The sequence below is a fragment of the Streptomyces sp. NPDC002386 genome, assembly GCF_053593175.1.
In genome coordinates this window covers 56,551-112,033 of record NZ_JBSFBX010000020.1, presented here as the reverse complement: position 1 = coordinate 112,033, position 55,483 = coordinate 56,551, and the positions used below count along the sequence as shown (strand labels likewise).

At 69.6% G+C, this 55,483-nt stretch carries 55 protein-coding genes and 3 pseudogenes (2 of these 58 running past the window's edge); 30 read left to right on the top strand and 28 right to left on the bottom strand.

Translation table 11 applies throughout. From position 1 onward, the window contains the following. Positions 1–632, bottom strand: the 5' portion of a protein-coding gene (locus ACWCPN_RS31745; RefSeq protein WP_451213235.1) for a MurR/RpiR family transcriptional regulator. It extends 232 nt beyond the left edge of the window; 632 of the gene's 864 nt are visible here — the first part of the coding sequence; it begins with the start codon at positions 630–632; the stop codon falls past the left edge of the window. Positions 633–1,033: 401 nt separating this feature from the next. Between ACWCPN_RS31745 and ACWCPN_RS31740 the strand changes: the two genes are divergently transcribed. Both ACWCPN_RS31740 and ACWCPN_RS31735 read left to right on the top strand, forming a co-directional pair. After that, the gene (locus tag ACWCPN_RS31740) at positions 1,034–1,357 is read left to right on the top strand and encodes a hypothetical protein (protein ID WP_451213232.1); all 324 of its coding nucleotides are present in this window, start codon (positions 1,034–1,036) and stop codon (positions 1,355–1,357) included. A gap of 851 nt (positions 1,358–2,208) precedes the next feature. Continuing rightward, on the top strand, positions 2,209–3,330 hold the full coding sequence (locus ACWCPN_RS31735) for a peptidoglycan-binding domain-containing protein (RefSeq protein WP_365128105.1): 1,122 nt from the start codon (positions 2,209–2,211) through the stop codon (positions 3,328–3,330). A gap of 178 nt (positions 3,331–3,508) precedes the next feature. On the opposite strand, the gene ACWCPN_RS31730 is transcribed toward ACWCPN_RS31735, so the two are convergent. From ACWCPN_RS31730 to ACWCPN_RS31715, 4 genes are all read right to left on the bottom strand, one after another. Next, entirely contained in the window at positions 3,509–4,354 is an 846-nt protein-coding gene (locus tag ACWCPN_RS31730; RefSeq protein WP_451213228.1) for a DUF3626 domain-containing protein, read from the bottom strand. Then, a complete protein-coding gene (locus tag ACWCPN_RS31725) occupies positions 4,344–4,514 on the bottom strand; it encodes a Type 1 glutamine amidotransferase-like domain-containing protein (protein WP_451213225.1) in 171 nt (56 codons plus the stop codon). The genes ACWCPN_RS31730 and ACWCPN_RS31725 overlap by 11 nt, the downstream gene beginning before the upstream one ends. A 74-nt stretch (positions 4,515–4,588) precedes the next feature. Further along, positions 4,589–5,800 carry an MFS transporter gene (locus ACWCPN_RS31720; RefSeq protein ID WP_451213223.1) on the bottom strand — a complete coding sequence of 404 codons (1,212 nt, stop codon included), beginning with the start codon at positions 5,798–5,800 and terminating at the stop codon, positions 4,589–4,591. A 630-nt stretch (positions 5,801–6,430) separates the two neighbouring features. Next, on the bottom strand, positions 6,431–6,904 hold the full coding sequence (locus ACWCPN_RS31715; protein ID WP_451213220.1) for a VOC family protein: 474 nt from the start codon (positions 6,902–6,904) through the stop codon (positions 6,431–6,433). Positions 6,905–7,324: 420 nt separating this feature from the next. Here ACWCPN_RS31715 and ACWCPN_RS31710 point away from each other — a divergent pair, with 420 nt between their 5' ends. From ACWCPN_RS31710 to ACWCPN_RS31700, 3 genes are all read left to right on the top strand, one after another. Then, positions 7,325–7,504, top strand: coding sequence for a hypothetical protein (locus ACWCPN_RS31710; protein ID WP_451213217.1), 180 nt, complete (start codon positions 7,325–7,327; stop codon positions 7,502–7,504). Between the two features lie 250 nt (positions 7,505–7,754). Next, positions 7,755–8,312 carry a thioredoxin family protein gene (locus ACWCPN_RS31705; RefSeq protein WP_451213215.1) on the top strand — a complete coding sequence of 186 codons (558 nt, stop codon included), beginning with the start codon at positions 7,755–7,757 and terminating at the stop codon, positions 8,310–8,312. 110 nt (positions 8,313–8,422) lie between these two features. Next, positions 8,423–8,857 (top strand): hypothetical protein, encoded by a 435-nt coding sequence (locus ACWCPN_RS31700; RefSeq protein WP_451213212.1) that lies wholly within the window; start codon positions 8,423–8,425, stop codon positions 8,855–8,857. Positions 8,858–8,991: 134 nt separating this feature from the next. Here ACWCPN_RS31700 and ACWCPN_RS31695 read toward each other — a convergent pair. The 3 genes and pseudogenes from ACWCPN_RS31695 to ACWCPN_RS31685 all read right to left on the bottom strand — a co-directional run bounded on the left by ACWCPN_RS31695 (position 8,992) and on the right by ACWCPN_RS31685 (position 10,765). After that, a pseudogene (locus ACWCPN_RS31695) lies at positions 8,992–9,086 on the bottom strand. 198 nt (positions 9,087–9,284) lie between these two features. Further along, entirely contained in the window at positions 9,285–10,484 is a 1,200-nt protein-coding gene (locus ACWCPN_RS31690; protein WP_451213209.1) for a cysteine desulfurase-like protein, read from the bottom strand. Continuing rightward, positions 10,469–10,765, bottom strand: a complete 297-nt coding sequence (locus ACWCPN_RS31685) for a sigma factor (RefSeq protein ID WP_451213294.1) — start codon at positions 10,763–10,765, stop codon at positions 10,469–10,471. Before ACWCPN_RS31685 ends, ACWCPN_RS31690 begins: the two co-directional genes overlap by 16 nt. Positions 10,766–10,908: 143 nt before the next feature. Between ACWCPN_RS31685 and ACWCPN_RS31680 the strand changes: the two genes are divergently transcribed. Together ACWCPN_RS31680 and ACWCPN_RS31675 are read left to right on the top strand one after the other, a co-directional pair. Next, positions 10,909–11,595: a hypothetical protein gene (locus ACWCPN_RS31680; protein WP_451213291.1), complete on the top strand. Its 687-nt coding sequence runs from the start codon at positions 10,909–10,911 to the stop codon at positions 11,593–11,595. Between the two features lie 154 nt (positions 11,596–11,749). Continuing rightward, positions 11,750–11,975, top strand: a pseudogene (locus tag ACWCPN_RS31675) (IS5/IS1182 family transposase); the annotation flags it as partial. A gap of 91 nt (positions 11,976–12,066) precedes the next feature. On the opposite strand, the gene ACWCPN_RS31670 reads toward ACWCPN_RS31675, so the two are convergent. Together ACWCPN_RS31670 and ACWCPN_RS31665 are read right to left on the bottom strand one after the other, a co-directional pair. Continuing rightward, positions 12,067–12,516 carry a hypothetical protein gene (locus ACWCPN_RS31670; RefSeq protein ID WP_451213206.1) on the bottom strand — a complete coding sequence of 150 codons (450 nt, stop codon included), beginning with the start codon at positions 12,514–12,516 and terminating at the stop codon, positions 12,067–12,069. A 393-nt stretch (positions 12,517–12,909) separates the two neighbouring features. Continuing rightward, entirely contained in the window at positions 12,910–13,476 is a 567-nt protein-coding gene (locus ACWCPN_RS31665; protein ID WP_451213203.1) for a PadR family transcriptional regulator, read from the bottom strand. A 113-nt stretch (positions 13,477–13,589) separates the two neighbouring features. Between ACWCPN_RS31665 and ACWCPN_RS31660 the strand changes: the two genes are divergently transcribed. Together ACWCPN_RS31660 and ACWCPN_RS31655 are read left to right on the top strand one after the other, a co-directional pair. Then, positions 13,590–14,510, top strand: coding sequence for an alpha/beta hydrolase (locus tag ACWCPN_RS31660; protein WP_451213199.1), 921 nt, complete (start codon positions 13,590–13,592; stop codon positions 14,508–14,510). Between the two features lie 180 nt (positions 14,511–14,690). Continuing rightward, on the top strand, positions 14,691–15,152 hold the full coding sequence (locus ACWCPN_RS31655; protein WP_451213196.1) for a hypothetical protein: 462 nt from the start codon (positions 14,691–14,693) through the stop codon (positions 15,150–15,152). 257 nt (positions 15,153–15,409) lie between these two features. On the opposite strand, the gene ACWCPN_RS31650 is transcribed toward ACWCPN_RS31655, so the two are convergent. From ACWCPN_RS31650 to ACWCPN_RS31640, 3 genes are all read right to left on the bottom strand, one after another. Next, positions 15,410–18,208 (bottom strand): Pls/PosA family non-ribosomal peptide synthetase, encoded by a 2,799-nt coding sequence (locus tag ACWCPN_RS31650; protein WP_451213193.1) that lies wholly within the window; start codon positions 18,206–18,208, stop codon positions 15,410–15,412. A gap of 350 nt (positions 18,209–18,558) precedes the next feature. Beyond that, positions 18,559–19,125 carry a histidine phosphatase family protein gene (locus ACWCPN_RS31645; protein ID WP_451213190.1) on the bottom strand — a complete coding sequence of 189 codons (567 nt, stop codon included), beginning with the start codon at positions 19,123–19,125 and terminating at the stop codon, positions 18,559–18,561. Between the two features lie 383 nt (positions 19,126–19,508). Next, positions 19,509–19,700: a hypothetical protein gene (locus ACWCPN_RS31640; protein ID WP_451213187.1), complete on the bottom strand. Its 192-nt coding sequence runs from the start codon at positions 19,698–19,700 to the stop codon at positions 19,509–19,511. Between the two features lie 201 nt (positions 19,701–19,901). On the opposite strand from ACWCPN_RS31640, the gene ACWCPN_RS31635 reads away from it, so the two are divergent. Next, a complete protein-coding gene (locus ACWCPN_RS31635; RefSeq protein ID WP_451213184.1) occupies positions 19,902–20,507 on the top strand; it encodes a TetR/AcrR family transcriptional regulator in 606 nt (201 codons plus the stop codon). Positions 20,508–20,510: 3 nt separating this feature from the next. Here the strand turns inward: ACWCPN_RS31635 and ACWCPN_RS31630 are convergent, their stop codons facing one another. Next, on the bottom strand, positions 20,511–21,833 hold the full coding sequence (locus tag ACWCPN_RS31630) for an MFS transporter (RefSeq protein WP_451213181.1): 1,323 nt from the start codon (positions 21,831–21,833) through the stop codon (positions 20,511–20,513). Between the two features lie 430 nt (positions 21,834–22,263). Here ACWCPN_RS31630 and ACWCPN_RS31625 point away from each other — a divergent pair, with 430 nt between their 5' ends. Together ACWCPN_RS31625 and ACWCPN_RS31620 are read left to right on the top strand one after the other, a co-directional pair. Next, complete coding sequence (locus ACWCPN_RS31625) at positions 22,264–23,187, top strand: TauD/TfdA dioxygenase family protein (protein ID WP_451213178.1); 924 nt, start codon at positions 22,264–22,266, stop codon at positions 23,185–23,187. A 443-nt stretch (positions 23,188–23,630) separates the two neighbouring features. Continuing rightward, the gene (locus ACWCPN_RS31620) at positions 23,631–24,269 is read left to right on the top strand and encodes a BlaI/MecI/CopY family transcriptional regulator (RefSeq protein WP_451213175.1); all 639 of its coding nucleotides are present in this window, start codon (positions 23,631–23,633) and stop codon (positions 24,267–24,269) included. A gap of 290 nt (positions 24,270–24,559) precedes the next feature. Here ACWCPN_RS31620 and ACWCPN_RS31615 read toward each other — a convergent pair whose 3' ends face one another. Together ACWCPN_RS31615 and ACWCPN_RS31610 are read right to left on the bottom strand one after the other, a co-directional pair. After that, complete coding sequence (locus tag ACWCPN_RS31615) at positions 24,560–24,763, bottom strand: cold-shock protein (protein WP_014677112.1); 204 nt, start codon at positions 24,761–24,763, stop codon at positions 24,560–24,562. Between the two features lie 241 nt (positions 24,764–25,004). Further along, on the bottom strand, positions 25,005–25,763 hold the full coding sequence (locus tag ACWCPN_RS31610; RefSeq protein WP_451213173.1) for an alpha/beta hydrolase: 759 nt from the start codon (positions 25,761–25,763) through the stop codon (positions 25,005–25,007). Between the two features lie 290 nt (positions 25,764–26,053). On the opposite strand from ACWCPN_RS31610, the gene pnuC reads away from it, so the two are divergent. Continuing rightward, the gene (gene pnuC, locus ACWCPN_RS31605) at positions 26,054–26,719 is read left to right on the top strand and encodes a nicotinamide riboside transporter PnuC (RefSeq protein WP_451213170.1); all 666 of its coding nucleotides are present in this window, start codon (positions 26,054–26,056) and stop codon (positions 26,717–26,719) included. Then, positions 26,716–27,834 (top strand): AAA family ATPase, encoded by a 1,119-nt coding sequence (locus ACWCPN_RS31600; RefSeq protein ID WP_451213167.1) that lies wholly within the window; start codon positions 26,716–26,718, stop codon positions 27,832–27,834. Before pnuC ends, ACWCPN_RS31600 begins: the two co-directional genes overlap by 4 nt. 83 nt (positions 27,835–27,917) lie before the next feature. On the opposite strand, the gene ACWCPN_RS31595 is transcribed toward ACWCPN_RS31600, so the two are convergent. The 3 genes from ACWCPN_RS31595 to ACWCPN_RS31585 form a co-directional block, all read right to left on the bottom strand. Beyond that, positions 27,918–29,354 carry a hypothetical protein gene (locus tag ACWCPN_RS31595; protein ID WP_451213164.1) on the bottom strand — a complete coding sequence of 479 codons (1,437 nt, stop codon included), beginning with the start codon at positions 29,352–29,354 and terminating at the stop codon, positions 27,918–27,920. A 137-nt stretch (positions 29,355–29,491) separates the two neighbouring features. Next, on the bottom strand, positions 29,492–30,232 hold the full coding sequence (locus ACWCPN_RS31590; protein ID WP_451213288.1) for an AfsR/SARP family transcriptional regulator: 741 nt from the start codon (positions 30,230–30,232) through the stop codon (positions 29,492–29,494). 188 nt (positions 30,233–30,420) lie between these two features. Continuing rightward, the gene (locus ACWCPN_RS31585; protein WP_451213285.1) at positions 30,421–30,846 is read right to left on the bottom strand and encodes a VOC family protein; all 426 of its coding nucleotides are present in this window, start codon (positions 30,844–30,846) and stop codon (positions 30,421–30,423) included. Positions 30,847–31,487: 641 nt separating this feature from the next. On the opposite strand from ACWCPN_RS31585, the gene ACWCPN_RS31580 reads away from it, so the two are divergent. Then, a complete protein-coding gene (locus tag ACWCPN_RS31580; protein WP_451213162.1) occupies positions 31,488–31,775 on the top strand; it encodes a hypothetical protein in 288 nt (95 codons plus the stop codon). 186 nt (positions 31,776–31,961) lie between these two features. Here ACWCPN_RS31580 and ACWCPN_RS31575 read toward each other — a convergent pair whose 3' ends face one another. Continuing rightward, on the bottom strand, positions 31,962–32,708 hold the full coding sequence (locus ACWCPN_RS31575) for a phosphotransferase family protein (protein WP_451213159.1): 747 nt from the start codon (positions 32,706–32,708) through the stop codon (positions 31,962–31,964). Between the two features lie 262 nt (positions 32,709–32,970). Next, positions 32,971–33,783: a helix-turn-helix transcriptional regulator gene (locus ACWCPN_RS31570; RefSeq protein WP_451213156.1), complete on the bottom strand. Its 813-nt coding sequence runs from the start codon at positions 33,781–33,783 to the stop codon at positions 32,971–32,973. A 225-nt stretch (positions 33,784–34,008) separates the two neighbouring features. Here ACWCPN_RS31570 and ACWCPN_RS31565 point away from each other — a divergent pair, with 225 nt between their 5' ends. Then, on the top strand, positions 34,009–34,746 hold the full coding sequence (locus ACWCPN_RS31565) for an SDR family oxidoreductase (protein WP_451213153.1): 738 nt from the start codon (positions 34,009–34,011) through the stop codon (positions 34,744–34,746). 293 nt (positions 34,747–35,039) lie between these two features. Here ACWCPN_RS31565 and ACWCPN_RS31560 read toward each other — a convergent pair whose 3' ends face one another. The 4 genes and pseudogenes from ACWCPN_RS31560 to ACWCPN_RS31545 all read right to left on the bottom strand — a co-directional run bounded on the left by ACWCPN_RS31560 (position 35,040) and on the right by ACWCPN_RS31545 (position 37,447). Next, positions 35,040–35,441, bottom strand: a complete 402-nt coding sequence (locus ACWCPN_RS31560) for a TraR/DksA family transcriptional regulator (protein ID WP_451213150.1) — start codon at positions 35,439–35,441, stop codon at positions 35,040–35,042. Between the two features lie 238 nt (positions 35,442–35,679). Then, positions 35,680–36,396: a DUF4232 domain-containing protein gene (locus ACWCPN_RS31555; protein ID WP_451213147.1), complete on the bottom strand. Its 717-nt coding sequence runs from the start codon at positions 36,394–36,396 to the stop codon at positions 35,680–35,682. Between the two features lie 321 nt (positions 36,397–36,717). Next, a pseudogene (locus ACWCPN_RS31550) lies at positions 36,718–36,812 on the bottom strand. Positions 36,813–36,946: 134 nt separating this feature from the next. Further along, positions 36,947–37,447, bottom strand: a complete 501-nt coding sequence (locus ACWCPN_RS31545; protein WP_451213144.1) for a GNAT family N-acetyltransferase — start codon at positions 37,445–37,447, stop codon at positions 36,947–36,949. Positions 37,448–37,712: 265 nt separating this feature from the next. On the opposite strand from ACWCPN_RS31545, the gene ACWCPN_RS31540 reads away from it, so the two are divergent. Both ACWCPN_RS31540 and asnB read left to right on the top strand, forming a co-directional pair. Then, positions 37,713–38,246: a GNAT family N-acetyltransferase gene (locus ACWCPN_RS31540; RefSeq protein ID WP_451213141.1), complete on the top strand. Its 534-nt coding sequence runs from the start codon at positions 37,713–37,715 to the stop codon at positions 38,244–38,246. Positions 38,247–38,777: 531 nt separating this feature from the next. Further along, entirely contained in the window at positions 38,778–40,619 is a 1,842-nt protein-coding gene (gene asnB / locus ACWCPN_RS31535) for an asparagine synthase (glutamine-hydrolyzing) (RefSeq protein WP_451213138.1), read from the top strand. Between the two features lie 239 nt (positions 40,620–40,858). Here the strand turns inward: asnB and ACWCPN_RS31530 are convergent, their stop codons facing one another. Together ACWCPN_RS31530 and ACWCPN_RS31525 are read right to left on the bottom strand one after the other, a co-directional pair. Then, positions 40,859–41,278, bottom strand: a complete 420-nt coding sequence (locus tag ACWCPN_RS31530) for an SRPBCC family protein (RefSeq protein ID WP_451213135.1) — start codon at positions 41,276–41,278, stop codon at positions 40,859–40,861. Between the two features lie 40 nt (positions 41,279–41,318). Beyond that, a complete protein-coding gene (locus tag ACWCPN_RS31525; protein WP_451213132.1) occupies positions 41,319–42,329 on the bottom strand; it encodes an aldo/keto reductase in 1,011 nt (336 codons plus the stop codon). A gap of 284 nt (positions 42,330–42,613) precedes the next feature. Here ACWCPN_RS31525 and ACWCPN_RS31520 point away from each other — a divergent pair, with 284 nt between their 5' ends. The 4 genes from ACWCPN_RS31520 to ACWCPN_RS31505 are packed head-to-tail and all read left to right on the top strand — an operon-like array spanning position 42,614 to position 45,852. After that, positions 42,614–43,681 (top strand): amidohydrolase family protein, encoded by a 1,068-nt coding sequence (locus ACWCPN_RS31520; protein ID WP_451213129.1) that lies wholly within the window; start codon positions 42,614–42,616, stop codon positions 43,679–43,681. A gap of 1 nt (position 43,682) precedes the next feature. Beyond that, complete coding sequence (locus ACWCPN_RS31515) at positions 43,683–44,438, top strand: iron-sulfur cluster assembly protein (protein ID WP_451213126.1); 756 nt, start codon at positions 43,683–43,685, stop codon at positions 44,436–44,438. Beyond that, positions 44,435–45,460 carry an NAD(P)-dependent alcohol dehydrogenase gene (locus ACWCPN_RS31510; protein ID WP_392294774.1) on the top strand — a complete coding sequence of 342 codons (1,026 nt, stop codon included), beginning with the start codon at positions 44,435–44,437 and terminating at the stop codon, positions 45,458–45,460. Before ACWCPN_RS31515 ends, ACWCPN_RS31510 begins: the two co-directional genes overlap by 4 nt. 59 nt (positions 45,461–45,519) lie before the next feature. Next, positions 45,520–45,852, top strand: a complete 333-nt coding sequence (locus ACWCPN_RS31505; RefSeq protein ID WP_392294773.1) for a putative quinol monooxygenase — start codon at positions 45,520–45,522, stop codon at positions 45,850–45,852. Between the two features lie 215 nt (positions 45,853–46,067). Here ACWCPN_RS31505 and ACWCPN_RS31500 read toward each other — a convergent pair whose 3' ends face one another. Next, positions 46,068–46,529, bottom strand: coding sequence for a MarR family winged helix-turn-helix transcriptional regulator (locus tag ACWCPN_RS31500; RefSeq protein WP_365128204.1), 462 nt, complete (start codon positions 46,527–46,529; stop codon positions 46,068–46,070). 137 nt (positions 46,530–46,666) lie between these two features. Between ACWCPN_RS31500 and gap the strand changes: the two genes are divergently transcribed. The 8 genes from gap to ACWCPN_RS31460 all read left to right on the top strand — a co-directional run. Beyond that, positions 46,667–47,671, top strand: coding sequence for a type I glyceraldehyde-3-phosphate dehydrogenase (gene gap / locus ACWCPN_RS31495; protein ID WP_451213121.1), 1,005 nt, complete (start codon positions 46,667–46,669; stop codon positions 47,669–47,671). A gap of 178 nt (positions 47,672–47,849) precedes the next feature. Further along, a complete protein-coding gene (gene penM / locus ACWCPN_RS31490; protein ID WP_451213118.1) occupies positions 47,850–49,046 on the top strand; it encodes a pentalenolactone synthase in 1,197 nt (398 codons plus the stop codon). 139 nt (positions 49,047–49,185) lie between these two features. Next, positions 49,186–50,037: a 1-deoxypentalenic acid 11-beta-hydroxylase gene (ptlH, locus tag ACWCPN_RS31485; RefSeq protein WP_451213115.1), complete on the top strand. Its 852-nt coding sequence runs from the start codon at positions 49,186–49,188 to the stop codon at positions 50,035–50,037. 58 nt (positions 50,038–50,095) lie between these two features. After that, positions 50,096–51,550 (top strand): MFS transporter, encoded by a 1,455-nt coding sequence (locus ACWCPN_RS31480; RefSeq protein WP_451213112.1) that lies wholly within the window; start codon positions 50,096–50,098, stop codon positions 51,548–51,550. A 127-nt stretch (positions 51,551–51,677) separates the two neighbouring features. After that, on the top strand, positions 51,678–52,478 hold the full coding sequence (ptlF, locus tag ACWCPN_RS31475; RefSeq protein WP_451213109.1) for a 1-deoxy-11-beta-hydroxypentalenate dehydrogenase: 801 nt from the start codon (positions 51,678–51,680) through the stop codon (positions 52,476–52,478). Between the two features lie 17 nt (positions 52,479–52,495). After that, positions 52,496–54,250 carry a neopentalenolactone/pentalenolactone D synthase gene (ptlE, locus tag ACWCPN_RS31470; RefSeq protein ID WP_451213282.1) on the top strand — a complete coding sequence of 585 codons (1,755 nt, stop codon included), beginning with the start codon at positions 52,496–52,498 and terminating at the stop codon, positions 54,248–54,250. Between the two features lie 35 nt (positions 54,251–54,285). Beyond that, positions 54,286–55,185, top strand: coding sequence for a neopentalenolactone/pentalenolactone F synthase (gene ptlD / locus ACWCPN_RS31465; RefSeq protein ID WP_451213106.1), 900 nt, complete (start codon positions 54,286–54,288; stop codon positions 55,183–55,185). After that, a protein-coding gene (locus ACWCPN_RS31460) for a polyprenyl synthetase family protein (RefSeq protein ID WP_451213103.1) crosses the window boundary here: on the top strand, positions 55,182–55,483 show its 5' end (the start). It continues 712 nt past the right edge of the window; 302 of the gene's 1,014 nt are visible here — the first part of the coding sequence; its start codon is at positions 55,182–55,184; its stop codon lies beyond the right edge, outside the window. The genes ptlD and ACWCPN_RS31460 overlap by 4 nt, the downstream gene beginning before the upstream one ends.

Below are 55,483 nucleotides of genomic sequence, written 5' to 3'. Positions count from 1 at the left end.
TCCTGGGTGAGCTGGGCGATGGAGAGCTTGTCGTCCTCGTAACGGCGGTAGTCGAAGATGATGACTACGTCCTTGCGGCTGAGCTGGGCGAGGGCGGCGGTGCGCTCGACGTCGCCTCTGGGCAAGAAGTGCACGTCGCCGCGTAGTTGCATGAGATGCAGGCCGAGATACTGGGCCAGGAGATGGGTGAAGCGCCCTCCGACGAGCGTGATGCGTCGTTTGCTGTCGGTTATCAGCGCGATGGCGCTTTCGAGGTCGGCCGCCGGGGTCTCGGCCAGGGTCTGGGTGACCGCGTGGCTGAACACCTTGCCGCTGCGTGCCAGAAGGCCGGAGGGGGTGTCGTCGCTCGGGTTGTCCTCGATGGCCTCGTAGAGGGCCAGCGGAGAGGCGCTGCGTTCATCGAGTTCGGCGCGCAGCGCGGCCTGGAACTCGGGAAAGCCGTGATAGCCGAGCCGGGCCACGAATCTGAGGACGGTGGGTGCGCTGACCGCAGCGCGCTCGGCGATGATGGCGATGGTCTCGAACCCGCTGGAGGGGTAGGCGGACAGCAGCACACGAGCGACCTTGCGTTCGGCGGGGCTCAGTTCGCCCAGCCTCTGCCGGATGTCGTCGGCGAGGGTGCCGTGGGCCATGGCGTGTCCTTTCGGAGCAAAGCGCGAAACGCGATCAAAGCCTAATGGCTGGTACAGACGTGAGGCCGCGCGGCCTGACTGGGGCGGCCTCACCATCACCCCTCTTGGCCCGGGGTGGACCTGGACGGGTTCACTGGATGCGATGGTGATGCGCATGCCAATGAGCGTGTGCCTACCCGAAGCGGCGGACGTCGACGACTGGTACCAGCGAGCTCACACCGCGGGCGCACACAAGGTTTCCGTCGGGTCGGTGATCGCTTTCTGGCAGGCGCCGCACGCGCGGCGAGTGCTCCCTCGTGCGGCCCGCTCCTGAATCCCCGAATCTCACGGATCGAGCACCTGCGTGCGCGCTTTCCGGCCAGTACTCACAGGTAGCGGTACGGGGGGCCGACTCGCGGGGGATGATCGCGATTGTGTTCGGCGAAGAAGTGACCAGCTGCGTGCGGTGGGAAATCCTGATGCACGAACGGTTCAGCGGCGTGTGGATCTGCAAAGACTTCGGTCGTGCGACCAGCAACGTCGATCCCACCGAGTTGGGCCGGGCCGTCCTCGCCGCGTACCTCGCCGGCCGGGACAGCCGGGGTGAAACGTTCCGCGTCGTCGTCCGCCCGGACAACGGCGGTCAGTGCGTCATCACCCCAGGTCAACTCACCGACCCTGGCTGGAAAGCGGACCCGGCCATCTGTCAGGCTCTGCCCGCCTACCTGCGCAAGGCCCTCACCTGACCCCTCATACCGTGGGGAGGGCAACGACCACGCGGTCCCGCGCACTGGAGGTGCGGACGCCGGTCAGGGGTGCAGCAGCGACTCGCCCGCGTGCCACGGCGAGAGCGCCGTTCGTGCGGCGCCAGATCAGTGATCCGGACGGCGACCGATGAGTCCTGGCCGTCACCACAGGCTCCGGCAACCCCGGTCCGACCGGCTGCGTCCATGACCACGAGACGAGGGAGAACCGTGTCGGAGTGCTCAGCGGCGGAGGACAAGCCCGAAGTGGTGCCGTTCATGGCGTACTTGTGGGCAACGGTGATGACAGGCGGGGGCGCGTTCGGCCTGGCCCAGGACAGCACGGGCTGGCATCGCTGGGCCCACGTGCTCTGCCTCCTCGGCGGTCTGACCGGGGTGGTCGAGTGCGCGAGGAGGGCACGCCACGCCCGCGCAGCGGGCCTACCCCAGCCATGGGTGCCGCCAGCCCTTCTGGTGTCGTACGCGGGGGCGGTGATGCTGACCTTGGTCGTGCCGGCGGTGCGGTGATCGTCCGCAGCCATGTGAACAGTCCGGACCCAGCCGGGCTCCGGCGCCCTGTTCCCGGAGCGGCGAGACTCACCTGGACATCAGCGGTGGACACGGCACCCCAAGAGGCACAAGCTGGACGTACAGCATGTCTTGCTGGAGAGGCGTCGTCAGATCGCGCCCGTGTGGTCGCGCGTAGCCGCCGATGCGCGGAACGCCTCCAGAACACCTTGAATTGTTCCTTGGCTCATACCACCCTGCGCCGCTCCCGGACGTCACCGGATGCCGACGTTCTTCTGCGGAACCCAGACCGCGTGCGCGGACCTGTGAAGCAAGGAGGTCGCGTGATGAGTATCGCCGTCGCACCGCGATTCGCGGACATCAGCCAGTTCGAGCAGTGTGTGAACGGTGCCCGCATGACGCCTGACGGTTTTGACGCCAACGGGGACCTCGTCGTCGACGAGTCGAACGACCCGATGGCCGTCGGAGCCATTCAGGGCGCGCTGCGAGATCTTGGTTACCCGTTGCTCACCACCTTCACTTACGACGACGCCACCACCGACACCGTGCGGCGGTTCAAAGTCGACCAGCAGCTTCCCGTCCCCCCGGGACTGCCGGCACACGACGGTGTTGTCGGTCCCGGAACCAGTGGCCGTCTCAACGCGCTGTTCACGCCCCAACCCGCCCCAGCCCCGCCGCCTCAGCCGGTGCCGGCGCCACCGGCGTTGCAAGCCTGGGAGCGTCTGATCAGCTTCCGCCCGTCGGGGCCCCTGCAGGCAGGCCTGAATGCGCGCTTCTCGCTGTTCGGCCCGTCTCGGGTGGTCCACGCCATCGAGGACGCGAAAGGCCCGGTCAGTCTCGACTACTACCCTGTACGGGTCGAAGCGTTGCCGACGGACGGCAGCAGCACCATGACGGCTGAGCAGTTGCTGGAGTTCGTGCGCCGTAACCTCAACGATTTCGTCGACGGCTCGCCGGACGGCTGCAACTTCCAGCCCTACGATCCCAACATCGACACCGCGGCCTGGCTGCCGCCGTTTCTGCCGACGGCGTTCACCGGCGCGGTCGTCTCCATCGACATGTTCTCCTCGGGCGTCAACGTCGATGACGGTTCGGTCGTCCTGTCGGACAACGGGCCCGACCACTGGGTGTTCTCCACCTTGTGGACGCCCGACGACGGCGGCCATCCCGTCAGCGGCAATCGAGAGTTCGGCTTCACACCAGGCTTGGCGGGTGAGTTCGTCTTCTACACCCGCGGCGCGGACCGTACGACGTCGTTCATCGACAGCGCCGCGGCGGCCACCGTCTTCGGCGCCGCGCATCAACTCTGGCTTTCCTTCCAACGCAGACTCGCCGGCTTCGTCAACGGCAACGGCGGTCGGGCCATCGTCGAGAGCCCCGACGTCAACCGCTACGACTGGCCAACGGTCCAGTCCACCTACCACCATCCGTCGACGCCGTGGCTCTAGTGGCAACACGTGGTGGCCGCGACAGGGGGCCGTCACGGGCGCGAAGGCGGGCGCGTCGCCGCCTGCCCGGCGGTGAGTTGGACGGTTCCGGAGGGCCGCAGTCGCGAGCCCCGGGCACATCAGCTCGGTCGGCTCCGGGTGGACCGGCGTACTTGCGGGCTGTTGACGGGCGCGGCTTTCAAGAGCCGCTGAGCTTCCCGAACCGGGCCAGGCAGTGCCAGACCTTCTTGAGGTCCTGGAGAGCGTAGCGGCCTGTTCGGGCAGCGTCCCCGATGATCCGGGGAGTGAGCCGGCCGCCGTCGGCGATCTCCGCTCCCAGGTCGACGTACTCCTGGCCCCGGTAACGCGGGTGGTGGCGCAGTTCGGCCACGCTGAGCCGGAAACCGGGATGCCATGCGACCGGGCAGGGCAGGCGTTGTGCCGCGTGTTCGACCGCTGTGCCGCGATAGCTGGGATCGAGCACCAGTGCCTCTACATCAACGTCGAACCGTACAGGGCCATGGATCTGTGCCTCGATGTGCCCGTCCAGAGGGTCCGTGTCCGCCGCCTCGGCAAGCTCGACGAGCGAGCATCGGTGGGCAACGCCGAAGGAAGACGGCTCGGCGGAGCTGTCCGGGTAGCAGAACGTAGCGCGCGTGAGGGCTTCGGGCGTGAGTCTGAAGAAGGAGGAGCCGAATCGTGGCGCACCGCCGACCGGATCGCGGCGGTAGTTCAACGCGCCGTAGACAGGACGCTCGGCGGGCGCGGCGTCGTCGTACGCGCCGGCGAAGATGCGGCTCTCCCAGTGCCAGCGGTCTCCACCTGGGTGAGCGGTCAGGCCGCCGTTGCTCGTTCCTGTGACGAACTGTGACCGGTAGACACCGTCGTCAGCCATCTGGATCAGGATGGGACGGTCCCTCGCGGGTCGGTCGGGATGGAAGTGCATCGTCACCCGCAGGTCCTCAGGGAGCGGCTTCCCGCTGGACGCTGCCGCGACATGCCGCAGAGCCCTGTCCTGGATCGAGACGGTGGCATCAGCAGCCATGGCAGGTCGCTCCGTCCGGCAACCGGCACGGCAGCGCTTTCTCGATCACCCCGTGAGTGTCGTCGGCCTGCCAGACCGCCGGCAGATTCACGGTGTGGCCACCGCCGACGTACACGACGTCCTGGTCGAGCAGGAATGCCCGCAGAGCCTCGACGTTCAAGAGGCCGGTCCGAGTGGCCCCGCCTGTCCGCTGGACGCGACGCCCCGCCGGGACGTGTAGAGGCCGCTCGTCTGTCAGTCCGCGGTGGTGACCGATGCCTTCCGCTCGGCCGGCGACGCCTGCGTGATCACTTCGGAGCGCCGCTGACCCCGGTCCATGACCCCGCCCGTGAAGGCCAGCCCCAGACCGGCCACGGCGAGCGCCACGCCGACCAGGTTGGGCGCGGCCCAGCCCCACCCGGCCGAGATGACCAAGCCGCCGAGCCAGGCACCACCTGCGTTGGCCAGGTTGAAGGCCGAGTGATTGGAGGCCGCCGCCATCGTCGGGGCGTCCTTTGCCTTGGCCATCAGCAGCATCTGGATGGGTGTGGTGATGAGGGAGCCCATCGCGCCGATGAAGGTGATCGTCACCAGGGCGGGGACGGTGCTGTGGACCGCGAAGAAGAAGGTCACCAGGGCCGCGGCCAGCAGGATGAGCCCCCAGTACATCGTCGGGCGCAGTGCGCGGTCGGTGAGCGGTCCGGCGATCAGGGTGCCCAGTGTCATGCCGACGCCGTACAGCGCGAGCACCCAGGTCGTCGACGAGTCGGAGATCCCGGTCAGGTGCGTGAGCATCGGGACGAGGTAGCTGTACACGGCGAAGAATCCACCGAAGCCCACGACCGCCGTGGCCAGACCGATGACGACCTGCTTGTTACCCATGGCCCGCAGCTCGTGCCGGATGCCGGACTGCTCCCCGCGGGGCTGGTGCGGGACGAACGCGGCCAGCGCGGCCAGCGCGATGAGGCCGATGACGGCGACCACGCCGTAGGCGGAGCGCCAGCCCAGATGCTGGCCGAGGGCCGTGGCGGCCGGAACCCCGACGATATTGGCGACGGTCAGTCCGAGGAACATCTTCGAGACGGCACGTGCCGCCCTGTCCGCAGCGACCAGCCGCGAGGCGACGACGGCGCCGACGCCGAACAGCGCGCCGTGCGGCAGGCCCGCCAGGAAACGGGCGGCGAAGAGCGTGCCGAAGTCGGGCGCCACAGCCGACGCGGTGTTGCCGATCACGAACAGTCCGGTCAGGAGCAGCAGCAAACGCTTGTGCGGTACACGCGCGCATATGCCCGTCAGCAGCGGTGCGCCCACGACGACACCGAGCGCGTACGCCGACACGACATTGCCGGCGTGCGGCACGGACACACCGATCCCGTCGGCGATCTGGGGCAGCAGCCCCATGGTGGCGAACTCGGTCGTGCCGATGCCGAACGCGACGACAGCCAGGGCCAGCAGAGCCAAGGGCATGGTGCAGGAGAACCTTTCGAAGACGACGGGCCGGGGACCAGTAGCGGGGCGGTGCGGTGCGGACTCGTCCGCGGTCTCCTCACCCGGTCGCGCCGGTCGTCCTGACCCGAAGCGCCCTGGGAAGAGGGTGAGCCCACAGGGGTGCAGCACTGGAGCGGAGGAATCCATTCCAAGATCGCCTGGCGATGTGCGGCATCGGGCTGCGCCCGGACACCCTGGCTGCGGCAGTCGGCCCCGGCCGGTGAGCAAGGATAGCCGCTACGACTGCGGCATCGATCCGGAGGGTCACCGTCCGGACGTGCTGTCGGCTGCCCTCCAGGCGTCACGCCGAGGCGGGAGCCAGTGGCCACCTTGGCCGCGGGCGATGAGCCGGCGTGTGAAGACGCCCGGGTATATCAGGGCATCGACCTGGCAGACGTGCCTTTGCCGCTCCAGGGAGACCGGCGAGCGGCCCGGCCGGGACGCGGCGATCACCCGGGGGCCGTCGGTGACGAGTTCCTGGTAGCGATCGTCGTCGATGGGTTCCTGCCGCGTGATCGTCACGCCTGCTGCGCCGCTGCGACGGACGGACCGAGGCCACCTGCCTGGTCGCGTGGCACGAGGGACGCATGCCGGACGAGGCGGCCTTCGTCAGGTTTCGGTGTCGACCCGCGCCAGGATGCCTTCGAGCAGCCCCGTGGCCTGGCCCACCTCGATGAGGTAGCCGTCCGGATCACGCATGTAGCACCGCAGCTCGGCGCGGCGGTCGATGGGCGGGGTGAGGAACTCGGCTCCCTTGGCGCTCGCCGTCGCGTAGAAGGCGTGGATGTCGGCCACCCGAACGTTCAGGAAGCTGGAGACGGTGTGGGGGTCCTCCGGCGTGCGCAGGACGACATCGGGTTTGTCGTCGGTGGGCCCGCCGCCCGGGTTCATGATGATCCAGCCGTTGGCGACCTTGACGATGCAGGGGTTCTCGTCCAGTACCACCCTCCCACCCAGTACCTCGGCGTAGAACGCCCGTGAGCGGGGGACGTCACTGACCGTGAGGAAGTGCGTGAGCACCAGGCCCTCGGCCGGTGCGGGAAGGTCGTCGGCCGTGGCGCCGGAAGACGTGACGTCGGACATGTGTCGAGCGTATGGCGCATACGGCCCTGCGGCACTCTCAGCCGGCCCGCCCCTCGACCGCGGCCCGTTCAGTGCCGCGGCGAAGCGGTACGACGTGGACGCCGCCTCGGCGGCGCGGAGCTGCTGTCCCTGGGCGGCCGAGTCCCCGGTGCGCCCGGTGTCCAGTCGACACCGGGGTCTCGGCCCGACCGGACCCTAGGGCGTCAGGCGTTTCCCGGGCAGCGCCCGCCTTTGCTCAACTGAGCCCTATGCGGGGCGACATGGCGAGGGCACCGCGTCCACCGGTTCGAGACGCGGGTGGGAGCCGGGCAGGTCAGGCAGACCGCCGGGGCGGTGGGGACGCCGGAGTCCGATGGTGGATCACCGACCCTGCCGTGCGCCCGTAGACTCACAAGCCGTTTGTGTAAACGGGGAAGGGACATGACAGTGAATCAGCAGGACCACATGCGGTACACCTGGGGCGATGCACCGATCTACGACAAACTCGTCGGGGAACGCGGCGATGTCCCGGCTGAGGTGAACGCCGAAGCCGCCCGCATCCTCAGGGAGGCGGATCGGAGCGTCGACTTCGGTCTGCGGCTGCCGTACACGGCGCCCTGAACCGTGCCATGAGTATCCACCCGAGGGCACGCGCCACGAAGCAGGCGGCGCCGCCTACGAGCCGCCAGAGCGATCGTGGCGCAGGGTCTCGCGGGTGGACACGAGGCCGGGCGAAAACCGGTGCGCCTGTCTGTCGAACGCGTGATTGGATCACCCGAGCGCATGCAGCACCCGAGCAGGCCGCGCACGGACGGGAACGGCCTCCGGGCCCGCGCAGGCCGACTTTGACGGAGAGACGACGAGGAGTCACGTGAGGCGTCACCTGTTCCCGGCCGCACTGCTGTCGGCCGGAACCGCTCTGCTGGCGCTCACCGGCTGTGCCGGTGAGCCCACCACATCCCACAAGACCCCTCCCTCCGCCACGGCCGCCCCCGCTACCCAGTCGGCGGCGCCCGCCACGCCCACGGCGTCCGCCGCCTCCGCGCACGGCTACGACCCGCACGCAGACGCCGCGGCGGAGATCAAGGCCGCTCTGAAGGCAGCGAAGAAGGACGGCCGGCCCGTCCTCGTCGACTTCGGCGCCGACTGGTGTCTGGACTGCCGTGTCCTGAGCGCCCGTTTCCAGGATCCCGGGCCGTCCGCGACGCTTGCCGGGTACCACGTGGTAACCGTCGACGTCGGCGAGTTCGATCACAATCTCGATGTGGCCGCGCGCTACGTGAACCTGCGGACGAGCGGCATACCGGCGCTGGCCGTTCTCGACCCTGCCTCCGGCAGGACCAAGGTGGCGACGGACCGGGGCGAGTTCGCCAACGCACGAACCATGTCGGCCGACCAGGTCGAGCGGTTCTTGAAGCGATGGGCATGATCGCCCGGCTCCGAGCGGGCGGAGCGACCACGAGTGTGGCACTCACGCTGGCGCTGGCCGCCCTTCCTCTCACCGGGTGCGCGGGGGTACACGAAAGCGGTTCTGCCGTCGTGGCCGCCCCCTTCTCGGCCGGTGGCGTGGCGGTGTCGGTCCGGGTGGAGTCCCGCGACAACGACTTGCGGGTCCTTGCCGACCTGCGGCCCGAGCGATCCGGCTTCCACCTGTACAGCCTGGCCCTTCCCGACGGCGGCGTCGACGGAATCGGCATCCCGACCCGCATCCGTGCCGCGGGGGCCCTGCGGCCCACGGGCCCGGCGACCACCGAGGCCCGGGAGCGCGTACTTCGCCCGGAGGGTCTCGGCGTCCGACTGCCGGTCTACCGGGATGGCCAGGTCACTCTCGAACTCCCCGTACGACGGGTCGAGGGCGGGGACCGTGACCGGGCGCGGGTGTTCCTCACCTACGGCGCGTGCAGCGAGCGCGAGGGGTGTCTGCTGCCCGTCCGCGACCGTGCCGTCACCCTGACTCTTCCGGCCGACGACTAGCGCGTGTCTCTCTGCTGGATTGGTCAATCAAGGGCGAGGGGCGTCTCTGTCATGGGACGAGCCTACGGGTGTCGTGCAATCGAGGGCTGATGCACGGCCCCTGACCGCGCGCACCGCCCCTGGAGGGGTTACGGCGGAGAGGGCAGGATTCGAACCTGCGTGGGCCCCGAAGGGCCCGACCGTGAGGCGAGCTCGCTGGTCCCCGATCAACCACTCCGGGCACCTCTCCCTGTTCCCGGCTGCGGATGCTGTCCGCTGCCGTTCACAGGAACAACTGTGGCAGGACCCGCTGACGGCCCGCTGACGGCGCCCTGACACGCTCGCGTCACCCGGCGTCCGGCGTCCGGCGTCCGGCGAACTGACGGTGCGCGGCCCGATGGACGCCATGGAGGATGCGAGCGTGCTGGTTGGTTGCGTCCGGGCCGGATCAGACGAATGTGGACAGGCCCTCGAGGAGCCGGTCCACGTCGTCGGCGGTGTTGTACGGCGCGAGGCCGGCTCGCAGTGCGGGGTCCGGCAGTTTGAGGGCGTTGAAGGGCTCGTACGCGTAGAACGAGCCGGCGGGGGCCACCACGCCGCGAGCGGCCAGGTGTGCCTGGGCTTGGCGGGCGTCCCGGTCGTCGAAGCTCATCAGCAGGGTCGGGGTGCGGTCCGCTGCCTTGGAGTGCAGGGTGACGGCGGCTCCGAGGGTTCGCAGACCCTCCTCCAGCCTGGTGCGCAGGGTCCGCTCGTGTGAGTGGAGGGAGCCCAGCGAGTGCGTGAGCTGCTCTCGACGCGTCGTCTGTGTACCGGGGTCGAGGGCGGTGAGGAAGTCCACGGCGGCGGTGGCGCCCGCCAGGATCTCGTAGGGCAGGGTGCCGAACTCGAAGCGCTCGGGCACCGCGTTGGACGACGGAACGAGTTTGTCGGGCTGGATCGTCTCGAGGAGTTCGGGGGAGCCTGCGAGCACGCCGCAGTGTGGTCCGAGGAACTTGTATGGGGAGCAGACGAACAGGTCCGCGCCCATGGCGGGCACGTCGACCAGGTGGTGGGCGGCGTAGTGCACGCCGTCCACGAACACGAGGGCGCCGGCCTCGTGCGCCAGGTCGGCGATCTGCCGGACGGGCGGCTGGGTGCCCAGGACGTTGGAAGCCGCGGTGAGGGCGACCAGACGCGTTCGCGCGGAGAGTGCCCGCCGGAAGGACCCGAGGTCGAGGTCGGTGGTGTCGGGATCGATCTCGATCCAGCGGACGGTCACGCCGGCGCGCTGGGCGGCCTGGACCCAGGGGCGGACGTTGCAGTCGTGGTCCAGACGGCTGAGGACGATCTCGTCGCCGCGCTTCCAGTCCTTGGCGAGATGACGGGAGAAGTCGTAGGTGAGCTGGGTGGCGCTGCGACCGTGGACGATGCCGTCGGCGGGCACGTTGAGCAGGTCCCCGTAGGCGGCCCGGAACGCCACCACCGTGTGTTCGGCGTTGAGTTCGGACGGGCTGGTGACGCCTCGGTTGGAGAGGGGGCCGGTCATGGTGGCGGTGATGGCGTCGGCGACGGGGCGGGGGGTCTGGGTGCCGCCGGGGCCGTCGAAGAAGGCGAGGCCGGTGTCGAGGGAGGGGAAGTGGGCTCGCAGAGCGTTCAGATCGATGGCCATGGCCTCAGCTTTCCGGGAGGGACAGCGGTCGCGCGGACGTTCGGCCTCAATGACGTGCGGCATTGGGGAGGGGCCGTCCAGTGTTGGTCGACGTTCCGCCACACCCGAACCATCGTCTCCCGCACGGCGTCCTCGGCCTCAGCATACGAGCCGAGCATGCGGTGGCAGTATCCGGTCAGTACGCTCCGATACCGCTCGGTCGCGTCCGTCGCGCTCTGTGCCCGGAGTTTCCCGCATCCCGCACGCCGTGCCCTCTCACGCCACGGCCTCTTCCCTTCGATTCCGCCGTACTACCGCGACGAAGTCGCACGGACACTGGGACGTGACGTACTTCGTCGCTGTCCCGATGGGCTCACCGCCCCCACCGTGCGTATATGGATCGCCTCGGCGTGTCGATCAGGCCATGATTTGCCGCGTGACAGAGATGGCGGACTCGGGTGTCGACGACGACCACGGGTGGACTGAGCGTTTGGCGTGGGCTTACGGCTTGATGGCACCGGCTCCTGCCGAACGCGCCGCTGCCCTTGATCGACTGACCGCTGCCCAGGAACAGGTCGAGTCCGCTCGTCTCAGGCTCATCAAGGCGTGGTTCCCGACCCCGCGGTTGCGGCGCAAGGCGCGGCACCGGGCAGCGGCGCAGAAGGCCTACGACCAGGCAGCGAGTCGCTGTCTGCCCGACGCGCTGTGGATCGGGCCGGGCTCCGGGGAGGTCAACACGGGGGCGAGGCTGCACTTCGCTCTGCTGTTCCTGGAATGGGAGGCCCGGTACCCGCAGGAGTGGACACGGCACGCGAAGGACTGGAGTGCGAAGGACGCTCTGATACGGAAGCTTGCCACCGTCAACCATGACGGCCAGGTGAGAGGGAAACTCATCGATCTGGTCGACCTCGCCGTCCGGCGGCCCTACCGGTGCAAGGATCGTGAGTACGTGCGCGTGGCCCGGGCGACAGATGGAGACGAACTGCGCGACAGGCTCCAGAGAGCTCATCGCTCGGGGGACTCGTGGGCAGAGCTCCAGGCGGGCTACGTTCTCTGGCTGCTGGACCATCCCGAGGTGCCGAACACGCGACATGTCTGGCGGACGTGGCTTGCCGGCACCCACGCCCGCTGATCCAGGGCGCACGCGTCCCGGACGATCCGCACTCACCTGCGACGGCGCGGTATCCGGGCAGTGATGCCACAGCCGCACCGACCAAGCCGCGAACCACAGGCGGCTCGGTCGGTGCGTCGACAAGATCAAGCAGTGGCACGGTTGCGCCACCCGATACCCCGAACCGAGCAACCAGCGGGCCAACCGCAGGCGCCGCGGCAGCAAGGCGGCCGACCCGCAGGGTTCGACCAGTCGATCTACCGCCGCCGCAACCAAGTCGAGCGGACCATCAACCGGCTCACGAATTTCCGGGCCGTCGCCGCACGCTTCGACAAGCGGGCGAACATCTTCCACGGGACGGTCCCGTGGCTGCTGTCCGCCTATGGCTCCGTACGCAGTAGAGCGCCCCGGCACCCGGGGGGGGGTGGCGCAATTCGCTGAGCACGAGCGCGTCGAAGCCCTGGCGTCCCGTACTGAACTGTCGAACTCGGTCTACCAGGGTGGGCGGGTGTCGCGGCGCGCCTCCGGGGTCTGCTCGGGCAGGGCCGTGTCCTGGTCGGTACGCAGCAGCATGCCCGGGTCGGGTTCGAAGTCCTCATTGGGCGGTGCCGGCTGGTGGAAACGCTCGGTGCGCGCAATGGTGACTTCCACCAGTCGGTCCTCATGGAACATCCATAGCCCGAAGCAGTGGTCGTCCTGGTCGCGGAGCAGAACTTGCACCGTATGCGGATGCGGCCACGCCAGCGACTCCAGGTGCTTGAGCAGGCCCTTGCGGGCACGCATCTTCTCGAACTCCAGGGCCCATCCGAACTCGTAGCCCCACTGCCCCGCTATCGGGACGAAGCGGCCTCGCCACGTGCGTTCTGGATCGTCCTGGGTCAGCGGCTCCATGACCTCGTCCGACCAGCGGGCGAGAACGATGACCTCGGCATCTCTACTCATGCCGGAGTATCACCGCATCCGCCTGATCCATCGCAACCACATTCCCCAACCGGCCGACGCAGGCAAGGGTTGGCGGATTGGTGACGAGCTCTCAGTGCCGGCGAGCCCGGCGACAGCGCCTCCCAAGAGGCCCAACTGCGCTTACGCCACGGCCCGATCAGCTCACACGACTCCTCGGACAGCCCCTAGGGGGCGTCGGGCGTCTCCCCGATCTTCGTGGATCAGGCCGGGTTCGCGGGCCCTGGCACCGCTCCCCCACCGCCGCGTCGTCGTCGGTTGCCTTGGCGCCCTCCTCCGCGTGCGATGCCCCCCAGGCCTACGTGATCGGGCACCACCGATACCGCCAGGCCCCACCGGTGGGCCTTCGAGGGCTCTAGGCCGCCCGAAGCATCACTAGACCGCTGCTTCGGATCCCGGGGCGCCGGTGCCGTTCGGGTCGGCTGCCAGGGATTCCCAGAACGTGACGTAGCTCTGCTCGTGCGCGATGCCGAGGGTCAGCAGGCGGATGCGCGCCGGGGTGTCCGGGGCGTGTGGGTCGAGGTGGGCGCGCATCTCACGGTAGCTGTCGAGCCATCCACGGTGCTGCGCCGCTTGGGCGTCGGCCAGTGCGGCAACCTGGCCGGCGGCGCCCAGGTCGGCGAAGGTCAGCTTGAGCAAGGCCGGGTTCCGGGTCTCCGGCTCGGGAGTGGTCGGGTCGGCGAGCCAGCTCCGCAGGGCCTCACGCCCAGCCGCAGTCAGATGGAAGACCCGGCGCCGACGGCCCTGTTCCTCGGCGTCCTCGCGCAGCAGACCCAGATCGGCCAGCCGGGGTGGATCGCGGTAGAGCTGGGCATGCGGGATCGGCCAGTAGTGGCCGACGGAGGACTCGACCCTGGCCTTCAGCTCGTATGGCGTCGTCGGCCCGTGCCGGGCGATCAGGCCGAGCACGACCAGCTGAGACGGCGTCAGGTCCTTCGCCACGGTGTCCGACCTCTCTCCTCACCAGCACTCGACCATTCAATTGACACCGTATCACTGTGACCATTAGCGTCGGCGCGCCGTGACCATATCAATGAGACTGTGGAGCGCCGACGATGCACCTGCACCCCGAGATAGCCGAAGTCCTCGACTGCGTCCCGCCTTTCGACCCGCTCGCCGACCCGGCCACCACCCGCGCCTACTTACGCGAACTGCTCGCCGCCAAGCCTCCGGCGCACGACCCCCGCATCGCCGTCGACCACCTCGCCCTCCCGGGCCCAGCCGGCGACATCACCCTCCGAATCTACCGGCCGGCCAAGCCGCTGGACGGCCCGCGCCCCGGCGTCCTCTACTTCCACGGCGGCGCCTTCATCTCCGGCGACCTCGACACCGGCGACGGAAACTGCCGCGACCTGTGCCTGGCCGCAGACGCGGTCGTCGTCTCCGTTGCCTACCGCCTCGCCCCCGAACACCCCTACCCCGCCGCCTTCGACGACTGCTACGAGGCCCTGCTCTGGACCGCCGCCAACGCCGAGCGTCTCGGATTGGACCCCACCCGCCTCGCCGTCGCCGGCCGTTCCGCTGGAGGCGCGCTCGCGGCGGCCGTCGCTCTCGCCGCCCGTGACCGCGGCGGCCCGCGCCTCGCATTCCAACTCCTGCTCGTCCCCGCCCTCGACGACCGCTGCGCACTGCCCTCGGTCGACGAGTGCATCGACGACCGGATCGTCGACGGCCGCGTCGTCCGCGGCATGTGGCCGCTGTACCTGGGCTCCGCCACCGCGGACCCGTACGCCGCCCCGGCGCGCGCCGAGGACCTCACCGACCTGCCGCCGGCCTACATCGAGATCTGCCAGGCCGACGCTCTGCGCGACGAGGCGATCGAGTACGGACGCCGCCTCATGGCCGTCGGCGTCCACACCGAGCTCCACGTCATCCCAGGCGCGTTCCACCTCTTCGAGGGCTACGCCCCCACCACCCGCCTGGCCCACCGCGCCACCGCCACCTGGACGTCAGCCATCGCCGCGGCCCTGGTCTGAGAAGGGATCACCGGATCGTTGGTCTGGGTGTGTCGTTGACTGACACCCAGTGGGCCCGCATCGAGCCATTGCTAGCGAGGTGATCCGAAGGAACCGCCCAGGGCCTGTTTCCTTCATGAGTCGAGCCACTGGTCGGAGCCCCCTGAGTGCTTGCGGCTTCAGGCGTGGAAGCCTGTCCACATGGACACATTCGCGGACCGACTCGAAGGCGGGTGGACGTGGTGGGACGCCGCCATTGAAAAAGCGCAGGAAGGGCGCTGGGTCCGTGACGCCGTGGAACGGCAAGTCATCAAGGACATCGCTGCCGCGACCAACCCTCTCCATGGTGGGCGGACGGCCCCGTTCACCGAGGACTCCTGGCACGTACGCATCGGGAGGATCGCGAACTGGGCCGGGGTGCTGCGGCTCGCAGCCCGGTCGGGCGGCTGGGTGCTCCAACCGGTCGCCGGACGCATCCCGTCAAACCCTGCCGGCATGTCGGAGCTGCTGTCCGGCATCTATGCGGTCGGCGAGCAGGGAGAAGCCTGGATGCAGCAGCTCCTGAAGGGCGAACTGCCACCAGAAGACGAGATCGCGAGGGCTGAGGGTTTCCTCACCGGGCCGGGGTCAATCGAGGACCTTGAGCTCTTCTTCTACGACTGAGAGGTCGTCCCCTTCATCGTCACCGCCGAGCCCAGATGAGGATGGCGGCCAGGTGGAGTGCGGCCTGCGGTGACCCGACCACGGATCGAATCGGCCGGCATCAGCGGCTCGATCCGGTCCCACATCGCATCAGTGATACCCAGTCGGACGGACACATCCGATCAATTGACCAACCGATCAAAGAGACACGCTCTAGTCCTGCGGCGCCCTTCTCGGCACCGTTCAGCCGCAGGTCGACCGCAGATCGGCCGGTCGGCCTACCGATCGCGAACGGTATCCGCCTCCTGGGCGGGATTGCCCTCCCACCGCGTCTCAGGGGGGACTTCCTCGCCCTTCATCAGGAAGGAGTCGGGGGCGAGTTGTGCCCGGTCGCCGATCGTGGTGCCGTAGTGCACGAGGGCTCCCACGCCGATGGTGACGCCCGCGCCGATCGTGGCGCGGTCCGACTTGAAGGTGCCGTCCTCCTGCGAGTGGCACTGGATGACGCTGCCCGCGTTGAGAGCGCTTCCGTCTCCGATGCTGACGAGGGTCCGCTCGGTGATGGCGCAGCCGTCGTCGAAGACCCGGCGTCCGATCCTGGCGCCCAGCAGTCGCCAGACCAGGACCTTGAACGGGGTGCCGTTGAAGGCCTGCACGTATTCGTGCGACGTCAGCTTCCAGTAGCGCTCGTGACCCCAGAAATCGGGATCGTAGATCGAGCAATACAGCGATCTGAGCGGACGGAATCCCGTGACGGCCCGCTCGATGAGGGCGAAGTAGAAGACGGTGAACAAGACGGTGAGCAGGCCCGCCAGCGCATAGACCGGCACCCCGAGCGTCGGGAAGAGCTCGACGGCGGTCATGGTGATGAGGACGAGAACGAAGAAGTGGAACCAGCGCGCCACCAGGTGCAGGCTCGCGGTGACCGCGTTGTGCCTGTTCTTGGCGGCGAGCCGGCGGCGCATTTCGGCACCCTGGGCGAGCTGGTCGAAGCGGGTGTCGCGCAGTACCGAGCGCGGGATCTGGAAGCTGGGTGAGCCGAGCAGTCCGACACCTTCGCGTACCGGGCCGTCGACGGGGACCATGGTCTTGGTCGCGAGCAGGCAGTTGTCGCCGGTCCGGCCGCCCGCGGGGTAGGCGATGCGGTTGCCGATGAAGTTGTTCGGCCCGATCGAGGTGCGGGACAGTCGGAAGGACGAGCTGGAGAAGTCGGCGTTGATGATGGAGAGTCCGTCGGCGACCATCGTCCCGGTGCCTACGGTGCTGAGGTACGGGGTGTCGTGCTTGACGAGCGAGCCGAAGTTCGAGCCGGTCTGTTCGACGTGGCACAGGTCGTAGCCCAGGCACCGCAGGTAGTGCACGATCGCGGAGCTGTCGCCGAAGAGTGTGGTGAAGAACCTGATGTTGGTCAGTCGAGTGATCGCCCGCTGGATGCTGTGGTGGAAGCCGTACAGCGGGTAGGTCCGGCCCGGCTCCATCGCCAGGCTGAGCAGCCGCGGGACTGTGCTCACCACCAGCAGTCCCGCGACGATGCCTCCGAAGAAGGCCACCAGGGACGCGGCCAGTGCCTCGACGTAGAACGCGGGACTGGTGAAGGCTTGGGGCCCCGGCGTGAACACCGCGTTGAGCTGCGGCACCGCCGTGAACACGAGGCTCACGCCGGCCAGCGCCAGGGGCAGGTACACCAGCAGCAGGGCCAGCAGTTCCGACAGGCTGTAGAGGACCCTGCGGAGGGGGCCGCACGCGGCGGGTCCGACGGTGCGGAAGTCGTTCGTCGTCGGCTCCGCCGGCGTCCCGTGCCACGATTCTCCGGCTGGAATCGCCTGCCCGGAGTGCAGGGAGGAGGCGTGTCCCAGTTGGCTGTGGTCGCCCATCGACGTGTTGATGTCGACGACGGCCTGGACGCCGACGGTCACGTCGGCGCCGAGGGTGACGGGGCCCGTCTCTATGCAGCCGTCGTGTGCGCGGTAGCAGGACAACAGCACGTCCTTGCGGACCACCGTGCCGTCACCGATGGTCAGGAGGTCGGTGCCGACCGGGACGGTCCGGGACAGGAAGGTGACGCCCTTTCCGATGTGCGCGCCGAGCGCTCTGAGGTACAGCACGTACAGCGGTGAACCGGTGAACAGACGTACCGGGCTGGTACGGATGAGGGTCTTGACGCACCAGAAGCGCAGGTAGGCGGGACTCCACAGGGGGATCCGGCGGGGAGCGAAGCGGCCGATGAGCATCCACTTGGCCGCGACGGGCAGCGCGCAGGCGCCGACCAGGAGCACCGCGCTGAACAGCACCGCCCTCACGTAGGTGCCCGCCGGCCCCTCGCCTTCCACGGTCCACTCGTAGCCGAGTACGGCGATCGTGGCGCCCAGAGAGGAGAAGACGAGGAACATCAGTAGCTGAGCCGTCCCGCACAGCGCGTGCCGCCATGGGCCGCACCGGGGCGCAGCCGACACGTCGGGGCGGGAGCCGCTCTCCGCGGGGACGCGGGAGTCGCCCTGTGACGGGGCCTGCGAGGACTGGGCGGCAGCGGGTGCTTCCGTGAACGCGTCGGCCAGGCTCCGGATCGTCGGGTACCGGTAGATGTCCTTCATCGACACCGACGGAAGGTCGTCCCGCTTCCGCACCCGGGCACAGAACTGCGCCATCACCAGCGAATCAGCACCCAGATCCGTGAAGAAGTCGCCATCAACCGACACCCGCTCGGCACGCAGCACGCCGGCCAGCACCTCCGCCATGGAGCCCTCTGTGCCGGTCGACGCATCCGTCGACGCCGTCACATCGGCTCGAGTGCCCGCAGACGCCCCAGGGGGAGCACTGGCGGTCACGGCTTCGGTCAGGCTCCGGATCGTCGGGTACCGGTAGATGTCCTTCATCGACACCGACGGAAGGTCGTCCCGCTTCCGCACCCGAGCGCAGAACTGCGCCATCACCAGCGAATCAGCACCCAGATCTGCGAAGAAGTCCCCATCCACCGGCACCCGCTCGGCACGCAGCACACCGGCCAGCACCTCCGCCAGTTGCGCCTCGGTGACTGTCGCCGCACTGGTCGTGCCTTTGGCAGTGGCGTCGGGGTGCATGTGCTCTCGCCTCCAGTCAGTCCGGTCCACTGTCCGGGGCCCGGGCATCGCCCCGTTGCTGTGTGTACGCGGTGGAGTGACAGCGGTCCTGCAACACGGCGTGTTGCTCGGTGCCGAACGCCCTCCCGCGCAATGGGCCGGCTCGGTTGTTCGGCCTTCGTCCTGGTCTGGGTATCCGTGGCTGGACACGGCGAACCGGCTTCGGCCGAAGAGCCGCCCCGCCCCGGCCTGGCCTGTCGAACGCAGGCGCACGGCCTGGGTGCGGAGCGCGCAGGCGGCGACGGCCCGCGATCGCAGAGGCGAGACACAGCCTCCCCGCTGTGCCGGGCCCGAATGCTTTCTCCCAGGGCCTACCCATGGCCGGCGAACATCGCCTCCCGGGTAGGACTTGATCGTTCCTCACCGCCCAGGCGGGCAACCGGCAGGGGTCGATCACCTGCGGTGGGCTGGGACATCGCCGAACGCGGGACCGGCCATGGGCGGCACTCAGCGACGGAGGCGTGGTCGAGCCGTACGTCCCAGCGGCCGTCGCGCGACGTGAGGGTGACTGCGGACCGGGGCGGCACATGGACATGCGGGAAGGTCCTTGCCGGTACGGCCAGAGCGTGGATGAGCGCGGCCCGGACGACGGCCGCTTCCGTGATGGCCAGTACGTGGCCCGTGCCGGGCGCCACTTCGCTCAGCCAGGACGCGATCCGGTCGCAGAGCTGACGTACGGACTCACCCTCGTGCGGTGCGGCATCGGGGTCGGTGAGCCAGGTGGTGAACCCGTCGGGGTCGCTTGCGGCGATGTCGCCGAGGGTGCGACCACACCACCTGCCAAGGTCCAGGTCCCGCAGCGCGGGCTCGGCCGCTGCCACCAGACCGAGGGCGTCGGCGGCCTGCGAACAGCGGAGGGAGGGGGCCCGGACAACCATGTCGGGCGGAGGTGGCCCTGCTCCCGTCACGCCTGCCTCACCTACGCTGCGGTCGCTGCGGGAGCGGTCACTGGGAAGCGGTTCCACGGCGGGGGCGCACAGAAATGTCAGGCGGATCATGGGACCGACCTCCTTCTGGGCCCGGTATGAGTCCGGTGACCGGAGTCCGGTGGCGTGAGACCGCTCGGGCAGCGCGGCATGGCACGGGCACGGGTGGCGCCGTGTCGTGACTCGTGAGCTCCAGGGTGCTCGCGAACGCGCTGCGGGAACATCCGCCAGATGACCGGAACCACCCCGCCAACCGGCCCGTGCGCCACTCCCCCAGCCAAGGCCACGGTGTCGACGACGCGGCGGGCCTGGCGTCGTCGACGGACCGATCCCCGCTATGGCATGGCAACCACCACGTACGCCATGCCGACGGCGACGGCCAGGCAACCGACGACGAGGGTCATCACGCCGATGCCCAGCAGTCCCGTCACACCGGCGATCGCTTTCCAACCGATCCGGGCCATCCGCTCAGCCTGCTCGGCTGCGTCCTCGTAGTCCCTGTCGTCGTACCAGTCCCGATTGGTCATGACACCCCTGCCCTGAAGCATAGACGGCACCGCCGTACCGCCTCCTCCCCCACCACCTCTCCGGCTCCCGTCCCATCCGCCGTCGACTCACACGCATGTGGAGCGAGCGGGCGGGGCCGGCCGCTGTGCGAGGCCAGGACCGAACGTCTCTTCGGCCGGTGCCCCGGGGGAGTGCCTCCGGGCACCCCGTATTCTCGGAGCATGGTCGGCGCACAGACACAGAGGGCCGAGCGGGGGCCGGGACGGCCGCGGCAGGAGCGGGTCACGGACGCCACCCTCGAGGCGGTGATCGAGCTCGTCACCGAGCACGGCGTGAAGGCGGTGACGATGGACGCCGTGGCCGCCCGCGCAGGGGTCAGCAAGCCCGCCATCTACCGGCGCTGGCCGTCCAAGCAGGCTCTGATCATCGCGGCGGCGGAATCGCGTATCGGGCCTCTGTCGGTGCCGGACCTGGGCGACATCCGGGCTGAGCTGCGCGAGGTGCTGACAGCGCGCCTGGCCGCCTACCGGTTGCCGGGTACGGCCCGGCTGCTGACGGAGCTGATGACCTCCGCGGCCGAGCCGGGAGGGCCCCGCGGTGAGTACGTGGACTACACGGAACGGCTGATGGCCGAGACGCGGCGCATTCTGCAGCGTGGCATCGCCCGTGGGGAGGTGCGTCCCGACGTCGACATCCGGTCGGCGGCCACGCTGGTGGCGGCGCCCCTGGTCTACCGCCTGCTGGCGGAGCGGGAACTGCCCAACGCGCTCTTCGTCGAGGACCTGGTGGACCTGGTCGTCCGTGCGGTCGGCAAGCCGGCCGGTTGATCTTCAGGGTGTCAGACGCCGGGCGTCGCGGGCCGGGTGGATCAGTGTGACAGCGGCCGTTCCCCCCAGCGCGAGCAGTGCGGCGGCGAGCAGCACGGCGTGCCGGTAGCCGTCGCTGCCCTGGGTGTCCACCAGGTGTCCCGTCAGGGCCGGGGCGATCAGGCCGGCCAGGGTGACCACGGCGTTCATCAGGCCGAGGGAGCCGCCGCGTCGACGGACCGGGACGAGTTCGGCGACCGAGGTAACCGCGACCGTCGACATCGCCCCGCACAGGCCGAAGCCGATGAGCAGGACCAGCACGGTGACCGGGCCGCGGCCGGCCTGCGGCAAAGCAGCACAGCCGAGCGCGGAGACGAGCAGCAGGATGCCGCCTGTGCGGCCGCGGGCCCAGCGGCTGCTCACACCGCGTCGCAGCAGCCAGCCGGTCAGTCCCGCCTGGCCCAGCAGCACCATGCCGTTGACCGCCCAAAGCGCGGCGACCAGGCCTGCCGCGGTGGTGGTGGAGTAGCCCAGGCCGTCGTGCAGGTAGGACGGCACCCACACCAGTGAGAGGGCGATCATCCAGTAGGTGCTGAAGTAGCCGATCGTGGCGCCGATCCAGGTCCTGGTGGCCAGGATGCGACGGTACGAGGGGGCCCGCGAGCCGTCTTCGTCGGCGCTGCCGGGGGCGGCCCCGCCGGAGTGGACGGTGTGCACCTCGGCTCCCGAGGTCCGGTCCCGACCCAGTAGCGCCCAGGCGGCCGCCCACACGACGCCGCCGAAGGCGACCGCCGCGAACGCCGAACGCCAGCCGTGGTGCTGGATCGTCCAGGTCAGCCCTGGCGCGGCGACCACCACGCCGAGGGTGATGCCGATACTGAGCAGAGCGCCGGGAAGGTTGCGGCGGTGGTTCGGGAACCATGCGAGGGCGGTGTGCTGGGCCACGGGAAAGGCGGGCCCCTCCGCCGCACCCAGCACGATCCGCGACGCGACCAGCGTGAGCAGCCCTCCGCCGAGGGCCATCGGGGCCTGGGCCGCGGACCAGAGCAGTGCCATGCCCAGCAGCAACCAGCGGGGCCGCAGCCGATCCGCCGACAGGCCGCCCACGGCGCCGCAGAGCGAGAAGAGCAGGAAGAACGCGCTGTTCGTCAGGCCGAATCCGGTCGCCGACAGGCCCAGGTCACGGCGGATCGGGTCGGCCGCCAGTCCGAGGACGGACTTGTCGGCGAAGTTGACCATCATGAAGACCACCAGCAACCCGGTGACGGTCCAGGCCTGCCGCCGGTGGCTGCGGCTCGCCCGGCCGGGGCGGGTCGGCGTGGCGGCGGTGAGTTCGGTGTCGGGCACGAGGACTCCGCGGAGGTGGCTGCGCTGGGGCAGGCATGGTTGGTGGGCAACCCGGGACAGGGGGCACCGACAGGTGGGGGCCCGAGGGCGCTCACCGGTCGACCTGGCAGAAAATCGTTACGTGAAGTATCGATACCGCCTGGCGTGACGACAAGACCTGTTCACCGCGAATGTCACGAGGGTGCGCGAGGGCTTGCCGCGAGGCCGCTCGTCCGGTGTCGAGAGCTTCAGGGCAGCTTGCCGATACGGCTATATGCTTGCTGCTACTCCCACCACCGCACCGCAGGCGTGGCACTCCGGCGACCGGACCCTCGGATGACGCACCCCTGCGGCGACGCGGCGAACTGGTCATGGAGAAGCCCTTGCCGCAACCTCGTCAGATATCGATACTTTCGGTAACGATTTCTCGGATGCGAGCGTGGAGGGCCACATGGAGACCGCCGGAACCGACAAGAACCCCCTGCTGGAGAAGCCGCTGATCCACTTCGGCAGGCGTGTGCTGGAGCGGACCACGCCGGGCACGCCTCAGGTCGGGTACCGACTGCTGGAGATCACCCCGATGACCCCGCACATCGGTGCGGAGATCGGCGGTGTGGACCTGTCCCGGCCGATCGGCGAGGCACTCGCCGAGGAGCTGCGGCAGGCGCTGCTCGAATGGAAGGTCATCTTCTTCCGCGACCAGCGCGAGTTCGGCGTCGACGCCCACCTGGCCCTGTCCGCGGTGTGGGGGGAGCCGGAACCCAATCCGTTCTTCCCCAAGGGCGACACCGCCGGTGTCTCACGACTGGCGAAGGACGCGGCAGCCATCGGCCAGGAGAACATCTGGCACAGCGACCACTCCTTCATGGCCGCGCCCGCCCTGGGATCGGTGCTCCGCGCGGTCGAGGTCCCGTCATCCGGCGGAGACACCATGTGGGCCGACATGGGCGCCGCCTACGACAACCTCAGCGACGCGATGAAGCGGCGCGTCGAGGGCCTGACAGCCGTGCACGACTGGGAGCCGACCTGGGGTACGTTCATGACCCCGGAGCAGATCGGGGCGCTGCGCCAGTCCCTGCCTCCGGTGGAACACCCCGTAGTCGTGCGGCACCCGCGCACCGGACGCAGGACCCTGTACGTCAACGAGCCGTTCACCACCCGCATCGTGGGACTGCCCGAGGACGAGAGCCGGGAAATGCTCCACGAGCTCGGGCTCCAGGCACGGATCCCCGAGTTCCAGGTGCGGTTCCGCTGGCAGCCCGACTCGATCGCGATCTGGGACAACATCGCCGTCCAGCACTACGCCATCAACGACTACCACCCCCGGCGTCGAGTGATGGAGCGCATCGCCATCGCCGGCGTCCCGCTGTCCTGAGGCGGCCGTGCACTCGGCGCCGCGACCTCCGGCGCCGAGTCGCCCGATCACCTCTTCCTCGCTCCGCTGGTCAGCCCCGTCAGGAGAGAGACGAACCCGTCAGCGTGGTGTCACACTCCCAGGCGCGCCAGGTGCCGATGAGTTGAGAGCCGTGGACGTCTTTCGCATGCGGACAACCGCCCCATCCCACACACGCGGAGACCAGCAGAGCCGTCTACGCCGAGAGCAGCGTCCACTTCCATGCTCGGCTGCTCATCACCGGTGCCCCTTCGTACAGGTGGCCTGATCCCAGGCCTCTCGCGGACAGAGCGCCCGCGCCGCAGAAACAGGGCGCTTCACCCGTACTATCGCTGTAGCAGGGCACGTTGCGGCCCAACGCCATCCCTGGCCCGCCCAGTCGGCCCGCCAGAGTCACGTCCCGGCCGCCGACCAAGGAGACGACCATGTCCGACGCAACGGTGTCAGCGACTGCGTTGACCTCGCAGTACATCAGCCAGGTGGCCAGCGACCTCGAGCGCAACGTCAAGGAACAAGAGCGCATCGCCGAGGAACTCAACACGCTCCAAGCGGAGTTGACGGCACTGCAACACGATCACGGTGTCCTGGTGAACATGCAGCAGGCTCTCGGTGTCCCCACTCCGACGACCGCACCCTCCCACGCCAACGGCGCTGCCGTTCCGCCCTCCGGCAAGAAGGCCACTTCTGCTTCCGGTAGGCGGCGAACGGCGAAGGCGGACGCGGTGAAGTCCCCCAAGGGTAAGAAGCAGGCCGCTGCGAAGTCTGCCACCAGGAAGCCGGCCGCGCGGAAGGTCACCGGCCCCACTCTGGTCGATCTCATCCGCCACCACCTGATCGAGCAGAAAGAACCCCGTTCCGCGGCAGAAGTGTCCAAGGAACTCAGTGACGCGCACCCCGATCGCACCATCTCGTCCAACGTCGTGCGCACCAGCCTCGAAAACCTCGTCGCGAGGAGCCTGGTGCAGCGGAACAAGCAGGGCAGTTCCGTCTTCTACACCGCATCCGCGCGGGCCGAGTCCACATCAGAGCCCAAGGACGAGAAGCAGCGCAACGCTGACAAGTGAAGGCGATGGGCCGAGCGCGGGGGATGCCGCCGGCGATGCCAGGGAGCTCGCCGGGGTGACCCGAGCGGCGAGGAGCAGGCCGAGCGTGTCGACGCGGATGCCGCGTTGGCGGTCTGTGACTTGTTGTCGGCGTTGATGCCTGAGGGGGCCCGACTGACGCCGGGCCCCTTCTTCGCGGCGGGGGATCTAAACCTTCGGCCTCTGGATCACCGGCCCGACAGGCTGGCGACCCGCACCGCCCCGCGTCGGTGGTGCCACTCCGCACATGGCTTCAGAGGCCGTAGAGGACGTCAGCCTCGGACGATGTTCTCGGCCTGGGGGCCCTTCTGGCCCTGCGTGACGTCGAACGTGACCGTCTCACCCTCGACCAGCTCGCGGTATCCGTTGCCGGAAATGTTGGAGTAGTGGGCGAAGACGTCCGGTCCACCGCCGTCCTGGGCGATGAAGCCGAAGCCCTTCTCGGAGTTGAACCACTTCACGGTGCCGCTGGCCATGCTGCGTCCTTCGATATCGCCGGGGATGCCGGCTGGGGTGAGTAACGGAGTCTTCCACTGAGGGAGGACGTCCGGGAACCTTTCTACCCCAACCAGAGCTCCGTCATTCGATCATCTGTCCACGAGTCGGATGCGGTTGGGGTCCGGCGGGCCGGCGGACGACGCGAGCCCGGTGGGGCGCGACGCCTGGGGAGCGAGGGTGACATCAGGAGCGTCCTGTGAGCAGGCGTGGGCTGCCTGGTCACGTCCCCTGTTGGTGCAGATGCCGGACGAAGAACCTGGCAGCGGCCTCTCCGGCGAACTGTGGGACGCCGGTGTGCCCGCCCATGTTGGCGTGCAGTGTCTTCTCGTCGGAGGCGAAGGCGTCGAAGAGGTCCAGGGCCGCCTGCCGGTGGTTGCCTTCGTCGTCCCACTGCAGCAGGACGTGCAGCGGAATGGTGACCCGGCGGGCCTCCTCGACGATGGCGCGAGGTACGAGACTCCCGGCGAACAGAGTGGCGGCCGAGATGCGCGGCTCGACCGCCGCAAGGCGGACACCGATGGAGATCACTCCGCCCGAGTACCCGACCGGGCCGCCGATCTCGGGCAGCGGCAGGAGGGCGTCCAGGGCGGTCTGCCATTCCGGGACCGCCTTGTCCACCAGAGGCAGGACGAGGGCGTCGACGATCTCGTCGCCGACCGGCTCGCCGGCCTCCATGGCCCGGCGCATGTCGGCGCGGGCCTGCTCGGCGGCGGCCCACCGGGGTCGCTCACCGCTTCCGGGGAGCTCGATGGTGGCCGCGGCGAAACCGTCCGCAGCGGCCTGCCGCGCGCGCCCCACCAACCGGGGATACATCGTGCGCAGACCGAGCGGAGGGTGGCCGAGCAGGATCAGCGGCACCGGTGCGGACGGGGACGCGGACGCGGGCGTCCACAGGATGCCCGGGATCCCACCGAGGGTGAACTCGCGTTCGAGGACGCCGCCGTCGAGACGTTGTTCAGAAGTGAAGTGAAGGGTCATGGTCGTGCCTTTCGGGAGTGCGCATGAACGGCGCTCCCGGACGACCTATCGCCCGACCGTGACCCCGGAGGAGAGCACCCACGTCGATACTGTGTTCACGGGTACCACCTCCTCGATCTCTCGCACGGCCTCCAAGAGGCTAGCAACGGCCACCGTGGTCCGCCAACGCGTTTCAGCGGTTCGGGATCTCACGACCTGCCGGTGGCGAGAGGAGGCGTGAGAGAGGGCTTGGCACGCGACGACTCCACCCTTTATCGTCATGCTGACATTTACTGGGCAAGGAGCTCTCCATGGCTGTCAGCGACGTCCTGGGCGACATCGTCGCGCCCCTCAACACTGTGCTGTTCGGTTTCGGCCGCGACGCGGTGACCTGGGCGGAGCTGCTCGGCTTCGCCACGGGGGCGGCCTGCGTCTGGCTGACCGTCAGGGCGCGGATCGCCAACTTTCCCGTCGGCATCGCCAACAACCTGTTCTTCCTGGTTCTGTTCTGGAGCGCCCAGTTGTACGCCGACGCCCTGCTGCAGGTCGTCTACCTGATGCTGGCCGCCGTGGGCTGGTGGACCTGGCTGCGCGGTGGCGAGCGCCGCTCCCCCCGCCTCATGGGTCATGCCTCCGCGCGCACCATCGTCGTTCTGCTGCTGCTCGCCGCCCCCGCGACCTGGGGTCTGACCGTGGTTCTGGCCCGTGCCCACGACGTCGCACCGTTCTGGGACGCCCTCACCACCGCACTGTCGCTGGCCGCCCAGTGGCTGCTCAACACCAAGTCCTTCGAGAACTGGTACTTCTGGATGGCCGCGGACGTGGTCTACATCCCGCTCTACTTCGCCAAGGCGCTCTATCTGACCGGTATCGTCTACGTGCTCTTCCTGACGATGTGCCTGCTCGGACTGCGCGGCTGGCACCGGGAGCTGGCCGCCGGCCGGGCGACCGACGCGGTGGACCTGGTGCGGGCATGACCGCCTCCTTCGACCACGGGCTGGTCATCGGCAAGTTCTATCCCCCGCACACCGGTCACCACTTCCTGGTGCGCACCGCGGCGGACAACTGCCGACGCCTCACTGTCGTGGCGATGGCGGCCGACGTGGAGTCGATACCACTGGCCGACCGGGTCGCCTGGCTGCGCGAGGCGTATGCCGACCGGCCCCATGTGGCCATCACCGGCGTCGTCGACAACATCCGGGTGGACTACGGCAGCGACAGCGCCTGGGCAGGGCACGTCGCCCTGATGCGTGAGGGGGTGTCCGGCGGCCCGCACGCGGACGTCCCGGTGGACGCGGTGTTCACCTCGGAGCCGTACGGCGCCGAACTGGCGCGCCGGTTCGGCGCGGCCAATGTCCGACTGGACGTCGCCCGCGAGACGTTCGCGGTCTCCGCCACCGCGGTGCGCAGCGATCCGGTGGGCCGCTGGGACGCGCTGGAGCCGCCGGTGCGGGCCTGGTTCGCCCGGCGAGTGGTGGTGCTCGGCGCCGAATCCACCGGCACCACCACGCTCTCCCACGATCTGGCCGAGGCGCTGCGCGAGCGTGGGGGTCCGCACGCGCTCACCCGCTGGGTCCCCGAGTACGGGCGGGAACTGACCGTCGCCAAGCTCGCCGTGGCCCGCGCCCTGGCCGCCCGCCGCGGCCTTCCGGAGCCCACGGTTTTCGACCTCGAGTGGAGCGACGCCGACTTCGAGTCCGTCGCCGCGCGCCAGTCGGCCGAGGAGGAGCGCGCCGCGCGAGCCGGCGGGCCCGTGCTGGTGTGCGACACCGACGCGCTGGCCACCACCGTCTGGCAGGAGCGCTATGTCGGCCGGGCCACCGAGGCGGTGCACGTCCTCTCCGACGCCATGCCGCCCAGGGCGCTGTACCTGCTCACCGACCATGAGGGTGTGCCGTTCCACGATGACGGGCTGCGAGACGGTGAGGCGGTGCGGCCCTGGATGACCGAGCGGTTCCGCAAGGTGCTGGCCCGTCGCGGTGTGCCCTGGCAGGAGGTGCGCGGCGACCGCTCGACACGGCTGCGTCTCGCCCTGGAGGCGGTCGACCGGCTTCTCGAGGAGGGGTGGTGCCTGGCCGCCCCGCTCGGCTGAGGGCGACCGCGCAGCGCGATCGACGCTGCGAACGCCCGCTTGCCTTCCCGCCCCGTCTCGATCGACGCCCCGTGTCGGCCTGGTCATCGGCGGCTCTTGATGTCCCAGAGGGTTCTCTCGACCGGTCCCGTTTGGACGCCCCGAATGCCGTACCGGAGTTGCGTCTCCGCCGAGTTCGCGTCGGCGCCGTGCGCTGTGACGGCTTCCATGATGTCCGCGCCCTGCTGGCCGAAGCGCCAGTAGACGGTCAAGGTCCGGCAATCTCTGGTGTGCTCGTCGATCGCATTGCTCTCATGTATTTTCCCGCTGAAAACGAGTGCGTCCCACTGCTTGTGCTGACTCACCCAGCCAGGTGTGTTGGTGCCCTGCCGCCAGGAGTAGCCCTCGAACTTCAGGTCTCTCACGGACATCCGGTCCTTGCGCGCGAGGCTCGCGCTGGCGTAGAAGGTCACCTCGTCGTACGGCGTGTCCATCGGGAGTTGCACGACCATGCGGGCGGAGAAGGTGCCCCCGGGATCGATCCACCGTCCGTAGGGCATCCATGGTTGCGCCTCCACCAACTGGCCCGGGTGGTGGATCTCGCGGCGGGATAGCGGATTGGCGCCCTCGAAAGACGGCCACTGCCCGGAGTCGGTGCGCCACTGCCGGCGAAGCCGGTCCTTGGGGCTCAGGGGCACCCGTTGCCCCATGGCGTGGAATATGTCACCCAGAACGTAGAAGGCCACTTCGCTGCGGTTCTCCATCGTGATGTCGACGGGTATGGAGAACGCCTTGTGGTCCCTGCTCGTCACCGGAGTTCCTGTGGTCAGCCTGATGACGGGGTCCGCCTCGCGCTGGGACGGCATGAACAGGTTCTGGTAGCCGAAATTCCCCACCGCGATCAGGGAGGTGACGATCAGCGTAGCGGCCACCCGTTTCGGCGCCGGGATGACGACCGAGGTCCGCCACACCGCGAGGACGGCCCCCAGCGATCCCGCCGTGAGGACGCAGAACAGCGCGAGGTAGGGCTTGGAATCGCCGTCCTTCAATATCCCGACGAGAAGCAGGACGTTGCTCAAAAGGGCCACGAACGTGGCTACCAACGCCACCGGCCCGGAGTAGGGAAAGTTGCGCCACGTCCAGTGGTCCACGACCGCGGCAGCGCCCAGGAACGTGATCACGGCGGCCACGATGAGCGCCGCGCCGGTCACCCGGCCGGGGAAGTTCAACGCGGACTCGAGGTCCTCGACGCCGAAGTACCCGAGCACCGTGGTCGTCAGCAGAAGGACCAGCAGGCACAAGGCGAGGCAGGCCGGCGAGTTCTTGCATCTCGCGTCCGTCTGTCGCGCCCACTGAGGCGAGTTGTCGGGAGCTTTGGCGGGAATTCTCATGCCGTAACCTCCACGAGTCGCCCCGAGGCCGGCGTGGCCCTGCCCGCTCGGCGGTGAGTAGCGAATTCCGCCGAGCTTCTGCTTCTTCCGTCCTCCCCGTGCCTCGGCACGGCGGCGCCGGGCAGTCGACATCGCCGGCGCGGATGCCACGAGCCGGATTCTCGGCATCGAAGAGCGGAGATGGGGCAGGCGCTGATCGAACCCTCGCGATCGGCGACCTCGAGGCCGGTGCTCGGAGTCGCGATCCACGTTAGGGGACGCGCCGTCAGCCCTGCATCACTGCGGCGTCACCCACCTGGAAAGAAGGCGGCCCCATGGGGGGCCAGCAGGTGCGCGAACTGAGGGGAAGGCTCCACCCCCAGTTCCTCCCGCAGCAACCGCCGGAACGAATGATAGTGACGGACCGCCTCGCTGACGTTGCCCTCGGCGAGATGGGCGGAGACGGCAGCGCGGTTCGCGCTCTCCCGCAACGGCTCCGTACGTACGCTCTCCCACGCCGCCTCGAGCGCGAGCGCCGGCTTGCCCTCTCGCACGAGCGCCTCGGCCAACGCGTCGAGGGCATGCAGCCGGAGTTGCCGCAGGCGTTCTCGCTCCAGCAGGACCCATTCCTCGTCCCAGCCAGGCAGCAGGTCTTCCGCGCCCAGCAGATCCTGCGGGAGCTGGGTGTGGCGCGGAGGGCTGCCGCCGCGCACGACACGCGATGCCGTCTCGGTGAAGGCGTCGACGTCCACGCGCAGGGTGGGAGCCGGTACGAGCAGGTCCCCGCTGCACCGGATCAGCGGCTGATCGCAGCGTGGCAGCTTCCACAGGGTGGTGCGCAGGCTCCCCCGGGCATGATCCTCGGTCACCTCGGGCCACAGGGTTCCGGCCAGGACCGAGCGGGAGACGCGCCGCCGCAGCGCGACGAACGCGAGCAGACGCTGACCGTTACGGCACAGTTCGACGGGCCCGGCAGTGCATTCCAGCCGGAAATGGCCGAGCAATCGCAATTCCGGAGGGGAAACCACCTTGATCGCCTCGCTCACCATCACCCGGGTGAGCGCGCCCCGGGAGGGCTACGGAAGCCTCTGACCTCCAGTCTCGTCCGGTGCGACCAGACCGTGCAACCCGACGACCGGTGCGACACGGTGCGCGGTGACGAAGAACGACATCCTGCTCCCGGCGGTACGGGCTCGCCCCGTCAGGTCCGGACCGGGCGCTGAGCGGAAGGACGAACCTAACCGATCCGTTCGGCCAGAGCCACGATGATTCCCGAGGGACCGCGGAGGTTGCAGAGCCGGTACACGTTCTCGTACTGCGCCACCTCGCCGAGGAGCTCGGCGCCAAGGCGGCTCAGACGGCTGATGGTGTCGTCCATGTCGTCGACGGCGAACATGACACGGTGCAGGCCCAGGGTGTTGGGCGGCGGGTCGAGCGGTCCGTGGGTGACCGCCGCGGGGGTGTGGAACTTCGTCAGCTCCAGCCTGCTGTGGCCGTCCGGGGTCCGCATCATCGCGATGGCGCTGCGGACCCCGCCGAGACCGAGCATCTGGTCTGCCACCATCCCCTCGATCTGTGCTTCGCCCTCCAGTTCCATGCCGAGCTCGGTGAAGAAGGCGACGGCAGCCTCCAGGTCGTCGACGACGATGCCCACGTTGTCCATCCGCTGAATCGTCACGGGGTGTGCTCCTTCTTCCGCGCCCGTTACTTCCTGGCCACTGCTGCCCCTGGGAAGGAGCCGCTGCCGCACTCTCGACACCCGGGGTCACACCTCGGGCCGTTCCATACGACGGTCGTTCCCACTATGTGACCACTCAAATGCTCTCCGAGGTCATCCACGCGGCCGTCAACGGCGTGCTCGACGACGACAACCACGAGCCCTTCCTGCAGGCCACCGCGGTCCTCCTCGAGGCCGGCCCCGCGTCGCGGGACCTGAAACCGGGCCTCGATCCGCAGGACGTGCACCTGCAGCTCAGCGTCCTGCGGCATCCCTCCCGGCGATGGCGCGACAGCCCGTGCGGACCGCCTCCTGAACCTCATCCTCGACGGCCGGCGCAGCCGCCCCGCCGAAGGCTGACCCGACCCGCGCCTCAGCGGCACGCTCCGCCCGACGGGCCCCATTCGCCCGGGCGCGTGCGGAGTCCCGGATCGGTCGGTGCGCGCTGGTCGCACCAGGGAGGCCGGTGGCTGCGTCGATGCCGCAGTCGCCCACATGGGCGACACCGGGATGCAGTACGTGCACGTTTCCGTACGGTCGGTTGCAGGGCCGGGATGTGCCTGGCCCGCCCAGTCGGGAGGTCCCTCATGCGTCGCATCGGCTCGACACTCGCCACATTCGCCACCGCCGGAGTGCTCGCGCTCACCGTTCCCGGCTCGGCCTTCGCGGCGAACGGGTTCCTCGCGATCGACGGAGTCCGTCACAATGACCCGAGAGGCTGCTTCGAGATAGCGAAACTGTCAACCGTCTTCAACTTCACGGACACACCCGCCCTGGTCCACAACGTCCCTGGTTGCGCAGGCGGGTTCGTCTCCGTGATCCCTCCCGGCCTGGCAGTACAGGTGCCCGGAACTCACAGCGTCTACCTCGGCTGACCAGTTGACGATCGCAAGCTTCCGGGATGCCTCGTGAGCGCCACGACGGTCGTGACCGTCTTCGACACTCACGAGGCGTCTAGTCCAGTGACCCCGCGGCCCTTGGTAAACAGGGGGTGGCAGTCGATAGGTGCGCCAACGGCCTGAATTCGTAAGCGCATACGTGGCAGTCGGGTCCGGGCAGCCTCACATTCGGGATCTCAGCACGTCGACCTCGCAGCCCGGCTCGAAGGGGTCGAAGCCGTGCTCGGTCAGCCAGCGGACTATCAGCAGGCTTCGCAGCGACCACCAGGCGTGGATCACGTCGAGGTCGACGTCGGTGCCGTAGCCGGCGATCACGTCGTCCAGGTGCTCCTCGTGCCCGAGCGTGAAGGTGGCGAGGTCGTACAGGGCGTCACCCTGCCCCGCTTCGGACCAGTCGATGATGCCCGTGACCTCGTCATCGTCGACGAGGACGTGCGCGATCTGCAGGTCACCATGCGTGAACGCCGGAGTCCACGGCCGCAACGCGGCCTCGGCGACCTGGCGGTTACGGGTGACCAGGTCGGCGGGCAGGACGCCGTTCGTCACGAGCCACTCGCACTCGCCGTCGAGTTCCGCAGCCAGCGCGGCGATGCTCCGGCCGGCCCGTCCCGTCCGGGACGGCAGCGGCGCGTCGTGCAGCTTCCGGATGGCGGCGCCCGCGGCGCCCCAGCCCGCCGGCGACCCGGTCGACGGCCCGCCGAGGCGCCCGAGCGTCGTCCCGGGCAGTGCGGCGATCGCGAGCACGGGCGGCCTGCTCCACAGGACCTCCGGCGTGGGGACCGGCGCGAGGGACATCGCCTCGACCTCGGCTTCTATGCGCGCCTGATCGGCGTCCACCTTCAGGAACACGTCGCCTACGCGCAGAGTCGCGCGTTCGGAATGGGCAACGACGACTTCGACCTCATCCATGGGCGATGAGTATCCCGGGGATGCCCACCGACGGTGCCGGGTTTTCGCGTGCGATGCCGCAACTGACCGCGCCTCGCTACCCAGGCCGAGCGGGAAGACAGGCCACTGATGACTGGCCTTGCGCCTGTTGTCCGATGGTGGCCGGGGCGCCGGCACGCATCTGTGCACCTTTCTCCAGCAGTTGCTCGGCGCGCGGCCGCTGGTCCTGCGCCGCCGTACGCAAGCGCTGGTACTGCCGCCGGCCTCTTCCTTCATTCGCCGGTCACGGCTGCGCTACCGTCGGCGGTTCGCTGCTGTCGGCATAGACGACCAGCGTCTGTTCCGGCTGTTCGGCCAGGTGAAAAGCGGTGTACGCGTAATCGATCGCTCCCCGTTGCGGGTGTCGTAGCCGTTTGCGACCGCTGTGCCGGGCCTGCACCTCGTACCGTGGCCACCAGTCGCGCACCTCCGGGCTGCCCTCGTTCAGGTCCTCGATGAGTCGGGTGTACCGCGGGTCGCCGGAGTGGCGTGCCGCCAGCGTCCTGAGTCGGCCGAGCAGGCCGCGTGCTTCGGGCTCCCAGTCGACCAGGATGTCCCGGGCCACCGGTTCGAGGAACACCCAGCGGGCGAAGTTGGCGGGCCGGTCCGCCTCAGTGATGAGCCTCGGGAACAACTCGTGGGCTGCCTGGTTGTGACTGAGGACGTCATAGTTGCCGCCGATGATGTACGCCGGGTTCGGCTGGAGCAGCAGGGGGACGGCACCCGCCTCGGCAGGGAGCGGCTCGCGTTCCTCGGCTTCGGCCGCAGGTGCGTGACCGGCAAGCTGGAGAAGATGATCGTGCTCGTGCCGGTCGAGCCGCAGCGCCGCGGCGAGGGCGTTGAGCACCTGTTCGGAGACGCGGATATTTCGCCCCTGCTCCAGGTACGTGTACCAGGTGGCGCTGATCCCGGCCAGCAGTGCCAGTTCCTCTCGGCGAAGTCCCGGAGTCCTGCGGCGGCCGGTCTGAGGCAGTCCCACCTCGTCAGGGGTCAGGCGTTCTCTCCGGCTGCGCAGGAATTCACTCAGCTGATGGCGTTGGTCCGGCTGCGTGGGCATGACGAATGGCACTTCCAGTTCCAGAATAAACCGGGTCTGGATACCAGGCTAAACACGTCGGAGACTGGTGTGCGAGCGCGGGCCGCGGCATGACCGACGGCCTCACACGGTCACACCGGCACCAGGCCGTCCAGTGCGCAACGGCTTGGCGGACGTTCCTCCAGGACTCGCTGCCGCTCGGCACTCCGGCCCCGGTGCCGAAGACGGAGAGGGAGAGGGCAACTCATGTCCGGAATCAAGGGCAAAGTGGTGGCGATCACGGGAGCCGGCAGTGGCATCGGCGAGGCGACCGCGCTGCTGCTCGCCGAACGCGGTGCGCGACTCGTCGTCGGCGCCCGCCGGTCCGAACGCCTGGCGGAACTGGTGGCCCGGATCGAGGAGGCAGGTGGCACGGCCGTGCAGATCCGCACCGATGTGACCCGGCGGGACGATCTGCAGGCCCTGGTCGCGCTGGCCGGTGAGTGCTTCGGCCGGCTCGACGTGCTCGTCAGCAATGCCGGGGTCGGCACCATCTCACCTCTCGACGATCTGCGCGTCGAGGAGTGGGACCACATGGTCGATGTCAACGTGAAGGGTGTGCTGCACGGGATCGGCGCCGCGCTGCCGGTCTTCCGGGCGCAGGGCACCGGCCACTTCATCACCACCGCCTCCACTGCGGCGTTTCGCATCGTGCCGACCATGGCCGTCTACGCCGGCACCAAGTCCGCGGTCCGGGCCATCTGTGAAGGACTGCGCCAGGAAGCCGGGGACTCGTTGCGGGTGACCACCGTCTCACCTGGTGCGACTGCGACCGACTTCGCCGAGGCGTCAACCAATAGCCAGGTCAGAGCAGAGATCACGAAGATGCGGGACGACATCGCGATCCCGCCCGACGCGATCGCCCGGGCCATCGCTTTCGCGATCGAGCAGCCGGCCGCTGTCGACGTGAACGACATCGTCGTCCGGCCCACCGCCCAGAGCTGATCTCCCCTGGCCCTTCCGGTGTGGATACGCGCACCCGCGGGAGTGTTCCACGGGACACATGGCAACACAGGCCCGCTGGCCGGTGGGGTGGGTGGCATGCCCGAGTGGAAACGACGGACGCGACGCCAGACGGCGAGACGCCCGCGGGCGTGAACAGCTCCTTGAGTGACGGGCACCGACGCGGATCCGGTGTGCGCCGACTGCGGCGACGCAGTGGGCACACACGCCGATGGTGACGAGCTCGGCGCAGCGCATGCCGTCACGCGCTCTACGCCGCGTTGCCCCTGCTTGCGTCAGGCGCGGCGCGGGTCGGAACGGGCGCACTGGACACACGTGTTCGCCGCCGGACGGATCTCCAGGCGTTCGGGCGGGATGGTCCCGCCACAGGCCTCGCACTGCCCGTACTGTCCCCGTTCGAGCCGTTCCAGTGCCCGGTCGAGTTCTTCCAGGTGCTCGCGCGTCCGCGCCATCAGGGCGGCGACGTGGGCCCGCTCGAAGGCGGTGGTGCCCCCTTCGGGGTCGTGCTCGTCGTCCACCGCGACCAGGGCGTTCGCGGCGACGATCCCGTCGAAGTCGCGGCTCAGCGCGGCCGCCCGCGCGAGGGTGTCGACGCGGTCGGCCGCGAGGCGTGCGCGGACGGCAGAGAGGGTGGACGGGCCGGGCCCGTCATGTCCGGACAGGGATGTATCGCCCATGTCGGCAAAACGCTGATTCGCGGCTCCCCATTCCCCATTCTCCTTCCCCATTCCCCCTGACCATCCGCGTGCCGCCGCCCGCAGGTGCTGTACCTGCGGGCGGCGGGGAGCTCGATTGCGGGCCCTGGAGGTCGGAGTGATGTGCGGCAACTTCCGGCGGCCGGGGGCCGGGTCGGCGCCGCGTTGCCAGCGAGGGCAGCGCGGCCGAAGTGGTGACGTGCCGCTTGTCGACGAACCGTCAGAAGTCGTACGGCTTCCTGGTGTTCCAGTTCAGCACATCGGCCTCGTTCCAGCTGAACTGCGGCGTCCGCCCCTTGGAGTCGACCGAGTAGAAGGGGCCGTCGTGACCGTCCGTGCCACGCAGGGCGATGGCGAACGAGCGCGCCGTGTGGTTCTTCGAGCCGTAGTCGAAGAGGTTCACCGCGCTGTATGCCTTGTCTCCGGGCCGGAGCGTGATGCGCTTGTCGCCGCCAGGGGTGTCCTTCTTCGAGTGCGGCAGTGCGGGGCCATCGATGTCGTCGCCGAGCTTCACGGCCGGGTACGAGGTGACCCAGCAGGGCTTGGTGCTCTCGTTCGACGCGGTGATCAGCAGGTGGTCGCCCGGCTGACCGGCGAACCGGTGCACAGCGGTGACCAGCATCTCGTCTCCGCGGCACTGCTGGGCGACCGCCGTAGTGGTCTTGCTCGCGATCTCGACGGTCCCGCCCGCGGCGGTCGCCGACCGCGTCCCTTCCTCGATGCCGCCGCCGCGGTTGGCCTGCTCCGTGGCGCCCTCGCCGCCTCCGTTGGACGCGGACCGGCTCTGCGCGGCACCGGCGGCGCGGTCGCCGCCTGCCGCCTTCGAACCGTCGTCGGCGCCGCCACAGGCGGTCAGGCCGAGCGCCACCGCGGCAGTGACGGCAGCCAGAGCGACGGAACGGGCGGTACGAGCGGTACGGGCACGATGCGCGGTCATGATGAAGACTCCCCCATGGTCTGTCAGGACGCGGCACCTCCCCAGTTCCCGCAGGGTGGCCGGTCGCATCCTCTGTTTCGTTACACCCCGTGAGATGACGTCGGAGCATGCGTCGTTCCACCAGGTATGTCCGCATTGAGTAACAAGACAACTGGGGGCAGAAGCGACCATGTTCACGGCGTACCCGTAAGCGGTGCAGCGCCTCAGGCGGCCGCGGTACAGGGAAGACCCAGGCGCTCCGAACGGGGGCAGGGCGGGGCAGTGCCGCTGAGGGCTCGCGCATCCGGGATGTCGGCTGCGGCGGGCTGAGAAGACATACGGCGGAGAGGGCAGGATTCGAACCTGCGTGGGCCCCGAAGGGCCCGACCGTGAGGCGAGCTCGCTGGTCCCCGATCAACCACTCCGGGCACCTCTCCCTGTTCCCGGCTGCGGATGCTCTCCGCTGCCGTTCACAGGAACAACTGTGCCGGGAGCCGCTGACCGCACGCTGACGTCCTGCTGACCGGAGCTCGAGGCCTTCTCGCAGCCGGTCCTCCGGCGCCCTCACGCCCTACGGCTGGAGCAGCAGGTCGCGCTGGTACCAGGTGCCGGCCTTGCCGCCGAGGTGGGCCGGCTCGGCCGGGCCGACGGGGATGAATCCGGCGTTGGTCAGCACTTTCCGCGAGGCGGCATTCCGGCGGGCGGCGGCCGCCCTCAGAGTGCGCAGTCCGTGCCGGGAGGCCGCCAGCCGGCACAGCTCCCGGACGGTCTCGGTCGCCACGCCACGACCGGCGACGTGCTGTGCGACGCGGTAACCGAGCTGCGCGGTACGGTCCTCGATGTCGACCAGGTTGAACCTGCCGAGCACCGAGCCGTCCTCGGCGACGAGCACATAGAAGGCACAGACCCCGGCCTCCTGCTCAGCCAGCAAGGCGTCGTACCGGTCGGTGAAGTGGTCGAAGTACTCATCGCCGCGGTCGGAGACCCAGGCAGCGAAGTAGGCGCGGTTGGCCAGCTCGAAGGCCAGGACCGCCGCAGCGTGGGCGGCATGCAGCCGCTTCAGCTCGGGCACCGCCCGACCCTACCCAGACGACTCCTCCGAGGCACCTGAATTTGCCACCCGTCTGCGCGTACTCGCGTAGTGCGTCATCGACCTCGAACAGCCGTAGATCAGCCCCACGTCTCCCCCTGTCCCGGACCGAACCGCACCCTCTCACGCCCCGCCCCTTGGGCGCTTGTCGATTTGGGGCTCGCACCGCGTTCCCCGGCCCGGTTCGCGCGCGCGACCGGCAGGTACCGATTACCGGTGAGGCGCGTGTCTTCGGCAGGATGGGCGTATGACCGAGATCCTCACACCCCGTCTCCTCCTGCGCGGCTGGCACGACGACGACCTCGTGCCGATGGCAGAGATCAACGCTGACCCGCGGGTCATGCGCTGGATCGACGACGGCTCGGTGCGCGACCTGGACCTCACGGCCGAGGACATCGAGCGGTGGGAGGAGGAGTGGGACGAGGAGGGCTTCGGGCTCTTCGCCGTCGAGTTGCTGGGTTCAGGCGAGCTGATCGGCTTCACGGGACTGTCCGTGCCCGAGTTCCTGCCGGAGGTGATGCCCGCGGTGGCGATCAGCTGGCGGCTCGGTGCACAGTTCTGGGGCCAGGGATACGCGTCCGAAGCCGCGCACGCCACGCTGGAGTTCGCGCTCCAGGACCGCGGACTGGACCGTGTCATCAGCATCAGCCGGGTCGGAGACAACGCCTCCGAGAACGTCATCCGCAAGCTCGGCATGGTGCCCGACCGGGAGACGGCTCATCCGGTGTACGGCTACCCACTGCGCGTTCACGCCGTCGATCTGACCGAGTTCCAGGCGTGAACCGGCCGAGCCGGCGACAGTCGGCGGAGCGTGCGGGAGACGGGTCGACGGGTGGTGCCCGAGGCCGCCGTCGCAGCAGACGTACACCCGGGCCGCCATGTGACGCGCGCGGTACATGATGCCCGAGGACGGGGCGGGTCAGGCCCGCAAGGCCGTCCGGCGGCTGGTGACGTTCGGCTGGGCGTCCTGGCCGGATGGGCGCGGCCGCGGGAGTGCTGGACAGATTTCTGACTGCGATTGACTGCGAAGTTGTGACGAGCACCATGCTTGGGGAAGTTTTTGCCTGTGGCCGGTTCCCGGCGCGCTCGGCCAGGCGGCGCGGCGGTTCGTTGATTTCACGGAGGCAAAACGCGGCCGGAATCATGACGGCCGGGGCGCCGATCGGATTACGGCCGCGTTGACCGGCACCGAGTGCCTGACGGACGCTCGTCATATAGGTGCTCGATACAACTGGTTTGCCGGTCGGCTCTGACCACCCCGAAACCGCAGCTCAGCGTCGAGCCGGCGGCCGGCCGGAGCGGGAGGTAGCGCATGTGTGGCATCACCGGATGGGTTTCCTACGACCGTGATCTGACCACGGAGGCCACCGCATTGCATGCGATGACCGAGACCATGGCCTGCCGGGGCCCGGACGACCGCGGTACCTGGACCGAGGGGCCCGTCGCCCTGGGGCACCGCAGGCTCGCCATCATCGACCTGCCCGGCGGCCGCCAGCCGATGTCCGTCCCCACCCCCGAGGGAGCCGTCGCCCTGGTCTACTCCGGGGAGGTCTACAACTTCACCGAGCTGCGCCGCGAACTCCAGCGCCTCGGGCACGCGTTCACCACCGAATCCGACACCGAGGTGGTCCTGCACGGCTACCTCGAGTGGGGTGACGCCGTCGCCGAACGGCTCAACGGCATGTACGCCTTCGCCGTCTGGGACGGCCGCCACGGCAAGCTGGTGATGATCCGCGACCGCATGGGCATCAAGCCCTTCTACTACCACCCGACCCGCGACGGCGTCCTCTTCGGCTCCGAGCCCAAGGCGATCCTCGCCAACCCGCTGGCCCGCCGCCGCGTCACCCTGGACGGCCTGCGCGAACTCTTCGTCCTGATCAAGACCCCCGGGCACGCCGTATGGGACGGCATGCGCGAGGTGGAGCCGGGCACGGTCGTCACCGTCGACCGCTCCGGCCTGTCCGCCCGCGTCTACTGGCGGCTGGAGACCCGCGCCCACACGGACGACCGCGACACCACCGTGGCCACCGTGCGCTCGCTCCTCGACGACATCGTGCGCCGCCAACTGGTCGCCGACGTGCCGCGTTGCACTCTGCTCTCCGGTGGCCTCGACTCCTCCGCCATGACCGCGCTCGCCGCCCGGCAACTGGCCGAACAGGGCGAGAAGGTGCGCAGCTTCGCCGTGGACTTCGTCGGACAGACGGACAACTTCGTCGCCGACGAACTGCGGGGCACGCCCGACACTCCGTTCGTGCACGACGTGGCCCGGCTCGCCGGCACCGACCACCAGGACATCGTGCTCGACGCCGAGTCCCTCGCCGATCCCGCCGTGCGCGAGCGGGTGATCCGGGCCCGGGACCTGCCGGCCGGTTTCGGCGACATGGACGCCTCGCTCCTGCTCCTCTTCCGCGCCATCCGGCAGAAGTCCACGGTGGCCCTGTCCGGCGAGTCCGCCGACGAGGTCTTCGGCGGCTACCAGCAGTTCTTCGACGAGGAGGCACGCCGCGCCGACACCTTCCCGTGGCTGGCGACCATGGGGCGTCATTTCGGTGAGGACGCCGATGTGCTCCGCACGGACTTCACCAACTCCCTCGACCTGAAGGGATATGTCGCCGACGGCTACCGCACCGCCGTCGCCGCCGTCGACCGGCTGGACAGCGAGAACGACTTCGAGTACCGCATGCGGCAGATCAGCCACATGCACCTGACCCGGTTCGTCCGCGCCCTGCTCGACCGCAAGGACCGGATGAGCATGGCCGTCGGCCTGGAGGTCCGGGTGCCGTTCTGCGACCACCGGCTGGTCGAGTACGTGTACAACGCACCCTGGGCGCTGAAGTCCTTCGACGGCCGCGAGAAGAGCCTGCTTCGCGAGGCGTCCTCGGATGTGCTGCCGCGCTCGGTCTACGACCGGGTCAAGAGCCCGTACCCGTCCACGCAGGACCCGCGGTACGCGCGCGCCCTGCAGGACCAGGCCAAGAAGCTCCTCGCCCGGCCCTCCCACGCCGTCTTCGACCTGGTGGACCGGGACCGGGTCCGCCGGGCCGCGGAACGCGAGGCACCGGTCAGCACACAGGCGGCCCGACGCGGTCTGGAGCGCGCCCTGGACCTCGCCGGGTGGCTGGACCTCTACTCGCCGGAGATCGTCCTCGGCTGAGCCCGACGGCTCGGCCGGCACCCGCCGCGCGAAGGCCGCCCCCACGTCGCCCCGGCGCCCGTACCAGCGGCCGCGCGCCGGTCCCGAAGCGCGGGCGGTGGAGGGACGGCCTTGCCGCGCCGCCGACACCACGACTCCGATCGCGCCCACCCGGCGGGCCTGTGGGTCCACCGGGTGGGCCGGTGGTCTGCTCGGCGCGGGCGGCCGTCACGGCCGGGTGCTGTGGCCGTGCCGCGGTCTCAGGCCGAGAGGGTCTGGTGCAGGGCCTCCAGGCCGTCGCGGTAGATCCCGGTGAACAGCTCGACCGCTTCACCCCCACTGATGCCGTCGGGGGCGAAGCGCCCGGACCACTGGACCTCGGCGGCGTCCTCCTGGCCGGGGACCGGATGGACCCGAAGGGTGGAGAGGTAGCCGGTGACGGGGAAGGGCGCCTGGAGGATGGCGTAGCTGTAGTGGTGTTCGGTCTCGCTGAAGTCCACGAGACGCTCGACGATGACCTCGCCGTCGGAGTTCTTCAGCCGGCGGACCCGGCCGCCTTCGAGTGCGGTGCTCTCCGGGATGTAGGGGAGCCAGTCGGGCAGGGCGTCGAATCCGCCGATCAGGCCCCATACCCGCTGGGGTGAGGCCGGTACGACGCGGCTGACGGAGGCGGATGCCATGGTCTTCCTCCTGGAAGGTGGTGCTGGTGGTGCGGTGGGATCAGGCGCCGTCGGGGAGGGGCGCGGCCGGGCTGACGAGGCCGCCGGCGCGGAGTTCCGTCCAGAACGCGGCGGGGATGGACTCGTCGAGGGCGGCGGTGTCCTCGGCGATCCGGCCGGGGCGCGAGGCGCCGGGGATGGCGGCGGCGGTCACCGGGTGGGCGAGGGAGAACTGCAGGGCGGCCGCCTTGATGCTGATGCCGTGCCTGTCGGTCAGTGCCTTGAGCCGCTCGACCCGCTCGATGATCTCCCGCGGCGCCTGCTGGTACTCGAAGTTGGTGCCGCCGGCGAGGACGCCGGAGCTGTAGGGTCCGCCGACGACCATGCTGACGTTCTGGTCCTCGGCCATGGGCAGCAGCCGCTGCAGGGCGTGCTCGTGGTCGAGGAGGGTGTAGCGGCCCGCGAGCAGGAATCCGTCGGGCCGCGGCTCGTCGAGGGCGAGGGTCAGCTCGATGGGCTCGGTGCGGTTGACGCCCAGGCCCCATCCCTTGATGACGCCCTCGTCGCGCAGGCGGGACAGAACGCGGAAGGCGCCGGTACGGGCCTCCTCGAACTTCTGGATCCACGCGTCGCCGTGGAAGTCCTGCGCGATGTCGTGGACCCAGACGATGTCGAGCCGGTCGACGCCGAGACGCTTCAGGCTGCCTTCGATGGAGCGCTCGGTGGCGTCGGCGGTCCACTCGTGGAGGATCTTGTTGGGGTTGCCGTGCTCGAACAGTCCGCCCTTCTCGCCGAAGTCGGGGAGATCGGTCTCCGGCTCGTCCAGGACGACCCGGCCGACCTTGCTGGACAGCACGTAGGAGTCACGGGGCTTGGTGGCCAGCACCTGGCCCAGGCGTTCCTCGGCGAGACCGGCGCCGTAGAAGGGGGCGGTGTCGAAGTAGCGGATGCCTTGGTCCCAGGCTGCCTCGACGGTGGCACGGGCCTCCTCGTCCGGGATCGCGCGGAACATGTTGCCAAGCGGGGCGGTACCGAAACCGAGACGGCCGCGGACGATTTCCTTCAGTGCCATGAGCAGTGCCTTTTCGATCGATGCCTGGGTACGTGGGGGTGAGGCCGGTAGGGGCGTCCGTCGGGGCCGTCACAGACGCTCACATTTAGATGCAGAAGCGCCTTACATGCGTACGACGATAGTTGCATGCGCGAGGTAATGCAAACGGGGGTCACCCGTCGTCCAGTCCGGCCCGCAAAAGGCGGCGCCCCCGCTCGGGCAGGCGGGCGACGACTCGCAGGCCCCCTGCTCCGTGCCTAACGTCGATGGTGTGGCACGAGGCATTCAGAGGGACGGAGGCCGACGTGTACAGCAAGGACGGCGAGACCTACTTCATCGTGGACGCGCACATCGCGCTGTGGGACGCACGCCCCGAGAACCAGCTCAACATCCACGGCAAGCAGTTCATCGACTGCTTCTACGACTACCACCGCAATCTCAGCCCCGAGCCGGAGGTGTGGCCCTACGAGGAGTACCTCTACTACGGCGGGCAGCGGCTGATGAAGGACCTCTTCGTCGACGGGTACGTGGACCACGCGATCTTCCAGCCCGCCTTGCTCAGCGACTTCTACCGCACCGGCTTCGGGCAGACGGAGGAGGCCTTCGCGCTGGCCCGGCAGCACCCGGACAAGCTGACCTACAACCACTGCTGGGACCCGCGGTACGAGGAGCGGGGCCTGGAGCAGCTCAGGCACGACGCCGACCGGTTCGGACTCAAGGGCGCCAAGCTCTACACCGCGGAGTGGCACGGCGACTCGCGCGGCTACAAGCTGGACGACCCGTGGTCCTACCGCTACCTGGAGCTGGCCCAGGAACTGGGCATCAAGAACATCCACGTCCACAAGGGGCCCACCATCCGGCCGCTGGACCGGGACGCCTTCGACGTCGCGGACGTCGACAAGGCGGCGACGGACTTCCCCGAGCTGAACTTCGTCGTCGAGCACTGCGGGCTGCCCCGGCTGGAGGACTTCTGCTGGATCGCCACCCAGGAGCCCAACGTCCACGCCGGACTCGCGGTCGCCATGCCGTTCATCCACACCCGCCCGCGCTACTTCGCGCAGATCATCGGAGAGCTGCTGTACTGGCTGGACGAGAACCGCATCCAGTTCTCGAGCGACTACGCCCTGTGGACACCCCGGTGGCTGATCGAGCGGTTCGTCGGCTTCCAGATCCCCGAGGACATGCAGGACGAGTACGCGCCGATCACCGTCGAACAGAAGAAGAAGATCCTCGGCCTGAACGCGGCGGCCATGTACGGCATCCCGGTGCCCGCCGAGGCCGAGGTCGCGGCCACCGCACCGGGGCCGGCCGCGAGCGAGGCCACCGGACCGGCGGGGGCCGCCTCCGTCGCGGCACAGCCCACGGAGACGTGACATGCCCACCGGAACGCTGGAGCGGCGGGCCAGGGAGGCGCTGGACGCGGTCCTCGATCCCGAGCTGGACGAACCCATCACGGACCTCGGCTTCGTCCGCTCCGTCGAGGCCGGACCCGACCGCGGGCTGACGGTGCACCTGCGGCTGCCGACCTCCTTCTGCTCACCGAACTTCGCCTACCTCATGGCGTCCGACGCCAAGGACGTGCTGGCCGCCCTGCCGGACTCCGGCCGGGTCACGGTCCTGCTCGACGACCACCACGACTCCGACCTGATCAACCGCGGCCTTGCGGCCGACGCCGGGTACCGGGGCACGTTCGGCGCCGAGGCCGAGGAGAGCCTGGAGGAGCTGCGGCTCGTCTTCCGGCGCAAGGCCCACGCCGCGGCGATGGAGCGGGCCCTCACCGCGCTGCTGCGGCAGGACCCCGCGCTTCCCGAGGAGGAACTGCACGACGTGGTGCTCGGCGACCTGCCCGACACCGCCGCGACCCGCGCGCTGCTGCGCCGGCGCGAGGCGCTCGGTATCGGCACGGCGCCCTCGGAGCCCGTACTCGTCGACGACGAGGGGCTGCCCTTCCCGCCGGACGAGGTCCCGCTGCGGCTGCGGTTCGCCCGGGCGGTCCGCATCTCCATCGAGGGAAACGCCCACTTCTGCCGTGGTCTGCTGCGGACCCGCTACCCGGAGTCCGCGGCCGACCAGTCCTGCCGGGCCGCGAACCCGCGGCCCGCCACGCTTCCCAAGGAGAAGTCCTCGTGAGAGCAGTCCAGGTCGTCGGCTACGGCCGCGACCCCGAGATGACCGACGTGCCGGAACCCTCGGTCACCGGCCCGTACGACGTGGTCGTCAGGATCGGCGGCGCCGGCGTGTGCCGGACCGACCTGCACATCCTGGAGGGGCAGTGGGCGGAGAAGTCCGGGGTGACGCTGCCCTACACGATCGGACACGAGAACGCGGGCTGGGTGCACGCGGTCGGCACCGCCGTCACCAACGTCGCCGAGGGTGACAAGGTCATCGTCCACCCGCTGGTCACCTGCGGGCTGTGCCGGGCCTGCCGGTCCGGTGACGACGTCCACTGCGAGCAGAGCCTCTTCCCCGGCATCGACACGGCCGGCGGCTACGCCGAGTACCTGAAGACCTCCGCCCGCAGTGTGGTCCGCCTGGACGACTCCCTGGAGCCGGCCGACGTCGCCGCCCTCGCCGACGCGGGTCTGACGGCGTACCACGCGGTGGCCAAGGCGGCCCGGAAGCTGCGGCCCGGTGACCGCTGCGTGGTCATCGGCGCCGGCGGGCTCGGGCACATCGGCGTGCAGGTGCTCAAGGCCCTCACGGCCGCCGAGATCGTGGTCGTCGACCGCAATCCCGAGGCGGTGAAGCTGGCCGGCTCCATCGGCGCCGACCACGGCGTCGTCGCCGACGGCGGACACGTCGAGCGGGTGCTGGAGCTGACCGACGGCCGGGGCGCGGAGGTGGTGATCGACTTCGTCGGTGAGGGCGGCGCGACCCGGGACGGCGTGCGCATGCTGCGCCGCGCGGGTGACTACCACGTGGTGGGATACGGCGAGAACATCGACGTGCCGACCATCGACATCATCTCCAGCGAGATCAACTTCATCGGCAACCTCGTCGGCTCCTACAACGATCTGTGCGAGTTGATGGTGCTCGCCGCCCGGGGGCTGGTCCGCCTGCACACCACTCCCTATCCGCTCGACCGCTTCCAGGACGCCCTCGGCGACCTGGACGCGGGCCGGGTCAGGGGACGCGCGATCCTCGTCCCCTGAGCGGGAACACGTCCAGGGCCCGGGCCGCCGGGCACACGCACCCACCGCGAGGAGCATCGATGATCTTCATCACCGCGAAGTTCCGCGTCCTGCCCGAGCACGCGGACGCCTGGCCCGAGATCACCGGGGAGTTCACCCGGGCGACCCGCGCCGAACCGGGCTGCCTGTGGTTCGAGTGGTCCCGCGGTATCGACGACCCGACGGAGTACGTCCTGACCGAGGCGTTCCGCGACGACGAGGCCGGCGCGGCACACGTCGGCTCCGACCACTTCCGGACCGCCTGCGAGGCACTGCCACGTCACCTCGCGGAGACGCCCCGCATCGTGAACGTGACGGTCCCCCAGGACGACTGGTCCCGCCTCGGGGAGATGGCCGTGCCGCAGGAGGGCTGATCCATCGTCTGCGCCGGACCGATGGGCCGCGCGCATTCGGTTTCGTCCGCGTGGACGGATTCCGGGCCTTACCGGAACGACGAGCCGCGGTGGCCTCACCGCGCCATGCGCCGTGGCGCCGGAATACGGCGGTGCGGCCCGGCGTCCGGCATTCGGTACCCGAATTCCTCGTTGTTCCGTGGGCCCGGCCGACATCCTCGAACGGGGAGTGCGCCCTACCGGCCCGCCGCGGTCCCGAGTTCCGCCAACCGGGTCAGGGCGGGCAGGGCCGCCGCGATGGCCTGTCGTTCCGCCGGCGTCAACTGGGCGATCAGCGGGGTCAGGTGACGGCCGCGGTCCTCCTGCCGGGACTGGCCGATCCTGCGGCCGCCCTCGGTCATGTGGACGAGGACGGCGCGTCCGTCCGTCGGGTCGGGGCGGCGTTCCACGAGGCCGTCGCGCTCGAGCCGGGTGACGAGCTGGGTGAGACCGGGCTGGCTGATCTGCTCGGTCCTGGCGAGTTCGGTCAGCCGCTTCGGGCCGCTGACGGCCAGTGTGTCGAGCACGGACAGCGTCGTGAACGACAGCTTCTGCACGGCGGGAAGCCGGATGTAGTAGCGATTGAAGTTCTCGATCGCCCTGGTGAGGTCACCGACATCCAAGTCGGTGTTGCTGTCGGCACGCTGAGTAGGAGTCACCCTGGAAATGTATCGCAGACTTATATAAGCTCCTGATCGATTGCGTGCCGGCGCCTCGGCCAGGCGCACGGTTTGCATGGCACCTCGGCGCAACGGCGCGTCAATGGACCTGTAGAGCGCTAGGTGAGGACACACCAATGACTGTGCGAATCGGCATCAACGGCTTCGGACGCATCGGTCGCAACGTCTTCCGCGCTGCGGCCGCGCGGAGTTCGGAGCTGGAGATCGTCGCCGTCAACGATCTGGGCGACGTGCCCACGATGGCCCACCTGCTCGCCTACGACTCGATTCTGGGACGCTTCCCGGAGGAGGTCACCGCCGAGCCGGGCGCGATCCGCGTGGGTGACCGGACGGTCAAGGTCCTCGCCGAGCGCGACCCCGGCGCCCTGCCCTGGGGCGACCTGGGCGTGGACATCGTGATCGAGTCCACCGGCATCTTCACCGACGCGGCGAAGGCCCGCGCACACGTCGACGGCGGAGCAAAGAAGGTCATCATCGCCGCTCCGGCCAGCGGCGAGGACTTCACTGTGGTCCTGGGCGTCAACGACGGTGACTACGATCCCGAGCGCCACACCATCGTCTCCAACGCCTCCTGCACCACCAACTGCCTCGGCGTACTGGCCAAGGTGCTGCACGACGCCGTCGGCATCGACAGCGGCATGATGACCACCGTCCACGCCTACACCCAGGACCAGAACCTCCAGGACGCCCCGCACAAGGACCTGCGCCGGGCCCGGGCCGCGGGCCTGAACATCGTGCCCACCTCCAGCGGCGCCGCCAAGGCCATCGGCCTCGTCCTGCCGGAACTCGCCGGCCGGCTGGACGCCTTCGCGCTGCGGGTGCCGGTCCCCACCGGCTCGGTCACCGACCTCACGGTCACCACTCGCCGCGGCACCACCGTGGAGGAGGTGAAGGAGGCGTACGCGGCGGCGGCCTCGGGGCCGTACAAGGGCCTGCTGTCCTACGTGGACGCCCCGTTGGTCAGCACCGACATCGTGGGCGATCCGGCCTCCTGCGTCTTCGACGCCGGGCTCACCCGGGTGTCCGGCCCGCAGGTCAAGGTCGTCGGCTGGTACGACAACGAGTGGGGCTACTCGAACCGCCTCATCGATCTCTCGCTTCTCATCGGGTCGACTCTGTAGTTTCTCGCCGACCCGGCGTCTGCACCACCCGCACGTCAGTAACGGTCGCCCTCCGAAGCGGCGGCCGCCGCTTCGGCGCGCCCGTGCACCGGCGCGCAGCGCACCCGACGTCACCGAAGCCGTCGGCGCGCTCGGATGCCCGACGAATCCCCTGCACGACGCCACGAGGACAGGCTCAATGACGGAACTTCCCAGGTTACCGTTCGACAACCCCGACATAATCGGCATCGCGCCCCAGATGCTCGCGCTGCAGCAGGAGGGGCCGATCACCAGGGTGCGGACCCCCGGTGAGGACGCGTGGCTGGTCACCCGCTACGACGAGGTGAGGACACTCCTCGCCGACCGACGGCTCCGTCTCAGCAATCCCGACCCGGAGCCGTCGGCCAAGAGCGCGGCCCGGGCCTTCATGGTCGCGCTCATGGCCGGGGACGACCACGAGACCGAGCCCGCCCGGCACGCGCAGATGCGCGCGCTGCTCGTCCCCCGGTTCACCACGCGCCGTATGCGCCTGATGAAGTCCCGGATCGAGCACCATGTGGACGAACTCCTCGACCAGTTGGCCGCCAGCGCTCCGCCGATCGACCTGCACCGCGCGCTGTCGTTCCCGCTGCCGACCATGGTGGTCTGCGATCTGCTCGGCGTGCCGCTGGCCGACCGGGAGCGGTTCGGACAGTGGGCGAGAGGCACGTTCGACCAGAGCGACAACCAGCACTCGGCGAACACCTTCCAGCAGGTCGTCGACTACATGATGGAACTCGTGGCGCGCAAACGGGTCGAGCCGGGCGACGACATCCTGTCCGAACTCATAGCCGCGGCGGGCGACACGCTGTCGGACGCGGACATCGCCCAACTGGGCAACGCGGTACTGCTGTTCGGCTACGAGACCACCATCGTGCGCATCGACCTGGGCACCCTGCTGCTGCTGCGCAATCCGGCCCAGCGCGCCCTGCTGGTCGAGAATCCCCAACTCGCGCCGGCCGCGGTCGAGGAGATCCTGCGGCTGGGCGTCGGCGGCAAGGGATCCAACGCGCTGATCCCGCGCTACGCACACGGTGACATCGCCGTCGGCGAGACGGTGATCCGGACCGGGGACGCGGTGATGCTGGCCATCGGCGCGGCCAACTACGACGACCGGGCCTTCCCCGACGGCGACCTGTTCGACCTGGCCCGCGTCAAGCCCAGGTCCCACCTGGCGTTCGGGCACGGCGCCCGGCACTGCATCGGCCGCACGCTGGCCAGGATCGAACTGACCGCGGTGTTCGAGCGGCTGTTCCGCAGACTCCCCGGCCTGCGGCTCGCGGTACCCGAGGAATCGGTGCGCTGGCAGGAGCACCGGATCACCGGCGGGTTCGACGAAATTCTCGTCACCTTCTGAGGTGCGTCGCGCGACCGACGCCACAGCCGTCCACCGTTCATGGTGACCGGTGGCTCGTCCCCGAAGCCCGAACCCGTCGGCCCGCCCGGATGTTCGACGCTCCTTCCCCCACGCCCAGACGTCACGAGGACAAGGATTCATGCCGGACACTTTCAGCGACTACGTCGACTGCACGCCCCTTCTCGACGACCGTGAGGCCCTCGACCGGTTCTACGACGAGCACGGCTACGTCTACCTGCGCGGCGTCCTGGACCGTGAACTCGTGGCAACGGCCGCCGGGCAGATGCTCGACGGCCTGATCGCACTCGGCCACGCCGCCCCCGGCACCACGCTCGACACCCTCGCCATAGAGTCCTACGAGGCGGTCGACGAAGTGGCGATGCACGACTACGTCAGGTACGACGACCTGTGGAACCACCCCTCGACACTCAAGGTCTGGGAGCAGGTCTTCGGCGAGCCCGTCTTCGTCTTCAAGTCGACGACGATCCGCTACTACCCCTCCGCCCCGGACACCGCGGAGCCGCACTTCCTGACGCCGCTGCACCAGGACGGCTTCTACATCGGCCCGAACAAGGACTTCCGCACCGCCTGGATACCGCTGCTCCCGACGACCCGCGGCACAGGCGGGGTCGCCGTCGCCGACGGCAGCCACCGCAAGGGCCCGCGCGAGCACGTCGTCACCGAGAACTTCCGCCGCTTCGGGCACGCCGTGCGCGGTATCCCGGCGCAGGAGTTCGGGGCGGGCGAGCAGCTGCTGTTCTCGCCCATGGAGCCGGGCGACGTGATCCTCTTCCACGCCTTCATGTGCCACAAGTCCCTTCCGAACGTCTCGGTGGACCCGGCCGGCATGCGGATGTCGATGGACACCCGCGTCCAGCCCGCCTCCTCGCACCGCGGGTTCAACGCTCTGACCCCGTGGCCGGACTCGGCGAAGGACGCCTCCAAGGGAATCATGTCGAAGATCACCGGCACCCCCACCACCACCGAGTGACCTCGCCACCCCCGCATCCGCCTCAACCGTCCCCCACAAGCGCCCGGGTAGGCAACGCATGACGAAACGCGAGGGTCTCCCCCCTCTGACGGAGCCCAACGCGGCACAGCAGCCCTCGGCCGGCACGGAACCGGCCGCCGTGGGTCTCAGCGGCATCGCCCTCATGGTGGTGCTCACCGGATACGCCCTGTCCATCGTGGACGCCTCCATCGTGAACGTGGCGCTGTCCTCGATCAGCGACGACCTCCACGGCGGCGCCGCCGCGCTGGAGCTGGTGGTGTCCGGCTACGGCCTCACGTACGCCCTCGGCCTGGTCCTGGGCGGACGGCTGGGCGACGCCTTCGGCAGACGGCGCGTGTACGCCTTCGGGCTCGCCGCGTTCACCGTCACCTCGGCGCTGTGCGGACTCGCCCCGACCATCGAGTTCCTCGTCACGGCCCGGCTGCTGCAGGGCGCCGCCGCCGCCATGCTCGTACCGCAGGTGCTGGCGACGATCCAGGCGGTCACGACGGGGCAGACGCGCGCCCGTGCGATCGGCATGTACGGCGCCACCGCGGCCCTCGGCATGGTCATCGGGCAGATCCTGGGCGGACTGCTGGTCTCGCTGGACGTCGCCGGGATCGGCTGGCGGGCGGTGTTCGCGATCAACGTGCCGATCGGAGTGGCCGCGCTGCTGGCCGTCCGGCGCGTCCCCGCGACCAGGGCGGACGCGAGGCCGGGCTTCGACCCGGTCGGCACCCTGCTGTTCGGCGTCACCATGGTCTGTGTCCTGGCCGTGGTCGTGGCGGGCCCCGACCTGGGCTGGCCGCTGTGGCTGTGGGCGCTGCTCGTGGTCGCCGCGCTGGGCACGCTGGCGCTGGTGCGGGTCGAGCGCGGGCTGGAGGCGCGGGGTGGATCGCCGCTGCTGGCCCCGTCGGTACTGTCCCGTACCGGGATGCGCCGGGGGCTGGCGGCGATGGTGCCGTTCTCGGCCGGCTTCGGCGCCTTCCTGTTCGTCTACGCGCTGGTCGCGCAGGGCCACTTCGGCCTGGACGGGCTCGCCTCCGGCGGGGTGCTGGTGCCGTTCGCCGCGGCGTTCTTCGTGGTGACCCTGTTCACCCCGAGAATCGCGGCGGCCCTGGGCGGCCGGATCGTCACCCTGGGCGCCGCCGTCCAGTGCGCGGGCCTGGCGCTGCTGGCACTGGTGATCCGGCTGGGCTGGCCGCACCCCTCCCTGGCGCTCGTGCTCGTCGGGATCGGCCTGTTCGGTGTGGGGGCGGCGCTGACCGGCCCGACGCTGTTCCGGATGATCCTCGCCGACGTACCCCCCGCGCAGGCCGGCATGGGCAGCGGTGTGCTGGTGACCAGCCAGCAGATGGCGACCGCGCTGGGCGCGACCGTCGGCGGAACCCTCTACGTCTCCCTGTCCGGCTGGCTGTCGACGGTGTCGGCGGCCGTGCTCGTCCTCGCCCTGCTGGTGTGTTTCGCGGTGACCGTGCTCGTGATCAGCCTGAAGCTCCCCGACCCCAGGTGACACCGGCGCCCCTCGAACGGCGCGATCTGATCCAGACCTTCTCGTCGGCAAGGGCGCGCCGTTCCTCGGTGTTCCCGCGCGCAGAAGCGGAGACAGCCAAGTGCATTTGCAGACAAGGACAGCCGTGGTGACCGGCGCGGCCAGCGGGATCGGCCTCGCCCTCAGTGCCCGCTTCGCACGGGCCGGCGCCGGCGTGGTGATGGCGGACGTGGAAGGCGACGTACTGCGCCGCCGGGCCGCCGAACTCACCGCGCGGGGCGCCCAGGTCACCGCCGTCGCCGTAGACCTGACCGACCCGGAGGCCGTCGGACGGCTCGCACAGACGGCGTTCGACGTGCTCGGCGACGTCGACGTGGTGTGCAACAACGCCGGGGTCCTCGGCCCCGTCGGTCAGCCTCTGTGGGAGGTGCCGCTGGAGCGGATGCGGCGGGTCTTCGAGGTCAACCACTGGGCGCACGTCCTGGTGGCCCGCGCCTTCGTCCCCCGGCTGCTGGAGCGCGGCCGGCCCGCCCATCTGATCCACACCGCCTCGATGTCCGCGTTCGTCGTCGGCGCCGGCAGCGCCGCCTACGCCGCCTCCAAGCACGCCGACCTCGCGGTCGCCCGCAGTCTGCGCGCCGACCTGCGGGACACCGGGATCCGGGTGTCGGTGCTGTGTCCCGGCCGCGTCGACACCCCCATGGTCCAGGGCCTGACAGCCCCGCGCGGCGCGGGAGGTGACACGTCGGTGAGCGCCGAGGACGTCGCCGCTGTCGTGTGGGAGGCCCTCGGCACCGACCGCTTCTATCTCTTCAGCAACTCCGACGCCCCGCTGCGGCTGCGCGATCAGTTCGACGACGTATGGCGTCATGTTCCCCTTCCGCCCCCTTCCCCCGAGGAGGAGCTGTGGCACGCGCAGAAAGCGACGACCGTGGCGATGGAGCACTGAGCATCGACCTGGAAGCGGTGAGGGAGAAGTACCGGCAGGAACGCGACAAGCGCGGCGCCGGCCGCACCTACCAGTTCGCGCGCGGTGACTTCAGCCGCTACGCGCGGGACCCCTACACCGAGCGGCGGGAGCGCGAACCGCTCACGGACGAGGTGGACATGGCCGTCGTCGGCGCCGGCATCGGCGGCCTCCTCACCGGCGCCCATCTGCGCAAGGAGACCGGCCTCGACCGCATCCGGCTGATCGACGAGGCGGGCGACGTCGGCGGCACCTGGTACTGGAACCGCTTCCCGGGCGTCCGGTGCGACGTCGAGAGCTACATCTACATGCCACTGCTCGAAGAGATCGGCACGATACCCACCGAGAAGTACTCCACCGGGCCCGAGATCTTCGCCCACCTCCAGCGGATCGCCCAGCGGTACGACCTCTACCGCGACGCCCTCTTCCAGACCACCGTCACCGAGCTGCGCTGGGACGAGGACGCCGGGAAGTGGCTGGTGAGCACCGACCGCGGGGATCGGTTCCGGGCCCGGTACGTGGCCATGTCGATCGGTCTGATGCACCGCCCCAAACTCCCCGGTCTGCCGGGCCTGGAGACGTTCGCCGGGCACTCCTTCCACACCAGCCGCTGGGACTTCGACTACACCGGCGGTGACAGCACCGGCGGCCTGACCGGGCTGAGGGACAAGAAGGTCGGCGTCATCGGCACCGGCTCGACGACCATCCAGCTCGCCCCGCACCTCGCCGAGTGGGCGGAGCAGCTCGTCATCTTCCAGCGCACCCCGGCCGCGGTCGACGTCCGCGGCAACCGGCCCACCCCGCCCGACTGGGCGGACGGCCTCGAGCCAGGCTGGCAGCAGCGCCGGATGGAGAACTTCCACGCGCTGACCTCCGGCGTCCCGCAGGACGAGGACCTGGTCCAGGACCGCTGGACCCAGACCACGGCGAAACTGGCCGCCGCGATCCTGCCCACCGGCGACACCGGCGGCGATCCGAAGGAGCGGGCGCTGGCCGCCGAGCGGGCCGACTTCGTCAAGATGGAGGAGCTGCGCGCCCGCATCGACGACGTCGTCGTCGACCCCGCGACCGCCGCCGCCCTCAAGCCCTACTACCGCGTGTACTGCAAGCGGCCCTGCTTCCACGACGGCTACCTCCAGACCTTCAACAGGCCCAACGTGACCCTGGTCGACACCGACGGGCGGGGCGTGGAGCGGCTCACCCCGGCCGGGGTGGTCGCGAACGGCCGGGAGTACCCGGTCGACTGCCTGGTCTTCGCCACCGGCTACGAGCACGAGTTCGCCGTCCCGTACACCGACCGCGCCGGGTACGACATCGTCGGCCGCGACGGCGTGAAGCTGTCGCAGAAGTGGGCGGACGGGGCGCACACCCTGCACGGACTCCAGGTGAATGGTTTCCCCAACTGCTTCATCCTGTCGAAGGTCCAGGCCGGCCGGCACGTCAACATCGCCTACATGCTGGGCGAGCAGACCAGGCACCTCGCGCACATCGTCAAGTGCGTCGAGGAGCGCGGCCACCAGGTCGTGGAGGCCTCCGAGGCCGGCGAGAAGGAATGGGTGGAGGAGATCCTCCGGCTCGCCTCCAACGACATCGACTTCCTGGAGAACTGCACGCCCGGCCTCTACAACAACGAGGGCGACCCGAGCGGACTGCCCCTGCTGAACTCGAGCTACGGCGGCGGCTCGGTGGAGTTCGTGAACATCCTCAGGCGCTGGCGCGAGGCGGGCGACCTCGCCGGCCTCGAACTGCGCTGACCACCCCCACCCTGCAGCGAAAGGAGGCAACTCCCATGGACGTGACACCGATACCCGGCGCCGCGCTCGGCGCCCTCGTGCACGGCGCCCATGTCGGCGGCGACATGGACGACACGCAGTTGGAGGAGGTCTGGGCGGCGCTCGACGCGCATCTCGTCCTCGTCTTCCGCGGCCACAAGACCCCCTCCTACGAGGACTTCCTGGCCTTCGGCCGCCGCTTCGGGCACATCCCGAAGACCGGTCTGACCAGCGGCGCCCACCCCGACCACAACGAGATCCTGATCGTCTCCAACCTGGTGGAGGACGGCCGCAAGATCGGCGTCGGCGACGCCGAGTGGATGGGCTGGCACACCGACTACTCCTTCCGCCCCCGCGTCTCGCAGATCGGTTTCCTGGAGGCCGTGGAGGTGCCGTCCTCCGGCGGCGGGGAGACGCTCTTCACCGACATGTACGCCCTGTACGAGTCGCTGTCGCCCGAGGAGCGCCGGCGTCTGCACTCCTACCGGGTCCGCCACGCCCTGCGCACCGGGTACGAGGAGACCATCGAGGAGGAACTCCAGGGCGAGGTGTCCCTCGGCGAGGGCACCGAAGAGATCCAGCCCGAGGACGGCACGTCCACCGTCCACCCGCTCATCGCCCGCAATCCGCGCACCGGCCGCCAGTCGGTCTACATCAGCACCCTGAACACCAAACGGATCGTCGACCTCGCCCCCGACGAGAGCCGCAAGCTGCTCGACGAGCTGCTGGCGCACGCGGGCAAGCCCCGGTACACCTACGCCCACACCTGGCAGCCCGGGGACATCGTCATGTGGGACCAGCTCGGCACCGTCCACGCCAAGCAGGCCTTCGCACCGGCCGAACGGCGCATCATGCGCCAGGTGGTCAGCATCTTCGACGATCCGACCGCTCCCTGGCGCGCGGAGGCCGCCGCATGAGCACCGCCCCCGCCTGCCTCAGGCACAGCCGGGTCACGATCACCCCGGCGTTGCGGGCCGCCGTCGACCGGCTGGACCACCGCACCCGTCACCAGGCCGCCTACCACTTCGGCTGGACCACCGCCGGCGGCGCGCCCACCAGCGCCGACGCCGGGAAGGCCGTCCGGCCGGCACTCGCGCTGCTGTCGGCCGAGGCGGTCGGCGCACCGCCGGAGGTCGCCCTGCCCGGTGCCGTCGCCGTGGAACTCGTGCACAACTTCTCCCTCGTGCACGACGATCTGATGGACGGCGACGAGGA

Bases quoted from the DNA above. Each gene is read 5' to 3' on its own strand.
- ACWCPN_RS31565 (WP_451213153.1), top strand. From the start codon at position 34,009: ATGTCCGGAATCAAGGGCAAAGTGGTGGCGATCACGGGAGCCGGCAGT.
- gap (WP_451213121.1), top strand. From the start codon at position 46,667: ATGACTGTGCGAATCGGCATCAACGGCTTCGGACGCATCGGTCGCAAC.
- ACWCPN_RS31530 (WP_451213135.1), bottom strand. From the start codon at position 41,278: ATGGCATCCGCCTCCGTCAGCCGCGTCGTACCGGCCTCACCCCAGCGG.
- ACWCPN_RS31650 (WP_451213193.1), bottom strand. From the start codon at position 18,208: ATGCACCCCGACGCCACTGCCAAAGGCACGACCAGTGCGGCGACAGTC.
- ACWCPN_RS31540 (WP_451213141.1), top strand. From the start codon at position 37,713: ATGACCGAGATCCTCACACCCCGTCTCCTCCTGCGCGGCTGGCACGAC.
- ACWCPN_RS31635 (WP_451213184.1), top strand. From the start codon at position 19,902: ATGGTCGGCGCACAGACACAGAGGGCCGAGCGGGGGCCGGGACGGCCG.
- ACWCPN_RS31505 (WP_392294773.1), top strand. From the start codon at position 45,520: ATGATCTTCATCACCGCGAAGTTCCGCGTCCTGCCCGAGCACGCGGAC.
- ACWCPN_RS31640 (WP_451213187.1), bottom strand. From the start codon at position 19,700: ATGACCAATCGGGACTGGTACGACGACAGGGACTACGAGGACGCAGCC.
- penM (WP_451213118.1), top strand. From the start codon at position 47,850: ATGACGGAACTTCCCAGGTTACCGTTCGACAACCCCGACATAATCGGC.
- ACWCPN_RS31515 (WP_451213126.1), top strand. From the start codon at position 43,683: ATGCCCACCGGAACGCTGGAGCGGCGGGCCAGGGAGGCGCTGGACGCG.
- ACWCPN_RS31625 (WP_451213178.1), top strand. From the start codon at position 22,264: ATGGAGACCGCCGGAACCGACAAGAACCCCCTGCTGGAGAAGCCGCTG.
- ACWCPN_RS31710 (WP_451213217.1), top strand. From the start codon at position 7,325: ATGACAGTGAATCAGCAGGACCACATGCGGTACACCTGGGGCGATGCA.
- ACWCPN_RS31740 (WP_451213232.1), top strand. From the start codon at position 1,034: ATGATCGCGATTGTGTTCGGCGAAGAAGTGACCAGCTGCGTGCGGTGG.
- ACWCPN_RS31610 (WP_451213173.1), bottom strand. From the start codon at position 25,763: ATGACCCTTCACTTCACTTCTGAACAACGTCTCGACGGCGGCGTCCTC.
- ACWCPN_RS31600 (WP_451213167.1), top strand. From the start codon at position 26,716: ATGACCGCCTCCTTCGACCACGGGCTGGTCATCGGCAAGTTCTATCCC.
- ACWCPN_RS31570 (WP_451213156.1), bottom strand. From the start codon at position 33,783: ATGCCCACGCAGCCGGACCAACGCCATCAGCTGAGTGAATTCCTGCGC.
- ACWCPN_RS31560 (WP_451213150.1), bottom strand. From the start codon at position 35,441: ATGGGCGATACATCCCTGTCCGGACATGACGGGCCCGGCCCGTCCACC.
- ACWCPN_RS31720 (WP_451213223.1), bottom strand. From the start codon at position 5,800: ATGCCCTTGGCTCTGCTGGCCCTGGCTGTCGTCGCGTTCGGCATCGGC.
- ACWCPN_RS31660 (WP_451213199.1), top strand. From the start codon at position 13,590: ATGCACCTGCACCCCGAGATAGCCGAAGTCCTCGACTGCGTCCCGCCT.
- ACWCPN_RS31585 (WP_451213285.1), bottom strand. From the start codon at position 30,846: ATGGACAACGTGGGCATCGTCGTCGACGACCTGGAGGCTGCCGTCGCC.
- ACWCPN_RS31680 (WP_451213291.1), top strand. From the start codon at position 10,909: ATGGCGGACTCGGGTGTCGACGACGACCACGGGTGGACTGAGCGTTTG.
- ACWCPN_RS31690 (WP_451213209.1), bottom strand. From the start codon at position 10,484: ATGGCCATCGATCTGAACGCTCTGCGAGCCCACTTCCCCTCCCTCGAC.
- ACWCPN_RS31555 (WP_451213147.1), bottom strand. From the start codon at position 36,396: ATGACCGCGCATCGTGCCCGTACCGCTCGTACCGCCCGTTCCGTCGCT.
- ACWCPN_RS31480 (WP_451213112.1), top strand. From the start codon at position 50,096: ATGACGAAACGCGAGGGTCTCCCCCCTCTGACGGAGCCCAACGCGGCA.
- ACWCPN_RS31525 (WP_451213132.1), bottom strand. From the start codon at position 42,329: ATGGCACTGAAGGAAATCGTCCGCGGCCGTCTCGGTTTCGGTACCGCC.
- asnB (WP_451213138.1), top strand. From the start codon at position 38,778: ATGTGTGGCATCACCGGATGGGTTTCCTACGACCGTGATCTGACCACG.
- ACWCPN_RS31590 (WP_451213288.1), bottom strand. From the start codon at position 30,232: ATGGTGAGCGAGGCGATCAAGGTGGTTTCCCCTCCGGAATTGCGATTG.
- ACWCPN_RS31670 (WP_451213206.1), bottom strand. From the start codon at position 12,516: ATGAGTAGAGATGCCGAGGTCATCGTTCTCGCCCGCTGGTCGGACGAG.
- ACWCPN_RS31735 (WP_365128105.1), top strand. From the start codon at position 2,209: ATGAGTATCGCCGTCGCACCGCGATTCGCGGACATCAGCCAGTTCGAG.
- ACWCPN_RS31620 (WP_451213175.1), top strand. From the start codon at position 23,631: ATGTCCGACGCAACGGTGTCAGCGACTGCGTTGACCTCGCAGTACATC.
- ACWCPN_RS31730 (WP_451213228.1), bottom strand. From the start codon at position 4,354: ATGGCTGCTGATGCCACCGTCTCGATCCAGGACAGGGCTCTGCGGCAT.
- ACWCPN_RS31575 (WP_451213159.1), bottom strand. From the start codon at position 32,708: ATGGATGAGGTCGAAGTCGTCGTTGCCCATTCCGAACGCGCGACTCTG.
- ACWCPN_RS31615 (WP_014677112.1), bottom strand. From the start codon at position 24,763: ATGGCCAGCGGCACCGTGAAGTGGTTCAACTCCGAGAAGGGCTTCGGC.
- ACWCPN_RS31655 (WP_451213196.1), top strand. From the start codon at position 14,691: ATGGACACATTCGCGGACCGACTCGAAGGCGGGTGGACGTGGTGGGAC.
- ptlH (WP_451213115.1), top strand. From the start codon at position 49,186: ATGCCGGACACTTTCAGCGACTACGTCGACTGCACGCCCCTTCTCGAC.
- ACWCPN_RS31715 (WP_451213220.1), bottom strand. From the start codon at position 6,904: ATGTCCGACGTCACGTCTTCCGGCGCCACGGCCGACGACCTTCCCGCA.
- pnuC (WP_451213170.1), top strand. From the start codon at position 26,054: ATGGCTGTCAGCGACGTCCTGGGCGACATCGTCGCGCCCCTCAACACT.
- ptlD (WP_451213106.1), top strand. From the start codon at position 54,286: ATGGACGTGACACCGATACCCGGCGCCGCGCTCGGCGCCCTCGTGCAC.
- ACWCPN_RS31645 (WP_451213190.1), bottom strand. From the start codon at position 19,125: ATGGTTGTCCGGGCCCCCTCCCTCCGCTGTTCGCAGGCCGCCGACGCC.
- ACWCPN_RS31580 (WP_451213162.1), top strand. From the start codon at position 31,488: ATGCGTCGCATCGGCTCGACACTCGCCACATTCGCCACCGCCGGAGTG.